Source organism: Streptomyces sp. NPDC007095, assembly GCF_040634475.1.
In the GTDB taxonomy this organism is placed as follows: Bacteria; Actinomycetota; Actinomycetes; order Streptomycetales; family Streptomycetaceae; genus Streptomyces.
Genome location: NZ_JBEYFS010000087.1, coordinates 1 through 43,813, shown reverse-complemented (window position 1 = coordinate 43,813; position 43,813 = coordinate 1). Strand labels below are relative to the sequence as shown.

The following is a 43,813-nucleotide window of genomic DNA, read 5'->3' as shown; positions in this document are numbered from 1 at the left end:
GGGGGGGGGCCCCACCAACCGCCCCCCCCCCCCCCCCCCGGCGGCACGTTTCTGCTGAACTCCCCGAAGGGGTCAGCCCTCGTCGTGGGAGACCGCGCGGCGCGCGTCCGCGTCCAGCACGCCCCAGCTGATCAGCTGCTCGGTGAGGACCGAGGGCGACTGGTCGTAGATGACGGCGAGGGTGCGCAGGTCGTCCTGGCGGATCGACAGCACCTTGCCGTTGTAGTCACCGCGCTGGGACTGGATCGTCGCGGCGTAGCGCTGCAGAGGACCCGCCTTTTCGGCCGGCACGTGGGCCAGCCGCTCCAGGTCGAGGACGAGCTTCGGCGGCGGCTCGGCGGCCCCGCCAGGAGTGGTGCCGGGCAGCAGCTCCTGTACCGGAACCCCATAGAAATCCGCCAGTTCGGCGAGGCGCTGCACGGTGACGGCGCGGTCGCCGCGCTCGTACGACCCGACCACGACCGCCTTCCAGCGTCCCTGTGACTTCTCCTCGACTCCGTGGAGGGAAAGGCCCTGCTGGGTGCGGATGGCCCGGAGCTTGGCCCCGAGCTGTTTGGCGTATTCGCTGGACATATAGCTCCCCGGACGCTGTATCAACGTGCGGCTCCGCCGCGCGGCTGGTGACTCTGGTGACTCACTGTGAGGTTACGCAGCGTTACTCTTCCCCGTCAAGCCGAATGGTCCGGACCGACCTTCGCGCGGGGTCACCGGCGGTGGCCCGCAGGGTGGTGATCAGGCGCGTTGCCGGGCTGGTACCGTGGATGGCGCAAATCCGACGTCCTTTAATGATCCGTCCCGTGAGGCGGAGAAGGAGGTCCGTTTCGTATGGACACCGAGCAGGACAAACAGCAGTACGAAGCCGATGCACGGCCCGTTCTGGAAGCCCCCGACATCGCGCGGGTGCTGACCCGCATCGCCCACGAGATCGTCGAACGCGCCAAGGGCGCCGACGACGTGGTGCTCCTCGGCATTCCGACCCGGGGCGTCTTCCTGGCCCGCAGACTGGCCGACAAGCTCGAAGAGATCACCGATCGCAAGATCCCGGTGGGCTCGCTCGACATCACCATGTACCGCGACGACCTGCGTATGCACCCGCCGCGTGCGCTGGCCCGCACCGAGATCCCCGGTGACGGCATCGACGGCCGCCTCGTCGTCCTCGTCGACGACGTGCTCTTCTCCGGCCGCACCATCCGCGCCGCGCTCGACGCGCTGAACGACATCGGCCGCCCGCGCGCCGTGCAGCTCGCGGTCCTCGTCGACCGCGGCCACCGCGAACTGCCCATCCGCGCCGACTACGTCGGCAAGAACCTCCCCACGTCGTTGCGGGAGACGGTCAAGGTCCAGCTCGCCGAGGAGGACGGTCGCGACACCGTGCTGCTCGGTGCGAAGCGGACCTCCTCGGACGCACAGCACTAGCACTCCGGAGTACGCCAGTGCCGTACGCCCCCGAGTGCGCCCCCATGCGCGCCCGCCTGCCCGAATTCTCCTGAACTGCCTTACGGAGCCTGACAGATGCAGCGTCATCTCATCTCGGCCGCCGACCTCACCCGCGACGACGCCGTCCTGATCCTCGACACCGCCGAGGAGATGGCCCGGGTCGCCGACCGGCCGATCAAGAAGCTGCCGACCCTGCGCGGCCGCACCGTCGTCAATCTCTTCTTCGAGGACTCGACCCGTACCCGGATCTCCTTCGAGGCCGCCGAGAAGCGCCTCTCCGCGGACGTCATCAACTTCACCGCCAAGGGTTCCTCGGTGTCCAAGGGGGAGTCCCTGAAGGACACCGCCCAGACCCTCGAAGCCATGGGCGTCGACGCCGTCGTCATCCGGCACGGCGCCTCCGGAGCCCCGTACCGGCTCGCCACCTCCGGCTGGATCGACGCCGTCGTCATCAACGCGGGTGACGGCACCCACCAGCACCCCACGCAGGCCCTGCTCGACGCCTTCACCATGCGCCGTCGCCTGGTCGGCCGTGACGCCGGCATCGGCCAGGACCTGGCCGGCAAGCGCATCACGATCGTCGGCGACGTCCTGCACAGCCGGGTCGCCCGCTCCAACGTCGACCTGCTGCACACCCTCGGGGCCGAGGTCACTCTCGTCGCCCCGCCCACCCTGGTGCCCGTCGGCGTGGAGTCCTGGCCCTGCGAGATCTCCTACGACCTCGACAGCACCCTCTCCAAGTCCGACGCGGTGATGATGCTGCGCGTCCAGCGCGAGCGGATGAACGCGGCCTTCTTCCCGACCGAGCGCGAGTACTCGCGGCGCTACGGCCTCGACGGCGACCGCATGGCGAAGATGCCCGAGCACGCCATCGTGATGCACCCCGGCCCGATGGTCCGCGGCATGGAGATCACCGCCGAGGTCGCCGACTCCGACCGCTGCACCGTCGTCGAACAGGTCGCGAACGGCGTCTCGATCCGCATGGCCGTGCTCTACCTGCTCCTGGGCGGCAACGAGCCCGCCGTCACCCACACCCGTACCGAGGAGAAGTAAGAACATGAGCAAGATCCTGATCCGTGGTGCGAAGGTGCTCGGGGGCGAGCCGCAGGACGTGCTGATCGACGGCGCCGTCATCGAGGCGGTCGGTACCGGCCTCTCGGACGCAGGCGCCGAGGTCGTCGAGGCCGACGGCAAGGTCCTCCTGCCGGGCCTCGTCGACCTTCACACCCACCTGCGGGAGCCGGGCCGCGAGGATTCCGAGACCGTCCTGACCGGTACACGCGCGGCGGCGAGCGGCGGCTACACCGCCGTGTTCGCCATGGCCAACACCTTCCCGGTCGCCGACACCGCCGGCGTGGTCGAGCAGGTCTACCGGCTCGGCCAGGAGCACGGCTACTGCGACGTGCAGCCCATCGGCGCCGTCACGGTCGGCCTGGAGGGCAAGAAGCTCGCCGAGCTGGGCGCGATGCACGAGTCCGCGGCCGGCGTCACCGTCTTCTCGGACGACGGCAAGTGCGTGGACGACGCGGTGATCATGCGCCGGGCCCTGGAGTACGTGAAGGCCTTCGGCGGTGTGGTCGCGCAGCACGCGCAGGAGCCCCGCCTCACCGAGGGCGCCCAGATGAACGAGGGCGTCGTCTCCGCCGAGCTGGGGCTCGGGGGCTGGCCCGCGGTGGCCGAAGAATCGATCATCGCCCGGGATGTCCTGCTCGCCGAGCACGTCGGCTCGCGCGTCCACATCTGCCACCTGTCGACCGCCGGCAGCGTCGAGATCGTGCGCTGGGCCAAGTCCCGCGGCATCGACGTCACCGCCGAGGTCACCCCGCACCACCTCCTCCTCACCGACGAGCTGGTCCGCACCTACAACCCCGTCTACAAGGTCAACCCGCCGCTGCGCACCGAGCGCGACGTGACGGCGCTGCGCGAGGCGCTCGCCGACGGCACGATCGACATCGTCGCCACCGACCACGCGCCGCACCCGCACGAGGACAAGGACTGCGAGTGGGCCGCCGCCGCCATGGGCATGGTGGGGCTCGAGACCGCGCTCTCCGTCGTCCAGCAGACGATGGTGGAGACCGGGCTGCTGGACTGGGCCGGCGTCGCCGACCGCATGTCCTTCAAGCCCGCCCGGATCGGGCAGGCCGCGGGCCACGGCCGTCCCGTCTCGGCAGGTGAGCCCGCCAACCTCACGCTCGTCGACACGGCATACCGTGGAGCCGTGGACCCCGCGGGCTTCGCCTCGCGCAGCCGCAACACCCCCTACGAGGGCCGTGAGCTGCCGGGCCGGGTCACGCACACCTGGCTGCGGGGCAAGGCCACCCTCGTCGACGGGAAGCTCGCGTGACACCTCTCATCCCGATGGCCGCCTCCGTGGCCGCCGAACAGAAGTCGGCCGAAGTGACCGACTGGGCCGCCCGGATCGGCTGGCTCGTCGGCCTCGTCCTGTTCGTCGCCCTCGTCTACTGGCTGATGCGCGAGGGCTGGAAGTGGCGCGGCACCCTTCAGGGTGACCTGCCGGAGCTGCCCGCCCGCCCGTCGCCCGCCACCACCCTCAACGGAGGCGGCAAGCCGCCGCTGCCCGGAATGCCGGAAGACCCCGGCCCGGTGAAACTGAGCATGAGCGGCCGCTACCACGGCTCCACCACCGCCGGGCAGTGGCTGGACCGCATCGTGGCGCACGGCCTGGGCACCCGCAGCCGGGTCGAGCTCACGCTGACGGACGCGGGTCTTGACGTCGTACGCCCCGGGGCCACCGACTTCTTCATCCCGGCCGAGGCACTGCGCGAGGCCCTGCTCGGCAAGGGCATCGCCGGGAAGGTCCTCAGCGAGGGCGGTCTGCTCGTGGTCACCTGGGCGCACGGCGACAAGCTGATCGACTCCGGGTTCCGCTCGGACCGCGCGGCCGAGCACACCGAGTGGGTCGACACCCTGAACGACATGATCAACAAGAGCACCAAGACGGAAGGCGCACGATGACGACCTCCAACCAGGGAGCCGCCTCGCAGAGGCACAAGGCAGCTCCCGCCGTACTCGTCCTGGAGGACGGCCGGACCTTCCGCGGCCGCGCCTACGGGGCCGTGGGGGTGACCTTCGGCGAGGCCGTGTTCTCCACCGGGATGACCGGCTACCAGGAGACCCTCACCGACCCGTCGTACCACCGCCAGGTCGTCGTCATGACCGCCCCGCACGTCGGCAACACCGGCGTCAACGACGAGGACCCCGAGTCGAACCGGATCTGGGTCTCCGGATACGTCGTACGCGACCCCGCGCGCGTGCCCTCCAACTGGCGCGCCCGGCGCTCGCTGGACGAGGAACTGCGCAGCCAGGGCGTCGTCGGCATCAGCGGTGTCGACACCCGCGCCCTCACCCGTCACCTGCGTGAGCGCGGCGCCATGCGCGTCGGCATCTTCTCCGGCAACGCGCTGCCCGACGAGGGCACCATGCTCGCCGAGGTGCGCCAGGCGCCCGAGATGAAGGGCGCGAACCTCGCCGCCGAGGTCGCCACCAAGGAGACGTACGTCGTCCCCGCCATCGGCGAGAAGAAGTTCACCGTCGCCGCCGTCGACCTGGGCATCAAGGGCATGACCCCGCACCGCATGGCCGAGCGCGGCATCGAGGTGCACGTGCTGCCCGCCACGGCCACGGCCGAGGACGTGTACGCCGTGAACCCCGACGGGGTCTTCTTCTCCAACGGCCCCGGTGACCCAGCCACCGCGGACGGCCCCGTCGCCGTCATGCAGGAGGTCCTCGCCCGTAAGACCCCGCTCTTCGGCATCTGCTTCGGCAACCAGATCCTCGGCCGCGCCCTCGGCTTCGGCACCTACAAGCTGAAGTACGGCCACCGCGGCATCAACCAGCCGGTGCAGGACCGTACGACCGGCAAGGTCGAGGTCACCGCGCACAACCACGGCTTCGCCGTCGACGCGCCGCTCGACAAGGTCTCCGAGACCCCCTACGGCCGCGCCGAGGTCTCCCACGTCTGCCTGAACGACCAGGTCGTCGAGGGGCTCCACCTCCTCGACCAGCCGGCCTTCAGCGTCCAGTACCACCCCGAAGCGGCAGCCGGCCCGCACGACGCCGCCTACCTGTTCGACCGCTTCGTATCCCTGATGGAGGGCCAGCGTGCCTAAGCGCACCGATATCCAGTCCGTCCTGGTCATCGGCTCCGGCCCGATCGTCATCGGCCAGGCCGCCGAGTTCGACTACTCCGGCACCCAGGCGTGCCGCATCCTGCGCGCCGAGGGCCTGAGGGTCATCCTCGTCAACTCCAACCCGGCGACGATCATGACGGACCCGGAGATCGCCGACGCCACCTACGTCGAGCCGATCACCCCCGAGTTCGTCGAGAAGATCATCGCCAAGGAGCGCCCGGACGTCCTGCTGCCGACGCTCGGCGGCCAGACGGCCCTCAACACCGCGATCTCCATGCACGAGCAGGGTGTCCTGGCGAAGTACGGCGTCGAGCTCATCGGCGCCAACGTCGAGGCGATCAACAAGGGCGAGGACCGCGACCTCTTCAAGGGCGTCGTCGAGGCCGTCCGCGCGAAGATCGGCCACGGCGAGTCCGCCCGCTCCGTCATCTGCCACTCCATGGACGACGTCCTCAAGGGCGTCGACACCCTCGGCGGCTACCCCGTCGTCGTCCGCCCCTCCTTCACCATGGGCGGCGCCGGCTCCGGCTTCGCGCACGACGAGGAGGAGCTGCGCCGCATCGCCGGCCAGGGCCTGACGCTCTCCCCGACCACCGAGGTGCTCCTGGAGGAGTCCATCCTCGGCTGGAAGGAGTACGAGCTGGAGCTGATGCGCGACAAGAACGACAACGTCGTGGTCGTCTGCTCCATCGAGAACTTCGACCCGATGGGCGTCCACACCGGCGACTCCATCACCGTCGCCCCGGCGATGACGCTGACCGACCGGGAGTACCAGCGGCTGCGCGACATCGGCATCGCGATCATCCGCGAGGTCGGCGTCGACACCGGCGGCTGCAACATCCAGTTCGCGGTGAACCCCGACGACGGCCGCATCATCGTCATCGAGATGAACCCGCGCGTGTCGCGCTCCTCGGCGCTCGCCTCCAAGGCGACCGGCTTCCCGATCGCCAAGATCGCCGCGAAGCTCGCCGTCGGCTACACGCTCGACGAGATCCCGAACGACATCACGGAGAAGACCCCGGCGTCCTTCGAGCCGACGCTCGACTACGTGGTCGTGAAGGCCCCGCGTTTCGCCTTCGAGAAGTTCCCGTCCGCCGACTCCACCCTGACGACCACCATGAAGTCGGTCGGCGAGGCCATGGCGATCGGCCGCAACTTCACCGAGGCGCTGCAGAAGGCGCTGCGGTCGCTGGAGAAGAAGGGCAGCCAGTTCACGTTCGTCGGCGAGCCCGGTGACAAGGCCCTTCTCCTGGAAGAGGCCGTGCGGCCCACCGACGGCCGGATCAACTCCGTCATGCAGGCCATCCGCGCGGGCGCCACGCCCGAGGAGGTCTTCGAGGCGACGAAGATCGACCCGTGGTTCGTCGACCAGCTCTTCCTGATCAAGGAGATCGCGGACGAGCTGGCCGCCGCCGACAAGCTCGACCCCGAGCTGCTCGCCGAGGCCAAGCGGCACGGCTTCTCCGACGCCCAGGTCGCCGAGATCCGCGGGCTGCGCGAGGACGTGGTGCGCGAGGTGCGGCACGCGCTGGGTGTGCGCCCGGTGTACAAGACGGTCGACACCTGCGCCGCCGAGTTCGCGGCGAAGACCCCGTACTTCTACTCCTCCTACGACGAGGAGACGGAGGTCGCGCCGCGCGAGAAGCCCGCGGTGATCATCCTGGGCTCCGGCCCGAACCGCATCGGCCAGGGCATCGAGTTCGACTACTCCTGCGTCCACGCCTCCTTCGCGCTCAGCGAGGCGGGCTACGAGACCGTGATGGTCAACTGCAACCCCGAGACCGTCTCCACGGACTACGACACCTCCGACCGCCTGTACTTCGAGCCGCTGACGCTCGAGGACGTGCTGGAGATCGTCCACGCGGAGTCGCTGGCCGGCCCGATCGCCGGTGTCATCGTCCAGCTCGGCGGCCAGACCCCGCTGGGCCTGGCCCAGGCGCTCAAGGACAACGGAGTGCCGGTCGTCGGTACGCCCCCCGAGGCGATCCACGCCGCCGAGGACCGCGGCGCCTTCGGACGCGTCCTCGCGGAGGCCGGTCTCCCGGCCCCCAAGCACGGCACCGCCACCACCTTCGCCGAGGCCAAGGCCATCGCGGACGAGATCGGCTACCCCGTCCTCGTACGGCCGTCGTACGTCCTCGGCGGGCGCGGCATGGAGATCGTGTACGACGAGACCCGGCTGTCGTCCTACATCGCCGAGTCGACCGAGATCAGCCCCTCCCGGCCGGTCCTCGTCGACCGCTTCCTCGACGACGCGATCGAGATCGACGTGGACGCGCTGTACGACGGCGAGGAGCTGTACCTCGGCGGCGTCATGGAGCACATCGAGGAGGCCGGCATCCACTCCGGCGACTCGGCGTGCGCGCTGCCGCCGATCACGCTGGGCGGCTTCGACATCAAGCGTCTGCGGGCCTCCACCGAGGCCATCGCGAAGGGTGTCGGGGTCCGTGGCCTGATCAACATCCAGTTCGCGATGGCGGGCGACATCCTGTACGTCCTCGAAGCCAACCCGCGCGCCTCGCGCACGGTCCCCTTCACCTCGAAGGCGACCGCGGTGCCGCTGGCGAAGGCCGCGGCCCGGATCTCGCTGGGCGCGACCGTTGCCGAGCTGCGGGCGGAGGGGCTGCTCCCCGCGCACGGTGACGGCGGTGAGCTGCCGCTCGACGCGCCGATCTCCGTCAAGGAGGCCGTCATGCCGTGGTCGCGCTTCCGCGACATCCACGGGCGCGGCGTCGACACCGTCCTCGGCCCGGAGATGCGCTCCACCGGTGAGGTCATGGGCATCGACTCCGTCTTCGGCACGGCGTACGCCAAGTCCCAGGCGGGCGCCTACGGTCCGCTGCCGACCAAGGGCCGCGCCTTCATCTCGGTCGCCAACCGCGACAAGCGCTCGATGATCTTCCCGGCGCGCGAGCTGGTCGCGCACGGCTTCGAGCTGCTGGCCACCTCCGGTACGGCCGAGGTGCTCAAGCGCAACGGCATCAACGCGACGGTCGTGCGCAAGCAGTCCGAGGGCACCGGCCCGAACGGCGAGCGGACCATCGTCCAGCTGATCCACGACGGCGAGGTCGACCTCATCGTCAACACGCCGTACGGCACCGGTGGCCGCCTCGACGGCTATGAGATCCGTACGGCCGCGGTGGCACGCTCCGTGCCGTGCCTGACGACCGTCCAGGCGCTCGCCGCCGCCGTCCAGGGCATCGACGCGCTCAACCACGGCGACGTGGGCGTCCGCTCACTCCAGGAACACGCCGAACATCTGACAGCGGCCCGCGACTAGCAGCCCTGAGGGGGACACCGGAAACGGTGTCCCCCTCTTCATGAGGCTCATGAGGCTTCACGAGGACACCGAGAGCTTCAAGAGGACACTGAGACATGTACAAGCTTTTCTTCCGGCTGGTCTTCAAGCGGATGGACCCCGAGCAGGCCCACCACCTCGCCTTCCGCTGGATCCGGCTCGCCGCCCGTATCCCCGTGCTGCGTACGTTCATCGCCGCGGCGCTCGCGCCCCGCCACAAGGAGCTGCGGACCGAGGCGTTCGGTCTGCGGATGCACGGTCCCTTCGGGCTCGCGGCGGGCTTCGACAAGAACGCCGTCGCGATCGACGGGATGTCGATGCTCGGCTTCGACCACATCGAGATCGGCACGGTCACGGGGGAGCCGCAGCCGGGCAACCCCAAGAAGCGGCTGTTCCGCCTTGTGCCGGACCGGGCGCTCATCAACCGCATGGGGTTCAACAACGAGGGCTCCGCGGCCGTCAGCGAGCGCCTGAGGGCCCGTACGCCCGTCTTCAGGACCGTCGTGGGCGTCAACATCGGCAAGACCAAGGTCGTCCCCGAGGAGGAGGCCGTCGGCGACTACGTGAAGTCGACCGAGCGGCTCGCCCGGCACGCGGACTACCTCGTGGTGAACGTGAGCTCGCCGAACACGCCCGGCCTGCGCAACCTGCAGGCCACCGAGGCACTGCGGCCGCTGCTGAGCGCCGTCCGCGAGGCCGCCGACCGCGCGGTCACCGACCGGCGTGTGCCGCTGCTCGTCAAGATCGCGCCCGACCTCGCCGACGAGGACGTGGACGCGGTCGCCGACCTCGCCGTCGAGCTCGGCCTGGACGGCATCATCGCCACGAACACCACCATCGCGCGCGACGGACTCGGTTTGAAGTCCGAACCCTCGCTCGTCGAGGAGACCGGCGGACTCTCGGGCGCGCCGCTGAAGGCACGCTCCCTGGAGGTGCTGCGCCGTCTCTACACGCGCGTGGGCGACCGGATCACCCTGGTGGGCGTCGGTGGCATCGAGAACGCCGAGGACGCCTGGCAGCGCATCCTGGCCGGCGCCACGCTGATCCAGGGGTACAGCGCGTTCATCTACGAGGGCCCCTTCTGGGGCCGGGCGATCCACAAGGGGCTCGCCGCCCGCCTCCGTACCAGCCCGTACGCCACCCTCGCCGACGCGGTCGGCGCCGACGTGAGGAAGTCCGCATGAGCCTGGAACCCTTTGGCGCACGTCTTCGCCGTGCCATGGACGAGCGCGGCCCGCTGTGCGTCGGCATCGACCCGCACGCCTCCCTGCTCACCGACTGGGGCCTGAACGACGACATCGCGGGCCTGGAGCGGTTCAGCCGCACCGTCGTCGAGGCGCTGGCCGAGCGGGTCGCGGTCCTCAAGCCGCAGAGCGCGTTCTTCGAGCGGTTCGGGTCGCGCGGCATCGCCGTCCTGGAGAAGTCGGTCGAGGAGGCGCGGGCGGCCGGGGCACTGGTCGTGATGGACGCCAAGCGCGGCGACATCGGCTCGACCATGGCCGCGTACGCGGAGGCCTTCCTGCGCAAGGACGCGCCGCTCTTCTCGGACGCGCTGACCGTGTCGCCGTACCTGGGCTACGGCTCGCTGAAGCCCGCGGTGGAGCTGGCGCGCGAGAGCGGCGCCGGGCTCTTCGTCCTCGCGCTCACCTCCAACCCGGAGGGCGGCGAGGTGCAGCACGCGGTCCGCGGGGACGGTCGCAACGTCGGAGCGACCATGCTGGCCCACCTCGCCGCCGAGAACGCGGGAGAGAACCCCCTGGGGTCCTTCGGCGCGGTCGTCGGCGCCACGCTGGGCGATCTCTCCTCCTACGACCTGGACATCAACGGACCGCTCCTGGCGCCCGGCATCGGCGCCCAGGGAGCCACGGCTGCCGATCTGGCAGGCGTTTTCGGGGCGGCGGTGCGCAATGTCGTGCCGAACGTGAGCCGGGGTGTTCTTCGTCACGGTCCCGACGTGATCGCGCTGCGTGCGTCCGCGGAGCGCTTCGCGGAGGAGATCAGGGCCGCCGTGGCGGCCGCCTGAGTCCTCCGACAGCCGTTCGGGAGTCCTCCGATGAGTGCCTCCGGAGCGCCGCGAGTCTGAATACATCCTCAAATCCAGGGCAGTATGTCTTAAATGTCCGGCTCCAGGGAGGCTGACCAGGACTTTTCCGCTGTTCTCGCTGACTCTGGCGCACTTGCCCGCTAGTCTCCGTCGAGTGGGGGCACCCCTCACGCTCTTCAAGGCAGTGGGGGGAGAACGGGCAAGCGTGTTGCTCGTAGCTCCCCAGGTGTGGGGCGACTAGGTTCCTCACCGGTCCGTATCCGACAGTTCGACATCCGAGGTGACGTAGGCGTGGCTCTTCCGCCCCTTACCCCTGAACAGCGCGCAGCCGCGCTCGAAAAGGCCGCCGCGGCTCGCCGGGAGCGGGCCGAGGTCAAGAATCGACTCAAGCACTCCGGCGCCTCGCTTCACGAGGTCATCAAGCAGGGTCAGGAGAACGACGTCATCGGCAAGATGAAGGTCTCCGCTCTCCTGGAGTCCCTGCCGGGCGTGGGCAAGGTCCGCGCCAAGCAGATCATGGAGCGACTCGGTATCTCCGAGAGCCGCCGCGTACGCGGCCTCGGCTCGAACCAGATCGCTTCTCTGGAGCGTGAGTTCGGCGGTTCCGGCGCCTGAGTCCTGGGCACACCGGGATTGCTGGAATAATCGCTGCATGAGTGAACGTCCGCGGCTGACCGTGCTCTCCGGCCCCTCTGGGGTCGGCAAGAGCACGGTCGTCGCCCATATGCGCAAGGAACACCCCGAGGTCTGGCTCTCGGTGTCGGCGACGACCCGCAAGCCGCGCCCCGGTGAGAAGCACGGAGTCCACTACTTCTTCGTCTCCGACGACGAGATGGACAAGCTGATCGCCAACGGCGAGCTGCTGGAGTGGGCCGAATTCGCCGGCAACCGCTACGGGACGCCGCGTGCCGCCGTCCTGGAGCACCTGGAATCGGGTGTGCCCGTTCTCCTGGAGATCGACCTCCAGGGCGCACGGCAGGTCCGCGAGTCCATGCCGGAGGCCCTGCTCGTGTTCCTGGCTCCGCCCTCCTGGGACGAGCTGGTGCGCAGGCTGACCGGACGGGGCACCGAACCGCCCGAGGTGATCGAGCGCCGCCTGGAGGCGGCCAAGATCGAACTGGCGGCCGAGCCGGAGTTCGATGTCACCCTGGTCAACACCTCCGTCGAGGACGTGGCGCGTGAGCTGCTAGCCTTGATGGAAGTTGTTTGATCTTTCAGGTCATTTTCCACCTTTCGGAAGGCAGAGCGTGTCCTCTTCCATCACCGCTCCCGAGGGCATCATCAACCCTCCGATCGACGAGCTCCTCGAGGCCACCGACTCGAAGTACAGCCTCGTGATCTACGCGGCCAAGCGCGCCCGTCAGATCAACGCGTACTACTCGCAGCTCGGCGAGGGCCTCCTCGAGTACGTCGGTCCGCTCGTCGACACCCACGTCCACGAGAAGCCGCTGTCGATCGCCCTGCGCGAGATCAACGCGGGTCTGCTGACGTCCGAGGCCGTAGAGGGCCCCGCGCAGTAGTCGTTCAATCGCTCATCCCAGGCCCGGCGGCGCGACCGCCGGGCCTGTGGTGTGTCATGGAGTCGTACGTTTCCGAGCTCGGGGAGAGACGGTGGACAAGCCCAAGGTCGTGCTGGGGGTCAGCGGTGGCATCGCCGCGTACAAGGCCTGTGAGCTGTTGCGCAGGCTGACGGAGTCGGGCCACGACGTCCATGTCGTCCCCACCGACTCCGCGCTGCACTTCGTCGGCGCCGCCACCTGGTCCGCGCTCTCCGGTCACCCCGTCTCCACCGAGGTCTGGTCGGACGTCCACGAGGTCCCGCACGTCCGCATCGGACAGCACGCGGACCTGGTGGTGGTGGCTCCCGCGACGGCCGACATGCTCGCCAAGGCCGCCCACGGCCTGGCCGACGACCTCCTCACCAACACCCTGCTCACCGCCCGCTGCCCGGTCGTCTTCGCGCCCGCCATGCACACCGAGATGTGGGAGCACCCGGCCACCCAGGAGAACGTGGCGACGCTGCGCCGCCGCGGCGCCGTCGTCATCGAGCCCGCGGTGGGGCGCCTGACCGGTGTCGACACCGGCAAGGGGAGGCTGCCCGACCCCGCGGAGATCTTCGAGGTCTGCCGCCGGGTGCTCGCACGCGGCGTGACCGAGCCCGATCTCGCCGGCCGCCACGTCGTCGTCAGCGCCGGCGGTACCCGAGAGCCCCTCGACCCGGTCCGCTTCCTCGGCAACCGCTCCTCCGGCAAGCAGGGGTACGCCCTGGCGCGCACGGCGGCCGCGCGGGGCGCCCGGGTGACGCTGATCGCCGCGAACACCGGACTGCCGGACCCGGCGGGCGTGGACGTGGTGCAGGTCGGGACGGCCGTGCAGCTGCGCGAGGCGGTCCTCAAGGCGGCCTCGGACGCCGACGCCGTGGTGATGGCGGCGGCGGTGGCGGACTTCCGCCCGGTCTCGTACGCGGCCGGAAAAATCAAGAAGAAGGACGACCAGGAACCGGAGCCGATCGTTCTGGTCCGCAATCCGGACATCCTCGCGGAGATCTCGGCGGACCGTCCCCGCCCCGGCCAGGTGGTCGTCGGTTTCGCCGCCGAGACGGACGACGTCCTCGCCAACGGTCGTACGAAGCTGGCGCGCAAGGGGTGCGATCTTCTCGTCGTGAACGAGGTGGGGGAGCGCAAGACCTTCGGCGCCGAGGAGAACGAGGCCGTGGTGCTGGGGGCCGACGGCAGTGAGACCCCGGTGCCGTACGGACCCAAGGAGGCTCTGGCCGAGATGGTGTGGGACCTGGTGGGACGCCGCCTGGTGTGAATGTCTCATTAACCCCAGCCGCCGCGTCCATCAGCGTGAAATCGCCCGTGGCGACCCTGGTGGAGAGCGATCGTCATGGCGCAGAATGCCCGTGCCGCAGGTCACAGCGCTTCCGAGAAGCGAGACAGGGGGGCCTGTGGGCGAGTGCGACCGATAAACTGTTCTCGGACGACGCCGAGCGCAGCTCTCGTCCCGTCCACCAATGATCAGCCAGCAGCCGCTGCAACCACAGGGAGCGTTGTGTCCCGTCGCCTGTTCACCTCGGAGTCCGTGACCGAGGGTCACCCCGACAAGATCGCTGATCAGATCAGCGACACCATTCTCGATGCGCTTCTGCGTGAGGACCCGACGTCCCGGGTCGCCGTGGAGACGCTGATCACGACCGGCCTGGTGCACGTGGCCGGCGAGGTCACGACCAAGGCGTACGCGCCGATCGCCCAGCTGGTCCGCGACAAGATCCTGGAGATCGGTTACGACTCGTCGAAGAAGGGCTTCGACGGAGCTTCCTGTGGTGTCTCGGTGTCGATCGGCTCGCAGTCGCCCGACATCGCGCAGGGTGTCGACACGGCGTACGAGAACCGGGTCGAGGGCGACGAGGACGAGCTCGACAAGCAGGGCGCGGGCGACCAGGGCCTGATGTTCGGGTACGCGACGGACGAGACCCCGGAGCTGATGCCGCTCCCGATCCACCTCGCGCACCGCCTGTCGCGCCGCCTCTCCGAGGTCCGCAAGAACGGGACGATCCCCTACCTCCGTCCCGACGGCAAGACCCAGGTCACCATCGAGTACGACGGCGACAAGGCGGTCCGCCTGGACACGGTCGTCGTCTCCTCGCAGCACGCGTCGGACATCGACCTCGACTCCCTCCTCGCCCCCGACATCCGCGAGTTCGTGGTCGAGCCGGAGCTCAAGGCCCTCCTCGACGACGGCATCAAACTGGAGACCGAGGGCTACCGCCTCCTGGTGAACCCGACCGGCCGCTTCGAGATCGGCGGCCCGATGGGCGACGCCGGCCTCACCGGCCGCAAGATCATCATCGACACCTACGGCGGCATGGCCCGCCACGGCGGCGGCGCCTTCTCCGGCAAGGACCCGTCCAAGGTCGACCGCTCCGCCGCCTACGCCATGCGCTGGGTCGCCAAGAACGTCGTCGCCGCGGGCCTCGCCTCCCGCTGCGAGGTCCAGGTCGCCTACGCCATCGGCAAGGCCGAGCCCGTCGGCCTCTTCGTCGAGACCTTCGGCACCGCCAAGGTCGACGCCGAGAAGATCGAGACCGCCATCGCCGAGGTCTTCGACCTCCGCCCGGCGGCCATCATCCGCGACCTCGACCTGCTGCGGCCGATCTACTCCCAGACGGCTGCCTACGGCCACTTCGGCCGCGAGCTGCCCGACTTCACGTGGGAGCGAACGGACCGCGTGGAGGCCCTGCGCAAGGCCGTCGGTCTGTAAGAAACGCTTGCACGGTGAGGCCCGGTACCCCTTCGGGGGCACCGGGCCTCACCGCTTCCCCCGCGGACAACCCGGGAGGGGCCGGTGCTGCCGGGTGGGAAAATCGGTGGTGCGGGTGCGGGCGGGGTTCGTAGGGTCGGGTTCTCCCGGTGCGATGGCCGCGGTTACTTCGGTGGAGTGCGCCCAGGGCGCGCGGTGATTCTGGATCATGGTCCGCTGCCGCATGGAACTCGGGAGAACTGACGTCGTGGCGTCCGGTGCGATGGTCACGGGTACTTCCGGGGTGTGATCCCCTCGCAGGTTCGAATCCTGCTGCCGGTCCTTGGACCGGTATGGCCGAGTGGTCCATGGCAGAAGCGCCCTCGGGGCGTTCGCGATCCGTGGCCGGCCTGATCTCGGGCGCGCGGCGGTGTCAGTGGGGTCTGGTAGGAATGGTGCTGTGAGCAGCGCGAACGGGTGGGGTGAGGGTGGCGCGGAGGGTGCGCCGCCCGAGCAGCTTGCGTTGATTCGGGAAGGGGTCCGGCAGGCCAGGGCGCCCAAGGCGAAGCCGCGGACATGGCGGGGGGCGAAGCTCGCCGAGGAGCTGCCTGTCGCACGGGTTCTCGTCGACAAGGGTGTGCTGCACCTTGACCGGTATTTCGACTACGCCGTGCCCGAGGAGCTGGACGCCGAGGCGCAGCCGGGCGTGCGGGTTCGGGTGCGGTTCGGGGCCGGGCGGCATCGTGTGCGGGAGGGCCGTCGTGAGGGCGGGGGGCTGATCGACGGGTTCCTCGTCGAGCGCCTCGCCGAGTCCGACTACTCCGGGCCGCTCGCCGCGCTCGCGCAGGTCGTGTCGCCCGAGCCCGTGCTCGGGCCCGAGCTGCTGGGACTCGCGCGCGCCGTCGCCGACCGGTACGCGGGGAGCCTCGCGGACGTGCTGCAGCTCGCGGTCCCGCCGCGCAACGCGCGGGCCGAGCAGAAGCCCTCGCCCGCGCCGCTTCCTCCGCCCGGCATGCCCGAGACCGGTTCCTGGACGCGGTACGGGCGGGGGGCGGCCTTTCTCGAGTCGCTCGCCGCGGGCGGGGCACCGCGAGCCGTGTGGAACGCGTTGCCGGGGCCGGGCTGGGCCGAGGAGATCGCCAGAGCCGTGGGCGCGACGCTCGCCTCGGGGCGGGGCGCGCTCGTCGTCGTGCCGGACGGCCGGGCTGTCACACGGGTGGATGCCGCGCTGTCCTCCGTGCTGGGGGAGGGGCAGCACGCGGTGCTCACGGCCGAGGCCGGGCCCGAGAAGCGCTACCGGGAGTGGCTGGCCGTGCGGCGTGGGTCCGTACGGGCCGTCGTGGGGACCCGGGCCGCCATGTTCGCGCCCGTAAGGGATCTGGGACTCGTCGTCATCTGGGACGACGGCGACGACAGCCACAGCGAGCAGCACGCGCCGCAGCCGCATGCCCGGGAAGTGCTGCTGCTGCGGGCCGCCCATGACAAGTGCGCTTTCTTGTTGGGGAGTTGGGGCTGCACGGTCGAGGCCGCGCAGCTGGTCGAGAGCGGGTGGGCGCTGCCGCTGGTCGCCGAGCGGGAGCAGGTGCGGGCGAGCGCGCCGCTCGTGCGGACCGTGGGGGACGGGGATCTCGCGCGGGACGAGGCGGCACGGGCCGCCCGGTTGCCGACCCTCGCCTGGCAGGTGGTGAGGGACGGGCTGCGGCACGGGCCCGTACTGGTGCAGGTGCCCCGGCGTGGGTACGTACCGCGGATGGCCTGTGCGCAGTGCCGGGCTCCGGCGCGCTGCCGGCACTGCGCGGGACCGCTGGAGGCGCGGGACGCCGGGGCGCTGCTGTGCACGTGGTGCGGGCGGGACGAGGCGGCCTGGCACTGTCCGGAGTGCGGTGGGTTCCGGCTGCGGGCCCAGGTCGTCGGCGCGCGGCGGACCGCGGAGGAGCTGGGGCGGGCGTTTCCGGCCGTGCCCGTGCGGACGTCGGGGCGCGAGCAGGTGCTCGACACGGTCCCGGGTGCGCCCGCGCTCGTCGTGAGCACGCCGGGGGCCGAGCCCGTCGCCGAGGGCGGGTACGCGGCCGCGTTGCTGCTCGACGGCTGGACGATGCTGTCACGGCCCGATCTGCGGGCCGACGAGGACGCGCTGCGACGGTGGATCGGCGCGGCGGCGCTGGTCCGCGGGCAGGGAGCCGGGGGCACGGTCGTGGTCGTCGCGGAGCCGACCCTTCGGCCCGTGCAGGCGCTCGTACGGTGGGATCCCGTCGGACACGCGGTGCGGGAGCTCGCCGAGCGGGCCGAGCTGGGGTTTCCACCGGTGTCCCGGATGGCGGCCGTGTCCGGTACGGCGGAGGCGCTCGCCGGGTTTCTCGCCGTGGTCGAGCTTCCGGGCGATGCGGAGGTGTTGGGACCGGTGCCGCTGCCCGTCACGCAGGCCGGAGGGCCGCGGCGGGTGGGGGCGCCGCCGCCGGGGGAGCAGTGGGAGCGGGCGCTCGTCCGGGTGCCGCCGGGCAGCGGGGCGGCGCTGGCGGCCGCGCTGAAGGCCGCCCAGGCGGCGCGGATGGCACGGGGCGGGAGTGAGCCCGTACGGATTCGGATCGATCCGCCGGACATCGGGTGACGAGCGTCGGTCCGCCCCCGTCCGAGCCGCCCCGACCTGGGCCGCCTCCCGGCTTCGACGGTACCGGGAGGCAGGCGAGAGGTGGGGTCAGCCGTTGCGGGGGCCCGGGAACGCCGTGGGCCTGACCTCGTCGCGGAGGGTGGGGCTGCCCGCGGTCGGCTGGGTCGGCATGGAGCGGGCGGCGGGGACCGTCGGCACCGTGGGGATGCCCGTGTTGACGGCGACCGTGCGGGTGCCCGAGGTGTCCGTGGAGCGCTCGGCCTCGGCGGCGGCCTGCGCGGCGGCGCGGCGGGCGCCGTAACGGCGGTGCACCGCCTGCTTGGTGACCCCTAGGGCGGAGCCCACCGCGTCCCAGGAGAAGCCGAGCGAACGGTCGAAGTCCACGGCGGCCGTGACCAGGGTCTCGACGCTGTCCCGCAGCTCCTGGGCGAGACGGACGGTCGGGGCGGGGGCGCGTCCGTAGACGACGAAGCCCGCGGAGGGGCCGGAGCGGCGCGGGCGGTAGACGTTGCCCAGTTGGGCGGTGAGCGTGCGCAGTGCGTCCACCTGCCGGCGGACCCGCTCGATGTCCCGCACCAGCAAGTGCAGGCTGGCCCGAGCCTGGGCGTCGTGGGTTGCGTGGTCGGCCATGAACAAGCCTCTCGAACCGGCGTTGAAAAGGATCGGGCCGCGATCGCGGCCCGTTGTGGTCAACTCTCTCTTGACCAACGCGTTTGCGGGTGAGTGGTCACGCTGCGGGGGCGTAGGGGCATATGCACAGGGCGCGTCCGGGGGCGTACGCCCCCGGAGCGCCGTTGTCTCGCCTCGGTCTTCGGTGCCTGTTCGTGTGTTCACATGTTCGCGTGTTCGAGGTGTTGCCCGTCAAACCCCCGAGCCGCCGAGCCGTCGCGCCGCATAGACTGGTGCGCTGCCCCGTACCCCGTCCGGACCGGCGGGTGTGCAGGGCCCTGAAGCGTTCCCGCCCGAGAGGCCAGCCGCCACCCATGAAGCTCGTCTTCGCAGGTACCCCCGAGGTCGCCGTTCCCGCACTGGACGCCTTGATCGCCTCCGGGCGGCACGAGGTGGCCGCCGTGGTCACGCGGCCCGACGCGCCCGCCGGCCGGGGACGGCGGCTTGTCGCGAGTCCGGTCGCCGAACGGGCGGAGGAGGCCGGCATCGAGGTGCTGAAGCCGGTCAAGCCGCGGGACGAGGACTTTCTGGCCCGGCTGAGGGAGATCGGACCCGACGCCTGTCCCGTGGTGGCGTACGGGGCGCTGCTGCCGCGGGTCGCCCTCGACGTGCCCGCGCACGGGTGGGTCAATCTGCACTTCTCCCTGCTGCCCGCCTGGCGCGGCGCCGCCCCCGTGCAGCACGCGATCATGGCGGGGGACGAGATCACCGGGGCCTCCACCTTCCTCATCGAGGAGGGGCTCGATTCGGGGCCGGTGTACGGGACCGTCACCGAGGAGGTCCGGCGCACCGACACCAGCGGGGACCTGCTCACCCGGCTCGCCTTCGCCGGGGCCGGCCTGCTCGTCGCGACCATGGACGGCATCGAGGACGGCACCCTGAAGGCCGTCCCGCAGCCTGCCGACGGCATCACCCTGGCACCGAAGATCACCGTCGAGAACGCCCATGTCGACTGGTCCGCACCGGCGCTGCGCGTCGACCGGATGGTGCGCGGGTGCACGCCCGCGCCCGGCGCCTGGACCGCCTTCCGCGGCGAGCGGCTCAAGCTCATCCACGCCACGCCCGTGCCCGAGCGCACCGACCTCGCCCCGGGCGAACTGTCCGTCGGCAAGAACAACGTGTACGCCGGGACCGGCTCGTACGCCGTGGAACTGCTCTGGGTCCAGGCGCAGGGCAAGAAGCCGATGCGCGCGGCCGACTGGGCGCGCGGGGTGCGCATCGCCTCCGGGGAGCGGCTCGGGGCCTGACACACGGTCGTACGGTGACGGCCCGCACCTCCTCCGTCGCACAACTCCCCTGGTAGCGCGGGAGCTTGACGCACCGTCCCGTCCCGGGCGAGCCGGCCGTCGAGGGCACGCCGCGCCCGCTCGCGCCGGGTGTCCAGCGGCGCGCCTGCCGCGTCGTCCAGGAGGCCCTCGCCGACGTCCTCAAGCACGCCGGACGGGCGCACGCGCGTGTGGCACTCGGTTACGGGCAGCACGAGTCGACGGTCTTTCGTCACGGACGGCGGGGAGGGGCTGATTCCGGACACGGGCACGGGCACCGGGCACGGCGCTCGGCGCACGGGCACCGGGCACGGCGCTCGGCCTGGACAGCCGGGCACACGCGGGCCGTCAGGCCGGCGACGTCCGTCCGGAAGTAGGCTGGAGGGGTCGAACCATCCAGGATCCGGAGCACCTTTTTCGTGAGTGAGCAGTCCCGTGGGCCGCGCAAGCCCGGCAAGCCCTATCGCCGCCCCCAGAAGGACCCGGTCCGCATGCTCGCCTTCGAGGCGCTGCGGGCCGTGGACGAGCGCGACGCGTACGCGAACCTCGTCCTGCCGCCGCTGCTGCGCAAGGCGCGCGAGAAGGAGGGACCGGAAAAGTTCGACGGGCGGGACGCGGCGCTGGCCACCGAGCTGGTGTACGGGACGCTGCGCCGGCAGGGGACGTACGACGCGGTCATCGCGGCCTGTGTGGACCGGCCGCTGCGAGAAGTCGACCCGCCCGTGCTCGATGTGCTCAGCCTCGGCGTGCACCAGCTGCTCGGGACGCGCATCCCGACGCACGCCGCCGTGTCCGCCTCCGTCGAACTCGCCCGCGTCGTACTCGGCGACGGGCGGGCCAAGTTCGTGAACGCCGTGCTGCGCAAGGTCGCCCGGCAGGATCTCGACGCCTGGCTGGAGCAGGTCGCGCCGCCCTACGACGAGGACCCCGAGGACCACCTCGCCGTCGTGCACTCGCACCCGCGCTGGGTCGTCTCGGCGCTGTGGGACTCGCTGGGCGGCGGCCGTGCCGGGATCGAGGACCTGCTCGAGGCCGACAACGAGCGGCCCGAGGTGACGCTCGTGGCCCGGCCCGGGCGCTCCACCGCCGACGAACTCCTCGGCGTCCTCGGGGAGGAGTCCGCGCTGCCGGGGCGCTGGTCGCCGTACGCCGTGCGGCTCAGCGAGGGCGGCGAGCCCGGTGCCATCGACGCCGTACGGGAGGGACGTGCGGGCGTCCAGGACGAGGGCAGCCAGCTGGTGGCGCTCGCTCTCGCGAACGCGCCGCTCGACGGCCGGGACAAGGCGTGGCTGGACGGCTGCGCGGGCCCCGGCGGCAAGGCCGCCATGCTCGCCGGACTGGCCGCCGAGCGCGGCGCCGCGCTGCTCGCCTCGGAGAAGCAGCCGCACCGGGCGGGCCTGGTGGCGAAGGCGCTCGCGGGCAATCCCGGCCCCTACCAGGTCATCGCCGCCGACGGCACTCGTCCGCCGTGGCTGCCCGGCACCTTCGACCGGGTGCTCATGGACGTGCCCTGCACGGGCCTTGGTGCCCTGCGTCGCCGTCCCGAGGCCCGCTGGCGGCGCCGTCCCGAGGACCTGGACGGCTTCGCGCCCCTCCAGCGCGGGCTGTTGCGCACGGCGCTGGACTCCGTGCGGGTCGGTGGCGTCGTCGGGTACGCGACCTGCTCGCCGCACCTCGCCGAGACCCGCGCGGTCGTGGACGACGTCCTCAAGCACTACGAGACAGGCTCCGCCGAACTCCTCGACGCCCGCCCGCTGCTGCCTGGCGTACCGGCGCTGGGCGACGGCCCCGACGTACAGCTGTGGCCACATCTGCACGGTACGGACGCCATGTATCTGGCGCTGATCCGCCGGACGGCGTGACCTCTCCCAGCGCCAAGAACAGCCCGAAGGCGTACCCTTTCTCGTATTCGGAGAAAAGGCAGAAGCGGAGTAGGACGACGAGTGATGACCCTCGTCCGAGCGCAATACGAGAGCCATCGCCGAATCCTCCGAGTTCACCATTCTCGTATCTGAGGGCGTGAATGATGGCAGCGCGTGTGGATCCCGATCGTTCCGAATGGGACGTCATCGTCCTGGGCGGCGCCGCGGCCGGGGAGAACGCGGCACAGTACGCTACGCAGTTCTCCGGTCTGGACGCGGTGCTGGTCGAGGCGGAGTTGGTGGGCGGCGAGTGCTCGTACTGGGCCTGCATGCCCAGCAAGGCCCTGTTGCGTCCGGCCGAGGTGCTGGGCGGCGCACGGCATGTGCCGGGTGTGTCCTCGCTGTTGAGCGGGCGCGAGCTGGACGTGCGGGCGGTCCTGGCCCGCCGGGACACCGTCGTGAACGGCCTCGACGACTCCTCGCAGATCGACTGGGCGCTCGGCGTCGGCATCGACGTGGTGCGCGGGTACGGGCGGCTCACCGGGGAGCGCTCGGTGGCGGTGGAGACGGCGGCCGGCGGCACCCGTGTGCTGACCGCACGACACGCGGTGGTGATCGACACGGGCTCCTGCACCACCATGCCGACGATCCCCGGCATGATCGAGGCACGTCCGTGGACGTCCCGCGACGTCACCAATCTGCGCGAGGTGCCACGCCGGGTCGTCGTGCTGGGCGGTGGGGTGGTCGCGTGCGAGGCGGCGACCTGGCTGAGGGCGCTGGGCGTCGAGGAGCTGAGCGTCGTGTACCGGCGCACCGGCCTGCTGGCCCGGTCGGAACCCTTCGCCGGGCGCATGGTGGGTGACCAGTTGACGGCCGCGGGGGTGCGGTTGCTTCCCGGCAGGTCGATCACCGAGGTGCGGCGCGACGATCCCCATGACCCGGGGGTCGGGCTGCCGCACGGCGGCGAGGTCACCGTCCGGCTGGACGACGGGAGCACGCTCGTCGCCGACGAACTGGTGCTCGCCACCGGCCGTACGCCGAACACCCAGGACATCGGCCTGTCGTCGGTGGGATGCGCCGACGGCGGCTTTCTGGAGGTCGACGACGAGCAGGCCGTGCGGGCGGTGGACGGGCACTGGCTGTACGCGGTCGGTGATGTCTGCGGACGTGCGCTGCTGACCCACATGGGCAAGTACCAGGCGCGGATCGCCGGTGAGGTGATCGCCGCCCGTGCCACGCGAGGGCCGGCGGCCGCAGCGGAGCCCGGCGAGCAGGGCTCCGCCGACGGACATCGGGGCAGCCCGCAGGTGACCTTCACCGACCCGGAGGTCGGATCGGCCGGCATGACCGAGCGGGAGGCGCGCGCGGCGGGACTCGACGTGGCGACGGTCGAGTACGACATGGCCGCGCTGGCAGGCACGTACGTGATGCGCGAGGACTACCTCGGGCGCGCCAAACTGGTCATCGACCGTGGTACCGACACGGTGGTGGGCGCGACGTTCGTCGGCTCGGGCGTCGCGGAACTCGTCCACTCCGCCACGACGGCCATTGTCGCGAGAGTGCCGCTTTCCGTGCTGTGGCATGTCGTGCCCAGCTACCCCACCGCGAGTGAGGTGTGGCTCCGTCTGCTGGAGGCGTACCGCGCGGAAAAGCGGCGCGTCGGGTAGCGTGAAATTTCCGTCATGCATTTCAGCCGATCAGTGATATCGCATGTGACTCGCAGAGATCTCGCAGGTAACTCGATCGAAAGAAATATGCCATGCCTTTCATTTCCACGAAGGATGACACGGAGATCTATTACAAGGACTGGGGTACGGGGCAGCCGGTCGTGTTCAGCCATGGCTGGCCGCTGAATGCCGACGCCTGGGACCCTCAGGTCCGCATGATGGCCGAAAACGGCTTCCGTGCGATCGCGCACGACCGTCGCGGCCACGGACGCTCGGGTCAGCCGTGGGACGGAAACGACCTGGACACGTACGCGGACGACCTGGCGCAGTTGATCGAGGCGCTCGATCTGCGCGACGTCATCCTGGTCGGCCACTCCACCGGTGGCGGTGAGGTGACGCGCTACATCGGACGCCACGGCACCGGACGGGTGGCCAAGGCCGTCCTCCTCAGCGCGATCCCCCCGCTGATGCTCAAGACGGAAGCGAACCCCGAGGGGCTGCCGTTGGAGGTCTTCGACGAGATCCGCAAGGGCGTCGCGACCGACCGCTCGCAGTTCTACGAGGACCTCAGCGCGCCCTTCTACGGTGCCAACCGGCCCGGGTCGCAGGTGTCCCAGGGCACGCGGGACGCGTTCTGGCTGTGGTCCCTGCAGGTGGGGATCAAGGGCTCGTACGACTGCGTCAAGGCGTTCTCCGAGACCGACCTCACCGAGGACCTGAAGCGGTTCGACGTCCCCACGCTGATCGCGCACGGCGACGACGACCAGATCGTGCCCATCGTCGCCGCAGCGGAGAAGTCCTCGAAAATCGTCAAGGACGCCACGCTGAAGGTGTACCCGGGTGCCCCGCACGGTCTGTCGATGGTCGCCCCGTTCAAGGACGTCTTCGACGCCGACCTGCTGGCCTTCGCCCGCGGCTGATCGACCGGGCGGCACCCCGACCGTGCGGGGCGCGACATCCGCGCAACGGTCCCGGCGCCGCCCCGGTGCCGCTCGGACACGGCGCGGGTACGGCGCAGGTATGTCTCAGGTACGGTCCAGGAGCCGGACCGAGGAGAGCAACCGGCCCGGGGCATGGCAGGCTTGGGGCATGGCCGTGCAGATCAACCCCAGCATTCTGTCCGCGGACTTCGCCCGTCTTGCCGAGGAGGCACAGGCGGTGGAGGGCGCGGACTGGCTCCATGTCGACGTCATGGACAACCATTTCGTTCCGAATCTCACGCTCGGTGTGCCGGTCGTAGAGTCCCTGGCCCGTGCGACGGACACGCCGCTGGACTGCCATCTGATGATCGCGGACCCCGATCGGTGGGCGCCCCAGTACGTGGAAGCGGGAGCCGGTTCCGTCACCTTCCACGCCGAGGCGGCCGCCGCGCCGGTGCGGCTCGCCCGCGAGATCCGGGCCAAGGGCGCCCGCGCCTCCATGGCGCTCAAGCCCGCGACCCCCATCGAGCCGTACGAGGACCTGCTTCCCGAGCTCGACATGCTGCTGATCATGACGGTCGAGCCCGGTTTCGGCGGCCAGGCGTTCCTGGACATCATGCTGCCGAAGATCCGCCGTACCCGAGAGCTGATCAGCAAGCACGGCCTCGAGCTGTGGCTTCAGGTCGACGGCGGGGTGTCGGCGTCCACCATCGAGCGGTGCGCGGAGGCGGGCGCGGACGTCTTCGTCGCCGGTTCGGCCGTGTACGGGGCCGCGGATCCGGCCCAGGCGGTACGTGCATTGCGCACCCAGGCCCAGGGTGCGACGGCCCATGCGGCGTGGGCGTGCGACCACTGACCAAAGGGAACGTGAACGCCGCCCATCTGGGCTGATCAAGTACGCCGGATCTGCGAGGATGAACGGCGAATCCAGAGTGTGAACAGCAGTGAGGAGATCGCCGTGTCGGGTATGTCGGCGGGCCGGTCAGCCATGCGGATGGGACCCGCTGAGCTGGTGCAGGCGGCGGCCATGGCCCGCCGCTTCTACCTCGAGGGCAAATCCAAGATCCAGATCGCCGAGGAGTTCGGCGTCAGCCGCTTCAAGGTGGCCCGGGTCCTGGAGACCGCTCTCGAACGGGATCTCGTGCGGATCGAGATCCGGGTGCCCGCCGAGCTGGACGCGGAGCGCTCCGACGCGCTGCGCGCCCGCTACGGCCTGCGCCACGCCGTCGTGGTCGAGTCCCCGGCGGATGCCGAGGAGTCGCCCGACCCCGAGAACCTCGGCGAAGTCGCTGCCGACCTGCTCGGTGAGCTGGTCAACGAGGGCGATGTGCTGGGCCTGGCCTGGGGCCGCTCCACCATCCACATGGCGGCGGCGCTCGACCGGCTCCCGCCGTGCACGGTGGTGCAGCTGACGGGCGTGTACGACGCCGGGACGGCGGAGCGCGGGTCGGTGGAGGCGGTACGGCGCGCCGCGCAGGTGTCGGGCGGCGACGCCCACCCCATCTACGCGCCGATGCTGCTGCCGGACGCTGCCACCGCGGCCGCGCTGCGCAGCCAGACGGGGATCGCCCGCGCCTTCGAGTACTTCGACAAGGTCACGGTCGCCTGCGTGTCGATCGGCTCCTGGGAGCCCGGCATCTCGACGGTGCACGACATGCTCACCGAGGAGGAGCGCGCCCACTACGCCACTCTCGGTGTCGCCGCAGAGATGTCCGCGCACCTCTTCGACGCCGAGGGACGACGGGTCGGCCGTGACCTGGGCGAGCGGTGCATCACCGTCGAGGCCGACCGGCTGCGGCGCATCCCCGAGGTCGTGGCGATCGCGGGCGGACAGCGCAAGGCCGCCGCCATCGACGCGGTGCTGCGGTCCGGGCTCGTCACCAGCCTGGTGACGGACACGTCCGCCGCGGACTACCTGATGACAGCGGGCCAGACCCCCCGCCCCGCCCTCAACCGGGCGGATCCGGACGGGCCGTGACCCGTCAGGGGGCGCTTCGGGGTATCGGCGCGCCACGTGGAGGGACGCGTGGCAGCATCGGCGGCATGGTGGTGGTGCGGTGGGTGCCCCGGGCGCTCGTAGGGCTTTTTCTGTGTTTCGGCGTGCTCCTGACGGGCTGCTCCTCGACGGAGCCGGCCGGTACCGGGGCGGGTGCGGTCACGGGAGCCCCGTCGGCGGCTCGGTCGGCGGTACCGTCCTGGGTCCACGGGATGGGGACCGTCGACGCGGCCGGGCTTCCCGCCGAGGCTCGTACGACGCTCGCCCTCATCGACAAGGGTGGCCCCTTCCCGTACGCCAGGGACGGCATCGTCTTCGGGAACTTCGAGGGCATGCTGCCCAAGCACCAGCGCGGCTACTACCACGAGTACACGGTCAAAACGCCCGGCGCACATGATCGGGGAGCCCGTCGCATTGTCACCGGGCAGGGCGGTGAGATCTACTACACCGATGATCACTACAAGTCGTTCAGGGCGGTGCTGAGATGACGGACGGCCCGTTGGCGGAGGTGTTCCGTGCGGCGCGCGCGGTCGGATGGCAGGTCAGCGTGCTCGATCTCACCGGAGTCTCGGACAAGGCGGCCTTCATGGAACGCTGCGTCCGCGCCCTCGACCTGCCCGAATGGTTCGGCCGGAACTGGGACGCCCTCGCGGACTGCCTGGGCGACCCCGACTGGGGGCCCGCCAGCCCGGGCCGCGTCATCCTGGTGAACGGCTGGCGGCACTACGCCAAGGCCCGCCCCGACGAGTGGGAGACCGCCCAGGAGGTGCTGGAATCGGCCGCCGGGCACTACGAGGAGCACGACGCCACGCTGTCGGTCGTCCTCGCCCTTGGAGGATCCGACCAACTGCCCCCTGACCAGCCTGGATGATCTGTGCGGGCATCACATTCAGGTCGCCATGGGACAATGAAGTACGTGCTCTTCCCCCTGGCTGACCTGTCCGGGGGCCACCTCTGATCGACTGGGATGTGCAGCACGTGCGTTTCCTCAACGACATCCAGCCTCCGTACGACCTGACGTACGACGACGTCTTCATGGTGCCCAGCCGCTCCGCGGTCGGCTCCCGGCAGGGCGTGGACCTCAGTGCCCCGGACGGCACGGGCACCACGATCCCCCTGGTCGTCGCCAACATGACCGCGATCGCGGGCCGCCGGATGGCCGAGACCGTCGCCCGCCGCGGTGGTCTCGTGGTCATCCCGCAGGACATTCCGATCGAGGTCGTCACCGAGGTCGTCTCCTGGGTCAAGGGACGCCACCTGGTGCTCGACACCCCCATCGTCCTGGCCCCCCACCAGACCGTCGCCGACGCACTGGCGCTGCTGCCCAAGCGCGCCCACAACGCGGGCGTCGTCGTCGACGAGGACGGCCGCCCGATCGGCGTGGTCACCGACGCCGACCTCACCGGCGTGGACCGGTTCACGCAGCTGGCCGAGGTCATGTCCCGGGACCTGCTGCTCCTCGACGCCGACATCGAGCCGCGCGAGGCGTTCAACAAGCTGGACGGCGCCAACCGCCGCTACGCCCCCGCCGTGGACGCCGAGGGCAAGCTCACCGGCATCCTCACCCGCAAGGGCGCCCTGCGCGCCACGCTCTACACCCCGGCCACCGACGCCGACGGCAAGCTGCGTATCGCGGCCGCCGTGGGCATCAACGGCGATGTCGCGGGCAAGGCCAAGCAGCTCCTCGACGCGGGCGTCGACACGCTCGTCATCGACACCGCGCACGGCCACCAGGAGTCGATGATCAGCGCGATCAGGACCGTGCGCGCGCTCGACCCGCAGGTCCCGATCGTCGCGGGCAACATCGTCGCCGCCGAGGGCGTCAAGGACCTCATCGACGCGGGCGCGGACATCATCAAGGTCGGCGTCGGCCCCGGCGCCATGTGCACCACCCGCATGATGACCGGCGTCGGCCGGCCACAGTTCTCGGCCGTCCTCGAGTGCGCCGCCGAGGCGAAGAAGTACGGCAAGCACGTGTGGGCCGACGGCGGCGTCCGCCACCCGCGCGACGTGGCCATGGCACTGGCCGCGGGCGCGTCCAACGTCATGGTCGGTTCCTGGTTCGCGGGGACGTACGAGTCCCCGGGCGACCTCCAGCAGGACGCCAGCGGGCGCCTGTACAAGGAGTCGTTCGGCATGGCGTCCGCACGCGCGGTCCGCAACCGTACGAGCGAGGGGTCGGCGTACGACCGCGCCCGCAAGGCCCTCTTCGAGGAGGGCATCTCCACCTCGCGGATGTTCCTCGACCCGGGCCGCCCCGGCGTCGAGGACCTGATCGACTCGATCATCGCGGGCGTTCGCTCCTCCTGCACCTACGCGGGTGCGGGCTCCCTGGAGGAGTTCGCCGAGAACGCGATCGTCGGCATCCAGAGCGCGGCCGGCTATGCGGAGGGCAAGCCCCTGCACGCCAGCTGGAGCTGACCCGTTCCACCGTCGTACGGCCCCCGTGGTGCGCCCACGGGGGCCGTCGGCGTACCTGCCGCGGATCGCCGTGCGGGGGCGTGCGCAACCATCGAAAGGCCCCGCGCAACGAACACGCGCCGAGGTGCGATGAACGCAACGATCTTGCGGAGATGCGCAAGGTTGCTGCATTACGCCCGTGAAGCCCGGGCTCATAGGGTCAAGCGCTGTACATGGCGTGGCGGGGACCCCGCTCGGTGGGTCCCTGCTGCCAGGGGTGCCGCCGGTCCCCGCCGTATCGACCGGCAGCGATGAAGGAGCCACCGCGTGCTCGATCAAGGCGCACCCCCGCAGTCCCGCACAGAACCCGCCGCACCGTCCCCGGGTGTCGGCGCGCGCCTCATGCGCCGCAAGCCCGTGGAACGCCTGGTGGCCGAGGGCGGCCAGGGCGAGGGAGGCTCGCTCAGGCGCTCCCTCGGGCTGTGGCAGCTCACCATGATCAGCATCGGTGCCACCCTCGGCACCGGCATCTTCGTGGTCCTCGGCGAGGCCGTCCCCAAGGCCGGACCCGCGGTCACCCTCTCCTTCGTGATCGCCGGCCTCACGGCGCTCTTCTCGGCCCTCTCGTACGCCGAGCTGGCCGGCACCATCCCGGTCGCCGGCTCCTCGTACTCGTATGCGTACGCAACGATGGGTGAGCTGATCGCCTGGATCTGCGGCTGGTGTCTGGTCCTGGAGTACGGCGTGTCGGTGGCCGCCGTCGCGGTCGGCTGGGGCGAGTACCTCAACGAACTGCTCGACGGCACGATCGGCGTCACCATCCCGGACGCGCTCTCCGCACCTCCCGGCGACGGCGGCATCTTCAACCTGCCCGCCCTGATCGTCGTGATGCTCGCCATGGCCTTCCTGCTCGGCGGCGCCAAGGAGTCCGCACGCGCCAATACGATCATGGTGGCCGTGAAGATCGTCGCGCTGCTGCTGTTCTGCGCGATCGGCATCCAGGGCTTCAAGTCCGGTAACTACGAGCACTTCATGCCGCTCGGCATGGCGGGCGTCAGCGCCGCCGGCGCCACGCTGTTCTTCTCGTACATCGGCTTCGACGCCGCCTCCACCGCAGGTGAGGAGGCCAGGAACCCGCAGCGCGACCTGCCCCGCGCGATCATGCTCTCGCTGGTCGTCGTGACGGCGCTGTACGTCGTCGTCGCGGCCGTCGCCGTCGGCGCGAAGCCCTGGCGGAAGTTCAACGACTCGGAGGCAGCGCTCGCCGAGATCATGAAGAACGTCACCGGGCAGACCTTCTGGGGCACGCTGCTCGCCGCCGGTGCCGTCATCGCCATCGCCAGCGTCGTCCTGACCGTGCTCTACGGCCAGACCCGCATCCTGTTCGCGATGTCCCGAGACGGGCTCGTGCCCAAGGTGTTCTCGCGCGTCCACCCGAAGACCGGCGCGCCTCGCGCCAACACCGTGATCGTCTCGCTGTTCTGCGGTGTCCTCGCCGCCGCGATCCCGCTCGGCCAGCTCGCCGACGCCACCAGCATCGGCACCCTCTTCGCCTTCGCGCTGGTCAATGTGGCCGTCGTGGTGCTGCGCCGGACGCGACCGGAGATGCGGCGCACCTTCCGGGTGCCGCTGGCGCCGGTGCTGCCCGCGATCGGCTTCGCCCTGTGCGTGTGGATGATGGGCAGCCTTTCGGCCGTCACCTGGGTGGTCTTCGGAGTCTGGATGGCCGTCGGGCTCGTGTTCTACTTCAGTTACGGCTACCGCCGCTCCCGTCTCGCGCCATCAGAAAAGTGAAACACCCGCAGTGCTGAACGATCTCGACGAACGCATCGTGCACGCCCTCGCCGAGGACGCCCGCCGCTCCTACGCCGACATCGGCCAACTGGTCGGCCTGTCCGCGCCCGCCGTGAAGCGACGGGTGGACCGGCTGCGGGCCACGGGTGCCATCACCGGGTTCACCGTGCGGGTGGATCCGGCGGCGCTCGGGTGGGAGACGGAGGGGTTCGTCGAGATCTACTGCCGCCGGAACACCTCGCCGGAAACCATTCAGCGGGGGCTGGAGCGGTATCAGGAGGTGGTGGCCGCGTCCACCGTCACGGGGGAGGCGGACGCGGTGGTGCAGGTCTTCGCTTCCGACATGCGGCACTTCGAGCGGGTGTTGGAGCGGATCGCCGGGGAGCCGTTCGTTGAGCGGACCAAGTCCGTGCTGGTCTTGTCTCCGTTGCTGCGGCGGTTTTCGTCGGGATCGCCTACGTAGGGGGCACGGGGGTTCGTAGGCGGCTGCGGGTTCGTTGTGGCTGGCCGTGCCCCGCGGCGCAGCCGCCATATGTCACAGCCCCGCGCCCCTTTCGGGGCGCTGCACCCTGCGCCCTCTGACAAGAACCCTTACTCCGCTGTCTTTCTTGCCAGCGCGTTGTTGCCGATCGAGTTGTGGACGCTGAAGCTCACCGCGTCCGAGCGGTAGCGGTCGTCGGACCATTCCACCGGGCGGCCTTCGCGGGTGGTGGTGACGCGGCGGACCCTCAGGAGGGGACTGGTGCGGCGGACGCCGAGGAGGTCGGCGTCCTGGGCGCCCGCCGCCACCGCGTCGATGACGTGCTCGCCGTAGGCGAAGACCAGGCCGGTGTCCTCGTAGAGCCGCTGGGTGACCGAGGAGCAGTCGGGCTCGATGGTCTCGACGGCGGGGGAGATCCAGTCCGCGTACACGGTCCGTTCCAGGAGGACCGGCTCGCCGTCCAGGCCGCGGATCCGCAGGACGTGCAACACCGGTGTCGTCTCGGGGAGTTGGAGGCGTACGGCGTCCTCCGCGGTCGCCGGGCGGTGCTCCTGCTCGACGACGTGTCCCGTCGCCTCCCGGCCCATCGCGCGTGCCCACTGGGCGAAGCTGCGCAGTTCGGCGAAGCTCTGGCTGCGACGGCTGGCGAGGACAACCCGGCGGGCGCCCTGGCGGGAGCCGATGAGGCCCTCGGCGGTCAGGGCCGCGACGGCCTGGCGGACCGTGCCGCGCGCCACGCCGTACTGGGCCGCGAGGTCCGTCTCCGCGGGCAGCAGACTGCCCACCGTGTACTCCTCGCGGTCGATCGCCCGCCGCAGTTCATCGGCGATCTCCTCGTGTCGCGCCGGCATGCTTCCCCTCTGACTCGACTGCTGTGCACAGCGTGACCAGCCTAATCGAGATCCGAAGGTGATCGGCGCGGGCCGGGATTGTGCAGGGAATCAAGGGTCACGGTTTCGCCAAAGTTTACGAACAGGACACCAACGCCGGGCCTACTGGGGCCAACTTGTTCAGACAAGTTCTCCGCACTACCCGAACCCTCGTGCGTACTCCTGGAGAGACCGTGACCGTGTTCCTGCCGAGGACCGCCGTCCTCACCGGCGGCCTCGCCGTCGCCGCCGCCCTCGCCCTCAGCGCCTGTGGCGCGGCCCCCGACGACAAGTCGACCACCGCCGACGGCAAGAGCGCGGCCACCGCGACCTCCGCCGCGGACATCGGCGGCCTCGACGCCCTGGTCAAGGCCGCCAAGAAGGAGGGCACGCTGCACGCGATCGCGCTGCCCCGCGACTGGGCCAACTACGGCGCCCTGATCGACGGCTTCAAGAAGAAGTACGGCATCAAGATCGAGGTGGAGAACCCGGACGGCGCCAGCCAGGACGAGATCAACGCCGTGACGTCGAGGAAGGGGCAGGACCGCGCCCCCGACGTCCTCGACCTGGGCAGCTCGTTCGCGCTCAGCGCCGCCCAGCAGGGGCTGCTCGCGCCGTACAAGGTGACCGCCTTCGCCGACATCCCCGAGGGGCAGAAGGACGCGCGGGGCCGCTGGTTCAACGACTACGGCGGCTACATCTCCATCGGCTGCGACGCCAAGAAGGTCAAGGAGTGCCCGAAGACCTTCAAGGACCTGCTCAAGCCGGAGTACAAGGGTCAGGTTGCCCTCAACGGCAACCCCACCAAGTCGGGTTCGGCCTTCGGCGGTGTCTACGCGGCCTCGCTCGCCAATGGTGGTTCGTTCGACGACATCCAGCCCGGCCTGGACTTCTTCGCCAAGCTGAAGAAGAACGGCAACTACACGCCCGTCGAGTCGACCCCGGCCACCGTCGAGAAGGGCGAGACCCCGATCAGCATCGACTGGGACTACCTGAACGCCGGTTACGCCGACGAGTTCAAGTCCAAGGGCGTCGACTGGACGGTCACGGTCCCCTCGGACGGCAAGTTCTCCCAGTACTACTCCCAGGCCATCAACAAGGACGCCCCGCACCCGGCGGCCGCCCGCCTGTGGCAGGAGTACCTCTACAGCACCGAGGGCCAGAACCTCTGGCTCAAGGGCTACGCCCGCCCGGCCCTGATGACCGCCATGCAGACCGCCGGCACCCTCGACAAGACCGCCGCCGCGAAGCTCCCCGCGGTCTCCGGCACGCCGAGCTTCCCGACCGAGGCCCAGCAGGCCAAGGCCAAGACGGTCCTCGCGCAGGGCTGGGGCAAGGCCGTCTCCGGATGACCACCGTCCTCACCGAGGCAGAGGCCGACGTGACGCCCGCCGCCGCCGCTTCCCGGCGGCGGCGGCGCCGCGCCCCCGGCTGGCTCGCCGTGCTCCCGCTGCTCGTCTTCGTCGCTATCGCCTTCGGCATCCCGGCCCTGGCCATGCTGAACGGCGCCTTCACCGTCAAGGACCAGACGACCGGCGCCACCTCGTACACCACGGCCAACCTGACCGACTCGCTCCAGGGCGCCTACCTCACCGCCCTGATCGGCAGCGTCAAGCTGTCCGCGGTCTCCGCGGGCATCGCGACCGTCCTCGGACTGCCGCTCGCCCAGGCCGTGGTGACCTCCCGCTTCCGTGCCCTGCGCGAGGCGGTCCTCACCGCGTCCGGCGTCCTCGCCAACTTCGGCGGCGTCCCGCTGGCCTTCGCGTTCGTCGCCACCCTCGGCAACGCGGGTGTCCTGACCGAGCACCTGGGCCTGAAGGACAAGGGCTGGAACCTCTACAGCTTCTGGGGCCTGGTCATCGTCTACCTGTACTTCCTGATCCCGCTGATGGTCCTCACCATCACGCCCGCCCTGGACGGCCTGCGCTCCCAGTGGCGCGAGGCCGCACAGAACAACGGCGCCACCGGAATCCAGTACTGGCGGCACGTCGCCCTCCCCGTCCTCACCCCCTCCCTGCTCGGCGGCCTCGTGCTGCTCTTCGGCAGCGCCTTCGCCGCGTACGCCACCGCGGCGGCCATGGTGGGCAGCGCGGTCCCGCTGGTCACCCTGCAGATCGCCGACGCCATCTCCGGCAACGTCCTGGTCGGCCAGGAGAACGTGGCACTCGCCCTCAGCCTCGACATGGTCCTCATCGCGGGCCTGGTCATGGCCGTGTACCTGCCCCTGCAACGACGGAGCGCGCGATGGCTGGAAGCCTGAACAAGTCCGTACGCGTACGTCCCTGGCGCGGGGTCGTCCTCGTCTGCGCCGGGCTCTACTTCCTGATCCCGCTCGCCGCGTCCGTGATCTTCACGGTCGACGTGCCGAACCAGGGGATCACCTTCGACGCGTACCGCCAGATCGTCTCCGCCGACGGCTTCGGCTCCAGCCTGCTGCTGTCGCTGGAACTGGCCGCCGCCACCATCGCCGTGGTCCTGCTGCTGATGGTGCCCGCGATGGTCGCGCTGCGGCTCGGTGCCCCGAAGCTGCGGCCCGTGGTGGAGGTGATCTGCTCGCTGCCGCTGGTCGTCCCGCCGATCGCCTTCGTCGCCGGGATCGCCACGGTCCTCAAGTGGGGACCCGAACACCTCTCCCGCACCCCGCTGTTCGAGACGTTCGTGGCCCTCCAGAACCCCGACTTTCCGTTCGTGCTCGTCCTCGCGTACGTAGTGATGGCGCTGCCGTTCGTGTACCGGGCCCTGGACGCCGGGCTGCGCGCCGTCGACGTACGCACTCTCGTCGAGGCCGCGCGCAGCTGCGGTGCGAACTGGCCGCAGGCGCTGGTACGGGTCGTGCTGCCCAATCTGCGCGGGGCGCTGCTCAACGCCTCCTTCCTCACACTGGCCCTGGTGCTCGGCGAGTTCACCGTCGCCCAGTTGCTCGGCTTCCAGCCCTTCGCCGTGTGGATCTACAGCGTCGGCGGCTCGCAGGCCCAGCTCTCCGTCGCCGTCTCCGTGCTCAGCCTGCTCGTCACCTGGGCCCTGCTCCTCTCGCTCGCCGGGCTCGGCGGGCGCTCCCGTTCCGCTTCCGCATCCCGGGGATGAACCATGACCGTCACCACGCTTGAGAAGGCCTCCGACGCCAAGGCCGCCACCGTTGAATTCCGGGGCCTGCGGCGGGAGTTCGGCCCGACCGTCGCCCTCGACGGCCTCGATCTGACCGTCCGGCCCGGCGAACTCCTCGCCCTGCTCGGCCCCTCCGGCTGCGGCAAGACCACCGCGCTGCGCATGCTCGCCGGGTTCGAACACCCCGACTCCGGCGAGGTGCTGGTCGACGGCGAGGACGTCACCCGGGTCCCGGCCCACCGCCGCGACGCGGGGATGGTCTTCCAGTCGTACAGCCTCTTCCCGCACCTCAGTGCCCTCGACAACGTGGCCTTCGGGCTGCGGATGCGCAAGGTGCGTACCGCCGAACGGCGTTCCCGCGCGGCCGAGTTGCTCGACCTCGTGGGACTCGCCGACAAGGGCGAGCGGTTCCCGCACCAGCTTTCCGGCGGCCAGCAGCAGCGCATCGCACTGGCCCGCGCACTCGCCCTGCGTCCGCGCGTGCTGCTGCTCGACGAGCCCCTCTCCGCCCTGGACGCCAAGGTGCGCCTCACCCTGCGCGAGGAGATCAGCCGGCTTCAGCAGGAACTCGGCATCACCACCCTGTTCGTGACGCACGATCAGGAAGAGGCGCTGTCCATGGCGGATCGCGTCGCCGTGATGCGGGCCGGGCGGCTCGAACAGTGCGCCGCGCCCGCCGAGCTGTACGGGCGGCCCGCGACCGCCTTCGTCGCCGAGTTCGTCGGCACGATGAGCCGGATTCCGGGGCGGCTGGACTCCGGCGTGGCCGAGGTGCTCGGACAGCGGTTGCCGGTCGACGGGGACGCGCCCGGCGCGACGGAGATCGACGTGCTCGTACGGCCCGAGGCGGTGCGGGTACGGGCCGACGACGCCGGGACCGCCCGCGTCGTCGCCACCGCCTTCCTCGGTGCTGCCACCCGCGTCACCGTCCGGCTCCCGGACGCCACCGAGGTCAAGGCCGACCTGCCCACGCACGAGGCCGCCGGGCTCGGCTCGGGCGCCGCCGTGACCGTGAGCCTGCCGGAGCGGCCGGTGCTGGTCGCCGAGCGCACGCGTTGACCGACGCATCCCCCCCACTGAGTTACGCCGAGTGAAAGAGAGCACCGTGACCCTCCGCACCACCTCCCGCCGACTCCCCCTCCAGGCCGTTCTGTTCGACATGGACGGCACGCTCGTGGACACCGAGCGACTGTGGTGGGAGGCGGTGGAGCAGGTGGCCGACGGGCTCGGACGCCGGCTGACCGGGGCCGACCAGCCGGAGGTGCTGGGCAGGCCCGTCGAGTACACCGCCGCCTGGCTGGGCCAGGTCACGGGCGCCGGGGCGCGGGAGATCGCCACCGAGCTGCACCGGGAGTTCGCGCACCGGGTCCGCACCGGCATCGTGCCCCGCCCGGGTGCGCTGCGGCTCCTCGGCGAACTGGTCCGCGAGGGTGTCCCCACCGCCCTCGTGACGGCGTCGCCGCGCGCCGTCGCCGACACCGTCCTCGCGGCCCTCGGCGCCGAACACTTCGCGGTCTCCGTCACGGCCGACGACACCGAACACACCAAGCCCGCCCCCGACCCCTACCTCGCCGCGTGCCGCGCCCTCGGTGTCGACCCCGCCGCGTGTGTGGCCGTGGAGGACACCGAGACGGGTGTGGCGTCCGCCGAGGCCGCGGGGTGTGCCGTGCTCGCCGTGCCCTCGCTCGCGCCGATCGACTCCGTACCCGGACGCACCGTCCTGACCAGCCTGGAGGAGGTGACCCCGGCCCGGCTGCGCGCCATGGTCGCGCCCCGCGAGCTGCGGGTGATGAGCTGGAACCTCTGGTACGGCGGGACGAAGGTCGACGACCACCGCGAGAAGCAGCTCAAGGTCATCGCCGAGACCGGCGCGGACGTGGTCGGCCTCCAGGAGACCCACGACACCTCGGCACAGGAACTCGCCGAGGCACTCGGCTGGCACCACCACCGGGCCGGCGAGAACCTCGGCGTCATCAGCCGCTACCCGATCACCGCCCGCCACGGCGACCCGGACGTCGGCTTCTACGGCGGCACCGGAGTGCGCGTCCGGCTGGACGGCGGCCAGGAGGTGGACATCTGGAGCGCCCACCTCGACTACACGCCGTACGGCCCCTACGAGGCCCGCTTCGACGGGCTCCCGGCGGCCGAACTCATCGCCCACGAGGGCGTCCGGCTGGAGCAGATGCGGGAGATCCTGCGGCGCATCACCGAGTCCGCCACCGAGGCGGTCCCCGTGGTCCTGGTCGGTGACTTCAACGCGCCCTCGCACCTGGACTGGCCGGACGTCGAGTGGCCCGTGACCAGGGCCGCCGAGGAGGCCGGCCTGCGCGACTCCTACCGCGAGGCCCATCCCGACCCCGTGCGGGAGCCCGGACACACCTGGTCGCCGGTCCATGTGCAGCACGAGGACGGCAGCGGACGGCCCGAGCCGCAGGACCGGATCGACTTCGTGCTGCACCGGGGGCTGAGCGTGCTCGACTCCCGGGCGCTCGTCACCGGCACGCCGCGACCCTGGCCCGACGTCGCCGGCAACGACTGGCCCTCGGACCACGCCGCGGTGATGACCACCTTCGCCGTGCCCCGCGCCGACCCCTCCGACCCCTCCGATCCCTCCGAACTCGCCGACCGGCCGGGCACGTCCGCGCACCGAACCGAGAGTCGGTCCAGGAAGCCATGAGGAAGCCATTGCGATGCGGGCGCGCCATCACGTAGGTTGATCCGCGCCGCTACCAGCGAGTAACACCGATGGGTAACCAACCGTCGCCCGGCCACCCGACCGTCCTGTCGTCCTGGGGAGTCCATGCGCTGGTCCTTCGGCCGTCCCACCACGGTCCGTACACGCATCGTGGCGCTCGCGCTCGCACCGGTGGTCGCCCTCATGGTGCTGTGGAGCTTCGCCATGGTGTCCGTCACCGGCGAACTGCGCGCGCTCGTCCGGGTCCAGGGGGTGTACGACGACTTCGGGACGCCCGTCGACACGGCGGTCGGCCAGATCCAGATCGAACGGCGGCTCGCGGCCGCCTACCTGGGCGCGGACCACGGCACGGCGGCGGCCCTCGACCTGATGGAGCAGCAGCGCCGCACCGACCGCGCCGTGACCGCCATGCGCACGGCGATCCGGGACGGCGACCGCGGGCGGCTCTCCGGCAGGCAGCGGCAGGTGCTCGACGCCGTGCTGCGCTCCTTCGACGGGCTGGAGGGGCTGCGCGAGCGGGTGCTGTCCCGCGCCATCAGCTGGGACCGGGCGGTCACCGAGTACGGCGCCCTCGTGGAGCCGGGCTTCGACGTCCAGTCCGCCCTCACCGCGCTGCAGGCCGGACAGCTGGCGCGCGAGGCCCAGGTCGTCATCGAGCTGGTGCGGGTGAGGGAGTTCGTCTCGCGGGAGGACGCCCTCGTCGCCGGGGCGCGGGCCGCCGGATCGCTCACCGACCGCCAGTACGACACGCTCACCGCTACGATCGAGGACCGCCGGGTCTTCGAGCGGACGTATGTGCCCGACCTCCCCGCCGACTCGCGCGGCCCCTTCGAGGAGTTCCAGCGCGGCTCCCTGTACCGGGAGTTGACCCGAGGCGAGGACGCCCTGCTGCGGGCGGGCGCGCGGGGTGCGGGGGAGGCCGTCGCGGCCGGCTCCTGGCGCACCACCACCGACCGGGCCGTCAAGCGGTACATGCAGCTGTGCACGCGGTCTGCCGTCAACTCCGCCGACCGCGGACGGGCCTTCGCCTACCGGGAGCTGGCCAAGGCGGCGATCGTCGGTGTACTCGGACTCGCCGCCGTGGGACTGTCCTTGTGGTTCGCCGTGCGCGGAGCTCGGCGCATCTCGCGCCGCCTGGAGACCCTCCGGGACGCCGCCGACCTCCTCACCACCCGCCAACTACCTGACGTGATGCGGCGGTTGAGCGCGGGTGAGGACGTGGACGCCGCCACCGAGGCCCCACCCCTGGCCGACGGGGAGGCGGGAGCCGACGAGATCGGCCAGGTCGGCCGGTCCTTCAACACCGCTCGCCTCGCGGCCGTCGAGGCGGCCGTCAAGCAGGCCACCCTGCGCCGCGGGCTGTTCGCGGTGCTCCTCAACATCGCCCGCCGCAACCAGGCACTCGTCCACCGCCAGCTCAAACTGGTCGACACGCTGGAGCGGCGCACCGACGACCCGGACGTCCTGGACGACCTGTTCCGGATCGACCACCTCACCACCCGGATGCGGCGCCACGCGGAGAGCCTGATCATCCTCTCCGGCGCGGCGCCCGGCCGCAGGTGGCGCAGGCCCGTGCCCGTCGCCCGCGTGGTGGCCTCCGCGGTGAGCGAGATCGAGGAGTACGCGCGCGTCGTGGTCCCGCCGATGCCGGAGGTGGGCGTAGCGGCGGACGCCGTCGCCGACGTCGTCCATCTGATCGCCGAACTCGTCGAGAACGCCACCGTGTTCTCACCGCCCCAGACGCAGGTCACCCTGCGCACGGGCCGGGCCGGGAGCGGGTTCGTCCTGGAGATCGACGACCGGGGCCTCGGTCTCGAACCCGAACAGATCGAGGAGGCCCACCGCACCCTCACCACGCCGGACGACTTCGACCCGACCCGGCACGACCGGCTCGGGCTGTACGTGGTGGGGCGGCTCGCCGCACGGCACGGTATCGAGGTCACGCTGTGCCGGTCGCCGTACGGCGGTACGACGGCGGTGGTGCTGCTGCCGGAGGCGGTCCTCGCGCCGGTCGACCCCGAGCGGCCGGAGCCGGCCGCGGACACGGACCGGCGGACGCTGCCGTCCCGGACCTCCCGGGCCTCCGAGACTTCCGGGACCTCCGAGATTTCCCGGGCCTCCGAGATTTCCCGGGCCTCCGAGATTTCCCGGGCCTCCGAGATTTCCCGGGCCTCCGAGATTTCCCGGGCCTCCGAGATCTCCCGGACCTCCGAGATCTCCCAGACCTCCGAGACCTTCCGGAAGGGCACCACGGTCCTCGAGGAACAGAGGGAGGCACCTGAGCGGCACGAGGACCGCGTACCGCAGAGCGCTCCCGCCGCGAGCCCGCCCGCGCTGCCCACCCGCGTCCGGCAGACCTCCCTCGCCCCCGGACTGCGCACCGAGCGCCGGGCCGCCGACGAGCCGCCGGAGCGCGAGGTCACCGCCGAGGAGGTCCGCGCGGTCTTCGGTGCCTTCCAGCGCGGCCTCGACCGCGGCCGCAAGGGCCAGCCCACCGGGCCCGGATCCGAGCGGCGAACCGACACCGAGGAAGGGACGGACGCCGACGATGCTCCGTGACCAGACCCCCGAGCCCGCCGACCGGGCCTCCGAGCCCCCGGGCAGCGTCCCCGAACCCCCCGGCACGGACCTCGGCTGGCTGCTCGACGACCTCGTGGCCAGGACCGACCACGTCCGCCAGGCCGTGCTCCTCACCGCCGACGGCCTCCCGCTGAGCTGCTCGGACGGCATGCGCCGACGGGACATCGAGCACCTCGCCGCCGTCTGCTCCGGCTTCCACAGCCTGGCCCGCTCGGCCGGCGAACGCTTCGCCGCGGGAGAGGTGCGCCAGACCATGGTGATGCTCGACGACGCCTACCTCTTCATCACCCCGGCGGGCGACGGCAGCCGACTGGCCGTCCTGAGCGAGGTGCAGACGGACGTCGGACAGCTCGCCCACGAGATGGCGCTGCTGGTCCGCCGCGTCGGCCGCCACATGGCCGCCGCCGTACGGTCGGCCGCCGACCCCGCGGGCCCCTGACCCGGCCGTGACCGACGACCACTGGTACGAGGACGAGACCGGGTCGATGGTGCGGCCCTACACCGTCACACGGGGCCGGACCCGGCCCTCGGACCGGCACACGATCGATCTGATGTCGCGGGTCACCGCCCTGAGGACGGACGAGGGCCGGCCGGGTGTCGACCACGCCGGCGCCGCCCTGCTCACCCTCGTGCGCCACGGACCCCGGCCGGTCGTCGAGCTCGCCGCCGACGCCGACCTGCCCCTGACCGTCGTACGCGTGCTGCTCGGCGATCTGGCCGAGGCCGGTCTCGTACGCATCGACGCGCCGCGGCGGCCGGATCAGGGCGGCCCGGCGGCCGACCCCGAGCTGCTGCGCGAGATCGTGGAGCGACTGCGCGCGCTGTGAGAACCGGACGCGGGCCGTGCGGCCGGGAGGGCTCGGCACGGCGCGGTCGCGACGGCTCGTCACGGCGTCTGTGACCTGCGCCTCAGGGGGTTTCGGGCCCCGCCCGAGGGTGCGCAACGAATCACCGCCGGAGGCCGGGTGCACGCAACGATTCGTCCACCGGCGCGCAACGGCTCCGCCTTGTCCCCCCGAGCCCGCCGCCCGTACCGTCTAGACAGCCCCCGATACCCCTCCGTACCCGTGAGGACCACGCATGCGCACAGCCCTGCTCCAGAGCTCCGGCCGCCCCGGCTCGGTCGTCGAGAACCTGAAGGTCCTCGACGAGGCCGCGGGCCGTGCCGCCGCTGCCGGTGCCGGGCTCTTGGCGGCGCCGGAGATGTTCCTCACCGGGTACGCGATCGGCGACGACATCGCCCGCCTCGCCGACCCCGCCGACGGCGCCTGCGCGGACGCGATCGCCGAGACCGCCACCCGCCACGGCGTCGCCGTCGTCTACGGCTACCCCGAGCGCGAGGGCGAGACGGTCTACAACTCCGCGCAGCTCATCTCCGCCGACGGCACCCGCCTCGCGAACTACCGCAAGACCCACCTCTTCGGCTGCTTCGAGCGCGACCACTTCACGCCCGGCGAGCAGCCCGTCGTCCAGGCGGAGCTGAACGGCCTCCGCGTCGGCCTCATGATCTGCTACGACGTCGAGTTCCCGGAGAACGTCCGGGCCCACGCCCTCGCCGGCACCGACCTCCTCGTCGTGCCGACCGCGCAGATGCACCCCTTCCAGTTCGTCGCCGAGTCCGTCGTCCCGGTGCGCGCCTTCGAGAACCAGATGTACGTCGCGTACGTCAACCGGGTCGGCCCGGAAGGCGAGTTCGAGTTCGTCGGACTCTCCACGCTGGCCGGTCCCGACGGGATCGCCCGCGCCCGGGCCGGACGCGGTGAGGAACTTGTCCTCGCCGACGCCGACCCCGGCTTCCTCGCGGCCTCGCGCGAGGCGAACCCGTATCTGAAGGACCGCCGCCCCGGCCTCTACGGCTCGCTCGTCTGACATCCGGCCGCTCCCCCGGCGCCTTCCCTCACCAGCTTTCCCGCAAGGAGTCCGTACCCCATGACGTCCACGGTGCCCACCGCCGTCCAGCACGCCGACGTGCAGCAGCCGCCGATCACCATGTTCGGCCCGGACTTCCCGTACGCGTACGACGACTTCCTCGCCCACCCGGCGGGTCTCGGCCAGATACCCGCGACCGAGCACGGCACCGAGGTCGCGGTCATCGGCGGCGGCCTGTCCGGCATCGTGGCCGCCTACGAGCTGATGAAGATGGGCCTCAAGCCCGTCGTCTACGAGGCCGACCAGATCGGCGGTCGCCTGCGGACCGTGGGCTTCGAGGGGTGCGACCCGTCGCTCACCGCCGAGATGGGCGCCATGCGCTTCCCGCCCTCCTCCACCGCCCTCCAGCACTACATCGACCTGGTGGGTCTGGAGACCCGGCCGTTCCCCAACCCCCTCGCGGAGTCCACGCCCTCGACGGTCGTCGACCTCAAGGGCGAGTCGCACTACGCGACCACCGTCGACGACCTGCCGCAGGTCTACCGCGACGTCATGAACGCCTGGAACGCCTGTCTCGAAGAGGGCGCCGACTTCTCCGACATGAACCAGGCCATGCGTGAGCGCGATGTGCCGCGCATCCGCGAGATCTGGGCGAAGCTCGTCGAGAAGCTCGACAACCAGACCTTCTACGGCTTCCTCTGCGACTCGGACTCCTTCAGGTCCTTCCGGCACCGCGAGATCTTCGGCCAGGTCGGCTTCGGCACGGGCGGCTGGGACACCGACTTCCCGAACTCGATCCTCGAGATCCTGCGCGTCGTCTACACCGAGGCCGACGACCACCACCGGGGTATCGTCGGCGGCTCCCAGCAGCTGCCGCTGCGCCTGTGGGAGCGCGAGCCGCAGAAGATCGTGCACTGGGCCTACGGCACCTCGCTCGCGAAGCTGCACGACGGCGCCCCGCGCCCGGCCGTGACCCGGCTGCACCGCACCGCGGGCAACCGGATCACCGTCACCGACGCGAACGGCGACATCCGCACCTTCAAGGCGGCGATCTTCACCGCCCAGTCCTGGATGCTGCTCTCCAAGATCGCCTGCGACGACTCGCTCTTCCCGATCGACCACTGGACGGCGATGGAGCGGACCCACTACATGGAGAGCTCCAAGCTCTTCGTGCCCGTCGACCGGCCGTTCTGGCTGGACAAGGCCGTCGACGACAGGGGAAATCCGACCGGACGGGACGTCATGTCGATGACGCTCACCGACCGCATGACCCGCGGCACCTACCTCCTCGACGAGGGCCCGGACAAGCCCGCCGTCATCTGCCTCTCGTACACGTGGTGCGACGACAGCCTGAAGTGGCTGCCGCTGTCCGCGAACGAGCGGATGGAGGTCATGCTGAAGTCGCTCGGCGAGATCTACCCGAAGGTCGACATCAGGAAGCACATCATCGGCAACCCGGTGACCGTGTCCTGGGAGAACGAGCCCTACTTCATGGGCGCGTTCAAGGCCAACCTGCCCGGCCACTACCGCTACCAGCGCCGCCTGTTCACGCACTTCATGCAGGACGCACTGCCCGAGGACAAGCGGGGCATCTTCCTCGCCGGCGACGACATCTCCTGGACGGCCGGCTGGGCCGAGGGCGCAGTGCAGACCGCGCTGAACGCGGTCTGGGGCGTCATGCACCAGCTGGGCGGGGCGACCGACCCGACCAACCCCGGGCCCGGCGACGTCTACGACGAGATCGCGCCGGTGGAACTGCCCGAGGACTAGGTCCTGTCGTCAAATTCCCGTCGTCCGCCCGGAGGGCGGGCCCTGCGGCGTCAGGTGCGTGCTCTCGGCGTGCCGGGCACAGGCCCTCGTA

The 43,813-nt window shown here is 71.1% G+C and carries 38 protein-coding genes; 35 read left to right on the top strand and 3 right to left on the bottom strand.

Features of this window, described 5'->3' with window-relative positions; genetic code table 11:
- Window positions 1-72: 72 nt before the first annotated feature.
- The gene (gene bldD, locus ABZ656_RS27675) at window positions 73-573 is read right to left on the bottom strand and encodes a transcriptional regulator BldD (RefSeq protein ID WP_067366005.1); all 501 of its coding nucleotides are present in this window, start codon (window positions 571-573) and stop codon (window positions 73-75) included.
- 252 nt (window positions 574-825) lie between these two features.
- Here bldD and pyrR point away from each other — a divergent pair, with 252 nt between their 5' ends.
- The 14 genes from pyrR (at window position 826) to ABZ656_RS27605 (ending at window position 17,780) form a co-directional block, all read left to right on the top strand.
- A complete protein-coding gene (pyrR, locus tag ABZ656_RS27670; RefSeq protein WP_099923780.1) occupies window positions 826-1,416 on the top strand; it encodes a bifunctional pyr operon transcriptional regulator/uracil phosphoribosyltransferase PyrR in 591 nt (196 codons plus the stop codon).
- 96 nt (window positions 1,417-1,512) lie between these two features.
- Complete coding sequence (locus ABZ656_RS27665) at window positions 1,513-2,490, top strand: aspartate carbamoyltransferase catalytic subunit (protein WP_101406263.1); 978 nt, start codon at window positions 1,513-1,515, stop codon at window positions 2,488-2,490.
- Between the two features lie 4 nt (window positions 2,491-2,494).
- Window positions 2,495-3,781 (top strand): dihydroorotase, encoded by a 1,287-nt coding sequence (locus ABZ656_RS27660; RefSeq protein ID WP_360271152.1) that lies wholly within the window; start codon window positions 2,495-2,497, stop codon window positions 3,779-3,781.
- Window positions 3,778-4,413, top strand: a complete 636-nt coding sequence (locus ABZ656_RS27655; RefSeq protein ID WP_101406265.1) for a hypothetical protein — start codon at window positions 3,778-3,780, stop codon at window positions 4,411-4,413. The genes ABZ656_RS27660 and ABZ656_RS27655 overlap by 4 nt, the downstream gene beginning before the upstream one ends.
- Window positions 4,410-5,567 carry a glutamine-hydrolyzing carbamoyl-phosphate synthase small subunit gene (carA, locus tag ABZ656_RS27650; protein WP_101406266.1) on the top strand — a complete coding sequence of 386 codons (1,158 nt, stop codon included), beginning with the start codon at window positions 4,410-4,412 and terminating at the stop codon, window positions 5,565-5,567. The genes ABZ656_RS27655 and carA overlap by 4 nt, the downstream gene beginning before the upstream one ends.
- Entirely contained in the window at window positions 5,560-8,868 is a 3,309-nt protein-coding gene (gene carB / locus ABZ656_RS27645; RefSeq protein WP_101406267.1) for a carbamoyl-phosphate synthase large subunit, read from the top strand. Before carA ends, carB begins: the two co-directional genes overlap by 8 nt.
- Before the next feature lie 95 nt (window positions 8,869-8,963).
- Window positions 8,964-10,070, top strand: a complete 1,107-nt coding sequence (locus tag ABZ656_RS27640) for a quinone-dependent dihydroorotate dehydrogenase (RefSeq protein WP_360271150.1) — start codon at window positions 8,964-8,966, stop codon at window positions 10,068-10,070.
- A complete protein-coding gene (pyrF, locus tag ABZ656_RS27635; protein ID WP_180362589.1) occupies window positions 10,067-10,909 on the top strand; it encodes an orotidine-5'-phosphate decarboxylase in 843 nt (280 codons plus the stop codon). The genes ABZ656_RS27640 and pyrF overlap by 4 nt, the downstream gene beginning before the upstream one ends.
- A 312-nt stretch (window positions 10,910-11,221) precedes the next feature.
- On the top strand, window positions 11,222-11,545 hold the full coding sequence (locus ABZ656_RS27630) for an integration host factor (protein ID WP_016638838.1): 324 nt from the start codon (window positions 11,222-11,224) through the stop codon (window positions 11,543-11,545).
- 37 nt (window positions 11,546-11,582) lie between these two features.
- The gene (gmk, locus tag ABZ656_RS27625) at window positions 11,583-12,140 is read left to right on the top strand and encodes a guanylate kinase (RefSeq protein WP_101406269.1); all 558 of its coding nucleotides are present in this window, start codon (window positions 11,583-11,585) and stop codon (window positions 12,138-12,140) included.
- A 37-nt stretch (window positions 12,141-12,177) separates the two neighbouring features.
- Window positions 12,178-12,450 (top strand): DNA-directed RNA polymerase subunit omega, encoded by a 273-nt coding sequence (gene rpoZ / locus ABZ656_RS27620; protein WP_003982715.1) that lies wholly within the window; start codon window positions 12,178-12,180, stop codon window positions 12,448-12,450.
- A 91-nt stretch (window positions 12,451-12,541) separates the two neighbouring features.
- Window positions 12,542-13,744 carry a bifunctional phosphopantothenoylcysteine decarboxylase/phosphopantothenate--cysteine ligase CoaBC gene (gene coaBC / locus ABZ656_RS27615; protein ID WP_101406270.1) on the top strand — a complete coding sequence of 401 codons (1,203 nt, stop codon included), beginning with the start codon at window positions 12,542-12,544 and terminating at the stop codon, window positions 13,742-13,744.
- A gap of 240 nt (window positions 13,745-13,984) precedes the next feature.
- Entirely contained in the window at window positions 13,985-15,193 is a 1,209-nt protein-coding gene (gene metK / locus ABZ656_RS27610) for a methionine adenosyltransferase (RefSeq protein ID WP_054233985.1), read from the top strand.
- A 439-nt stretch (window positions 15,194-15,632) separates the two neighbouring features.
- Window positions 15,633-17,780, top strand: coding sequence for a primosomal protein N' (locus ABZ656_RS27605; RefSeq protein WP_360271148.1), 2,148 nt, complete (start codon window positions 15,633-15,635; stop codon window positions 17,778-17,780).
- Between the two features lie 87 nt (window positions 17,781-17,867).
- Here the strand turns inward: ABZ656_RS27605 and ABZ656_RS27600 are convergent, their stop codons facing one another.
- On the bottom strand, window positions 17,868-18,410 hold the full coding sequence (locus tag ABZ656_RS27600) for a hypothetical protein (RefSeq protein WP_101406272.1): 543 nt from the start codon (window positions 18,408-18,410) through the stop codon (window positions 17,868-17,870).
- 353 nt (window positions 18,411-18,763) lie between these two features.
- Here ABZ656_RS27600 and fmt point away from each other — a divergent pair, with 353 nt between their 5' ends.
- From fmt to ABZ656_RS27545, 11 genes are all read left to right on the top strand, one after another.
- The gene (gene fmt / locus ABZ656_RS27595; RefSeq protein ID WP_101406273.1) at window positions 18,764-19,696 is read left to right on the top strand and encodes a methionyl-tRNA formyltransferase; all 933 of its coding nucleotides are present in this window, start codon (window positions 18,764-18,766) and stop codon (window positions 19,694-19,696) included.
- Window positions 19,697-20,133: 437 nt separating this feature from the next.
- Complete coding sequence (locus ABZ656_RS27590) at window positions 20,134-21,576, top strand: transcription antitermination factor NusB (protein ID WP_101406274.1); 1,443 nt, start codon at window positions 20,134-20,136, stop codon at window positions 21,574-21,576.
- A gap of 176 nt (window positions 21,577-21,752) precedes the next feature.
- Window positions 21,753-23,243 (top strand): NAD(P)/FAD-dependent oxidoreductase, encoded by a 1,491-nt coding sequence (locus ABZ656_RS27585; protein WP_360271145.1) that lies wholly within the window; start codon window positions 21,753-21,755, stop codon window positions 23,241-23,243.
- A 92-nt stretch (window positions 23,244-23,335) separates the two neighbouring features.
- Window positions 23,336-24,163 (top strand): alpha/beta hydrolase, encoded by an 828-nt coding sequence (locus tag ABZ656_RS27580; protein ID WP_101406275.1) that lies wholly within the window; start codon window positions 23,336-23,338, stop codon window positions 24,161-24,163.
- A gap of 169 nt (window positions 24,164-24,332) precedes the next feature.
- Window positions 24,333-25,019 carry a ribulose-phosphate 3-epimerase gene (gene rpe, locus ABZ656_RS27575; RefSeq protein WP_101406276.1) on the top strand — a complete coding sequence of 229 codons (687 nt, stop codon included), beginning with the start codon at window positions 24,333-24,335 and terminating at the stop codon, window positions 25,017-25,019.
- Between the two features lie 78 nt (window positions 25,020-25,097).
- Window positions 25,098-26,141: a sugar-binding domain-containing protein gene (locus ABZ656_RS27570; RefSeq protein WP_101406277.1), complete on the top strand. Its 1,044-nt coding sequence runs from the start codon at window positions 25,098-25,100 to the stop codon at window positions 26,139-26,141.
- A 68-nt stretch (window positions 26,142-26,209) separates the two neighbouring features.
- Entirely contained in the window at window positions 26,210-26,647 is a 438-nt protein-coding gene (locus ABZ656_RS27565; protein WP_360271155.1) for a ribonuclease domain-containing protein, read from the top strand.
- The gene (locus ABZ656_RS27560; RefSeq protein ID WP_101406278.1) at window positions 26,644-27,030 is read left to right on the top strand and encodes a barstar family protein; all 387 of its coding nucleotides are present in this window, start codon (window positions 26,644-26,646) and stop codon (window positions 27,028-27,030) included. Before ABZ656_RS27565 ends, ABZ656_RS27560 begins: the two co-directional genes overlap by 4 nt.
- A 107-nt stretch (window positions 27,031-27,137) precedes the next feature.
- Window positions 27,138-28,580: a GuaB1 family IMP dehydrogenase-related protein gene (locus ABZ656_RS27555; protein WP_180362766.1), complete on the top strand. Its 1,443-nt coding sequence runs from the start codon at window positions 27,138-27,140 to the stop codon at window positions 28,578-28,580.
- Between the two features lie 306 nt (window positions 28,581-28,886).
- Window positions 28,887-30,353: an amino acid permease gene (locus ABZ656_RS27550; RefSeq protein ID WP_360271142.1), complete on the top strand. Its 1,467-nt coding sequence runs from the start codon at window positions 28,887-28,889 to the stop codon at window positions 30,351-30,353.
- Between the two features lie 10 nt (window positions 30,354-30,363).
- Entirely contained in the window at window positions 30,364-30,816 is a 453-nt protein-coding gene (locus tag ABZ656_RS27545) for an Lrp/AsnC family transcriptional regulator (RefSeq protein WP_015661832.1), read from the top strand.
- Between the two features lie 128 nt (window positions 30,817-30,944).
- On the opposite strand, the gene ABZ656_RS27540 is transcribed toward ABZ656_RS27545, so the two are convergent.
- On the bottom strand, window positions 30,945-31,685 hold the full coding sequence (locus ABZ656_RS27540; protein WP_360271140.1) for a GntR family transcriptional regulator: 741 nt from the start codon (window positions 31,683-31,685) through the stop codon (window positions 30,945-30,947).
- Between the two features lie 212 nt (window positions 31,686-31,897).
- Here ABZ656_RS27540 and ABZ656_RS27535 point away from each other — a divergent pair, with 212 nt between their 5' ends.
- From ABZ656_RS27535 to ABZ656_RS27490, 10 genes are all read left to right on the top strand, one after another.
- Window positions 31,898-33,055: an extracellular solute-binding protein gene (locus tag ABZ656_RS27535; protein WP_101406282.1), complete on the top strand. Its 1,158-nt coding sequence runs from the start codon at window positions 31,898-31,900 to the stop codon at window positions 33,053-33,055.
- Window positions 33,052-33,963, top strand: a complete 912-nt coding sequence (locus ABZ656_RS27530) for an ABC transporter permease subunit (protein WP_101406283.1) — start codon at window positions 33,052-33,054, stop codon at window positions 33,961-33,963. The genes ABZ656_RS27535 and ABZ656_RS27530 overlap by 4 nt, the downstream gene beginning before the upstream one ends.
- Window positions 33,948-34,787: an ABC transporter permease subunit gene (locus tag ABZ656_RS27525; protein WP_101406284.1), complete on the top strand. Its 840-nt coding sequence runs from the start codon at window positions 33,948-33,950 to the stop codon at window positions 34,785-34,787. Before ABZ656_RS27530 ends, ABZ656_RS27525 begins: the two co-directional genes overlap by 16 nt.
- Before the next feature lie 3 nt (window positions 34,788-34,790).
- Window positions 34,791-35,867, top strand: coding sequence for an ABC transporter ATP-binding protein (locus tag ABZ656_RS27520; RefSeq protein ID WP_101406285.1), 1,077 nt, complete (start codon window positions 34,791-34,793; stop codon window positions 35,865-35,867).
- Between the two features lie 46 nt (window positions 35,868-35,913).
- Complete coding sequence (locus tag ABZ656_RS27515; protein ID WP_360271137.1) at window positions 35,914-37,485, top strand: HAD-IA family hydrolase; 1,572 nt, start codon at window positions 35,914-35,916, stop codon at window positions 37,483-37,485.
- Window positions 37,486-37,608: 123 nt separating this feature from the next.
- Window positions 37,609-40,062 (top strand): nitrate- and nitrite sensing domain-containing protein, encoded by a 2,454-nt coding sequence (locus tag ABZ656_RS27510; protein WP_360271136.1) that lies wholly within the window; start codon window positions 37,609-37,611, stop codon window positions 40,060-40,062.
- A complete protein-coding gene (locus ABZ656_RS27505; protein ID WP_360271134.1) occupies window positions 40,052-40,522 on the top strand; it encodes a roadblock/LC7 domain-containing protein in 471 nt (156 codons plus the stop codon). The genes ABZ656_RS27510 and ABZ656_RS27505 overlap by 11 nt, the downstream gene beginning before the upstream one ends.
- A 7-nt stretch (window positions 40,523-40,529) precedes the next feature.
- Window positions 40,530-40,910, top strand: coding sequence for a DUF742 domain-containing protein (locus ABZ656_RS27500; protein ID WP_360271132.1), 381 nt, complete (start codon window positions 40,530-40,532; stop codon window positions 40,908-40,910).
- A 253-nt stretch (window positions 40,911-41,163) separates the two neighbouring features.
- The gene (locus tag ABZ656_RS27495) at window positions 41,164-41,952 is read left to right on the top strand and encodes a carbon-nitrogen hydrolase family protein (RefSeq protein WP_360271130.1); all 789 of its coding nucleotides are present in this window, start codon (window positions 41,164-41,166) and stop codon (window positions 41,950-41,952) included.
- 60 nt (window positions 41,953-42,012) lie between these two features.
- Window positions 42,013-43,722, top strand: a complete 1,710-nt coding sequence (locus ABZ656_RS27490; RefSeq protein ID WP_101406288.1) for an FAD-dependent oxidoreductase — start codon at window positions 42,013-42,015, stop codon at window positions 43,720-43,722.
- Window positions 43,723-43,813 lie beyond the last annotated feature (91 nt).

Bases quoted from the DNA above. Each gene is read 5' to 3' on its own strand.
- ABZ656_RS27600 (WP_101406272.1), bottom strand. From the start codon at position 18,410: ATGGCCGACCACGCAACCCACGACGCCCAGGCTCGGGCCAGCCTGCAC.
- rpe (WP_101406276.1), top strand. From the start codon at position 24,333: ATGGCCGTGCAGATCAACCCCAGCATTCTGTCCGCGGACTTCGCCCGT.
- bldD (WP_067366005.1), bottom strand. From the start codon at position 573: ATGTCCAGCGAATACGCCAAACAGCTCGGGGCCAAGCTCCGGGCCATC.
- ABZ656_RS27505 (WP_360271134.1), top strand. From the start codon at position 40,052: ATGCTCCGTGACCAGACCCCCGAGCCCGCCGACCGGGCCTCCGAGCCC.
- ABZ656_RS27510 (WP_360271136.1), top strand. From the start codon at position 37,609: ATGCGCTGGTCCTTCGGCCGTCCCACCACGGTCCGTACACGCATCGTG.
- ABZ656_RS27560 (WP_101406278.1), top strand. From the start codon at position 26,644: ATGACGGACGGCCCGTTGGCGGAGGTGTTCCGTGCGGCGCGCGCGGTC.
- carA (WP_101406266.1), top strand. From the start codon at position 4,410: ATGACGACCTCCAACCAGGGAGCCGCCTCGCAGAGGCACAAGGCAGCT.
- ABZ656_RS27660 (WP_360271152.1), top strand. From the start codon at position 2,495: ATGAGCAAGATCCTGATCCGTGGTGCGAAGGTGCTCGGGGGCGAGCCG.
- gmk (WP_101406269.1), top strand. From the start codon at position 11,583: ATGAGTGAACGTCCGCGGCTGACCGTGCTCTCCGGCCCCTCTGGGGTC.
- fmt (WP_101406273.1), top strand. From the start codon at position 18,764: ATGAAGCTCGTCTTCGCAGGTACCCCCGAGGTCGCCGTTCCCGCACTG.
- ABZ656_RS27665 (WP_101406263.1), top strand. From the start codon at position 1,513: ATGCAGCGTCATCTCATCTCGGCCGCCGACCTCACCCGCGACGACGCC.
- ABZ656_RS27525 (WP_101406284.1), top strand. From the start codon at position 33,948: ATGGCTGGAAGCCTGAACAAGTCCGTACGCGTACGTCCCTGGCGCGGG.
- pyrR (WP_099923780.1), top strand. From the start codon at position 826: ATGGACACCGAGCAGGACAAACAGCAGTACGAAGCCGATGCACGGCCC.
- ABZ656_RS27490 (WP_101406288.1), top strand. From the start codon at position 42,013: ATGACGTCCACGGTGCCCACCGCCGTCCAGCACGCCGACGTGCAGCAG.
- ABZ656_RS27580 (WP_101406275.1), top strand. From the start codon at position 23,336: ATGCCTTTCATTTCCACGAAGGATGACACGGAGATCTATTACAAGGAC.
- ABZ656_RS27640 (WP_360271150.1), top strand. From the start codon at position 8,964: ATGTACAAGCTTTTCTTCCGGCTGGTCTTCAAGCGGATGGACCCCGAG.
- ABZ656_RS27495 (WP_360271130.1), top strand. From the start codon at position 41,164: ATGCGCACAGCCCTGCTCCAGAGCTCCGGCCGCCCCGGCTCGGTCGTC.
- ABZ656_RS27540 (WP_360271140.1), bottom strand. From the start codon at position 31,685: ATGCCGGCGCGACACGAGGAGATCGCCGATGAACTGCGGCGGGCGATC.
- ABZ656_RS27520 (WP_101406285.1), top strand. From the start codon at position 34,791: ATGACCGTCACCACGCTTGAGAAGGCCTCCGACGCCAAGGCCGCCACC.
- pyrF (WP_180362589.1), top strand. From the start codon at position 10,067: ATGAGCCTGGAACCCTTTGGCGCACGTCTTCGCCGTGCCATGGACGAG.
- ABZ656_RS27530 (WP_101406283.1), top strand. From the start codon at position 33,052: ATGACCACCGTCCTCACCGAGGCAGAGGCCGACGTGACGCCCGCCGCC.